We start from the raw sequence: 55,330 nt of genomic DNA on the forward strand, positions 1-55,330 counted from the left end.
TGAGGCGCTTGCCGATTTGTTGGTTGGTCAGGCCCTGGCCGAGCAGGACGAGGACTTCGCGCTCGCGGAAGGAGAGGGGCAGGGGCGCTGCTCCGATCTCGCGGGCCTCGGTCCGGACCGCCGCGGTTCCGCCCTGGCGGATCCAGGACGCGGGCAGGACGGCGGCGCCCGCGGCGAGGGTGTGCACGGCGTGCGACAGCGCGCTCGCGTCCGCGTCCTCGGGCAGGTATCCGCAGGCGCCCGGGGGCAGGCCGACCGCGGAGGGGCGGGTTCCGGCCTCGCCGAGCAGGGCGACCGGGACCTCGTGCTCGTCCCCGCTTCTCAGTGCGGAGAGCAGTCGGCCGATACCGGGCAGGGCACGGGACGCGAGGACGACCGAGCACCGCCCGCTCCGCGCCCGGGCCAGCACCTCGTCGACGTCGCCGTGGCTCGCGACCGCGAACTCACCGTGGCTGGAAAGCGAGCCGCCGCCGTCACCGCCACGGTCCTCGGCGCCTTCATGATCGCGGCCACCGCGACGCCGTTCTTCCTGAAGAGCGCGCTGAACATGAGCAAGGACTCCGCCACCACCGCCTACCAGGCGATCATGACCGGCATGGACGTGGCCTCCGCCATCGGCCTGGTCTCCGGTGGTCTCGCCGTGGGCTCCATCGTGATCTGGGGCGTCAAGCAGGCCATCAAGAAGGGCGGCAAGAAGGCCGTCATCGCCTAAGGGCGGACACAGGCGCAGGCCGGCTCCCGACCCCGGGGGCCGGCCTGCCCGCCCCCTGCGCAAGCCCGTACAGGCAGACGGCGAGAGGTACGTGGAGATGACCGGCGCGCTCTTCCGGAGGCAGTGGCCCGCCGTGGCGTGCGGCGCCCTGCTCTGGCTCATGGCGTTCGGGGCGGGCTGGTGGTGGGCGCCCGCCGACCCCACCGGGGTGAGCCGCGCCCCCAAGAACGGCGACTGGGATCTGTACACGGAGATCCTGGCGCGGAACGTAGGCGTCTCCGCAGCCCTCTTCCTCGGTGTCGTCACGTTCGGCGTGATGACGATCCCGCTGACTCTCCTGACCGGCATCCTCGCCGGTTACTACGGAGGACAGGGCAGCGCCGTCCTCGGCGCGGAGGGCGTCGTACGGCACCTGCTGCCGCACATGCCCCTGGAGCTGGCCTGTCTCGCGCTCGCCGCGGCGGCCGGACTCGTGCCGCTGGTGGCCTGGGCACGCGTCGGGCTCACGGGGAGAGCGGGAGAACCGGCGGGGGGCACGGTGCCGCGCGGGGTGACGGGCTTCGTCGCCCGCTCGGGGTTCCCGGACGCCTGCCGGCTGTGGGGTGTGGCGGTTGCGGGACTGATCGTTGCTGCGGGAATCGAGACTTGGGTGAGCACATGAGTACGGCCGCGTGGGACACGGACACGGCGGAGGAGCAGGAGAAGGACGGCGGCCGGCCGGCCGCGGACGGAACCGGCGTGGACCGGCAGGCCGGGCCGAACGGTCCGGCGGAGCGCGCGGCCCGCGCGTCCGGGCTCCCGGCCTACCGCGCGGACGAGCCCGCCGAGTCCGCCGAGCCCGCCGCGACGGGCGGGTCCCCGGCCGGCCGCCTCCCGGGACGCCGCCTCCACGCCCTCGGCGTCTGCGCCCTCGTCCTCGCCACCCTGGGCTTCGGCATACCGCTGGGCGGCGAGATACGCGCACGCGTCAAGGAGCGCGTCGGCCCGGTGTCCGACGGCGCGATCGACGTGGGCACCGGCATCGCCTGGTCCACCACCGCGCTCGCCAACATCGTTACGCTCGGCGTCCTCGGCGTCCTCGTGGGCGTCCTCGGCGCGATCGGCCTGCGCCACCTGCCGCTGCCCGGTGAGCGACAGCCCCGCCTCCCCGGCGACTTCACCGCCCTGCGGCGGGCGTTCACGCTCGGCTGGATCGCCTTCGTCCTCACCAAGCTGACCTGCTGGACCCTGACCCGGCTCGCCACGGGCGGCTCGACGGCGTGGGCCGTGCCGTCTGTGACCCACCTCGACGCCTGGCTGCCCCTGCTGCCCTGCACCCTGCTGGTCACCGGCCGGGTCATCGGGGCGAGCCGGCCGCGCGCCGCCGCCGTCGCGGCCGGGATCACCACCCTGTACGCGACCGCGCTCTGGTCGCTGCCGTCCTGATCCTCCCGTCCCTGCCCGCGTTCTTGCCCACCCCCGCGTTTCGGAGAACCATGCTGCACCGCCTCCTCTTCAGCACCCTGGGGAACCCCAAGCTGATCCAGTTCCTGCTGCGCTGCTGGACGGTGGTGACGGACGGCATCGCCCGGCCGGGCGTGCGGATCGCGGGCGGGGTGCTCGCGGCGGCGGCCGGGGCGAGCGCCCTGGCGTACGCCGCGGTCTTCCGGGCCACGACCGATGAGACCCGACGGGCCGTGGAGGCGTCCCCGGACCTGCGCGGTGAGCCCGGGAACGTGATGGACGTCCTCCAACTGCTCAGCGCGGTCTGGCTGGTCAGCGGTATCGCCCTGCTCGTGCTGGGCCTGCTGGTCGCCCTCGCCCGCTGGGGCAGCGTCCTGATCATCGTGGGCGGTGTGCTGTGGTGGGCGCCGCTCGGCCTGCTCGGTCTGTATCTGCCGACCGCGTCCGCGCCGAAGGTCCTCGCCGTGCTGTTCGTGGCCCTGGTCGTGCCGGCGACCCTGCTGTGTCCGGCGCAGCGGTTCGGCGGTGCGCGGGCCGGCGCGACCTCATGACGCCGACGCGGCAGCCCGCCCGGTTCCGTACTGTCGTCGCGCTCTGCCTCGCCGACATCCGCCGGCGGCTCAATCTCCTCGCCGGTACCGGCCCTTCGGCACGCAGGCGCCGGAAGGCCGCGTGGGTGGTCGTCGGCGCGGGTGCCGCCGCCACGCTCGGGGCGCTGACCGTCGTGGGGCGCACGCTCGGCGCGCTGGCTCCGCCGGGGCCCGCCGTACGGACGGAACTGGCGGCCTGGACGTGGGCGCCCGTCGCCGTGTGGTTCCTGCACCGGATCCTGAGCGCGGAACCGGCGAAGGCCCGCGCGCTGGTGAGCCCGCCCGACGCGGACGTGCTGCGGACGCTCCCGGTGTCCCGGGGCCAGCTCGTCACCGCCCGGCTCGTCCTGCCCGCCGCCGCGATCGCCGCCTCCGTCCTGTGCGCGGCCACCGCGATCGGGGTGCCCTGGCTCGCGGCGGGCGCCGAGGGGCGCCGGCTGCTCCCCGTGTTCCTGGTGCACTGCGCGGGCGCGGCCGTGACCGGTACGGCGCTGCACATCGCCCTGGTGACGGCCCTGATGGTCCGGGTCGTCCGGATCCCCCATCTGCCGCGGCTGATCGTCTCAGCGGTGGCGGGCGCGCTCGCCGGTGTCCTCGCGGCGCCGTTCGTACGGGCCCTGACGGGGGGCGACGGCCCCTCCCGGGAGGACACGGCACGGATCGTCGGGCGCGCGCTCACCGACGCGCGCCCCCAGGTGTGGAACGTGGCGCACCGGCCGGAGTCGGCCGCCTGGACCGCCCTCGCGTACACCGCCGTCACGCTCGCCCTGGTCGGTGCGGCCGTGCTCCGGGTGCGCGCGACCGTGCGCCGGGACGCCGGTACTGCTGAGGGCCGCCCGGCGGTCGCCCGGCGCCGGTCACCGGCGACCGGGGCGTGGCCCTCGTCGCCGTACGCCCTGGTCTTCCGGGTCACCTGGCTGCGGTTCCTGCGCGGCCATCCCCAGACGGTCGGAGGACTGGCGCGGCTCCAGCGCCTGGGCGTGCTGCTCGGGTCGGCGTGCCTGGGCCTCGTACTGAGCCTCGGCGGACCGCTGTGGCACCTGCCGTTCGCGGCCGTGGCCGGGATCTTCGTGGCTGCCGCGCTGATCACGACGGGTGAGGTCGTGCAGGTCTGCGGCATCGAGGCGGACCGCGCGGGCTGGGAGGCGCTGCGGCAGTCGCCGCGTGCGGCCGGTGGCTGGGTGGCGGCGAAGGCGGCCACCGCCTCGGTCGCGGTGGCCGTGGTGACCGGACCGTTCGCCCTGGGGGCCGCGGCGCTGTGCGGGGTGCACGGCCCGGCCGGGTGGGCGCGGGCGGTGCTGGCCCTCGCCGTGGTGTCCGCGGCCGCCGGGTGCGCCGTCGTGCTGACGTACTTCTGCGTGCCCCGCTCCGAGTCCTTCGCCGACGGCCGGATCACCCGCGCCCCGGCCGCCGAGGTCACGGAGGGGCTCTTCGTCGCGCTCCTCACCGTGCCGGTCACGGCGGGCGCCGGACTGAGCGGCCCGGTGCACGCGGCCCTGCTCCTCCTTTCCCTCGGTGCCGGGTACGCCGCGCTGCGCGCCACGGCCCGCAATGACTTCAGTCCCCGGAGTTCCTCGTGATCGACATCAAGAACCTCGTCGTACGCCGTGGCGAGGAGTGCGTGCTGCGCGACTTCGACGCCCATGTGCCCGAGGGCACGTCGGTACGCGTCACCGGACCGAACGGCAGCGGCAAGAGCACCCTCCTGCGCGTGATCGCCGGCCTCACCGCACCGGACGCGGGCCAGGTCACCGTCGCCGGGCACCCGCCCGCCGACCCCGCCGTACGGGCCCTGCGCGGCTTCGTCCAGGAGCCGCCGCCGCTGTACGAACACCTCACCGCCGACGAGCAGTTGTGCCTGGTCGCGGGCGTGTGGCGGCTGCGCGCCCGGGACCTGCGGGACCGCGCCGCCGCGCTGGGGCTCGGCGACCGCTTCGACGTCCTCGTCGGCGAACTCTCCCTGGGCCAGCGCAAGAAGCTCGGTTACCTGTGCGCCACCGCGCACGAGCCGCGCCTGGTCCTGCTCGACGAACCCTTCAACGGGCTCGACGCGCAGGCCGAGCAGGCGGTACGCGACGACCTCGCCCGCTGGCGGGCCGACGGCCGCACCCTCGTCCTCGTCTCCCACTCCGACGCCTCGGTGGCGGGCCTGGTGGACGACACGCTCACCGTGGGGGCGGACGCGTGATCGAGGTCAGGGATCTGGTGAAGTCCTACGGCGGGCGCCGGGTCCTGGACGGTCTGACGTTCACGGCCGAACCGGGCCGCGTCACGGCGTTCCTGGGGCCCAACGGCGCGGGCAAGAGCACCACCCTGCGGATGATCCTCGGCCTCGGCATCCCCGACGCCGGCCACGCCCTCGTGAACGGCGTCCGCTACGCCGAACTCCGCGACCCGCTGCGCACCGTGGGCGCCCTGCTCGACGCGTCCGCCTGCCATCCCGCGCGCAGCCCCCGCGCCCACCTCACCTGGCTCGCCCGCACCCAGCGCATTCCCGCGGCGCGCGTGGACGAGGTGCTCGGCCTGGTGGGTCTGGCTCCGGCCGCGCGGCGGCCCGTACGGGGCTTCTCGCTCGGCATGCGGCAGCGGCTCGGTATCGCCGTCGCCCTGCTCGGCGACCCCGGGACGGTGATCCTGGACGAGCCCATGAACGGCCTCGACCCCGAGGGCATCCAATGGCTGCGCGGCCTGCTGCGCGCCCTCGCCGACGAGGGCCGTACGGTCCTGGTCTCCAGCCACCTCATGCGCGAGATGGCGGTGGTCGCCGACCAGGTCCTGGTGATCGGCCGGGGCCGGGTCCTCGCGGACGGCGGCCTCACCGAGTTCCTGGAGACCGACCTTCCACCGGTCCGCCTGGTCACGCCCCGGCTCGACGAACTCTCCCGCGCCCTGCGGGCGGAAGGAGCCCGGGTGACCCACGACAGCGACCCGCACCGGGCCACCGTGACCGGCCTGACGAGCGCCCGCATCGGCGACATCGCGGCCCAGAACGCCTGGAGCGTGCACGAACTGACTCCCGTACGGCCCTCGTTGGAGGAGGCGTATATGCGCCTGACCGCGGAGGCGGTGGAGTACCGGTCGGCGACGGCCGCGTCGACCAAGAAGGAGGCCGCGTCCCATGCGTCCCTCAAGTGACCGCCAGGCGCCGGGCGGCGGCCCGCGCGACTTCGCCGCCGCCGAGTGGACGAAGCTCCGTTCCCTGCGCTCCACTTGGGCCCTGCTCGCCCTCGGCACCGTGCTCACGGTCCTGGTGAGCCTGCTGTTCTGCGCGCTGATCGGTCCCGAGTTCCGCCGCGCGGACTCCGCCCAGCGGCGCGCGCTCGACCCGGTGGGGCTCACCTTCACCGGGCTCCAGTTCGGCCAGGTGCCTCTGGTGATCCTCGCGGTAATGGCGGTCGGGAACGAGTACGGCACCGGCATGATCCGCACCAGCCTCGCCGCCATACCGCGCCGGGGCGCACTGCTCACCGCCAAACTGGCCGTACTCGGCGCGACCGGTGCCGTCTGGGGCCTGCTCACCGGCGCGGTCGCCCTCACCGCCGGAAGCACCGTGCTCGGCGCGTCGGTCCCACTGCACACGGACGCGGTACGGGCGCTGGCCGGGGCGGGGGCGTACACGGGCCTGCTCGCGGTGCTCGCGGCGGCGCTCACCTTCATGGTGCGCCGCTCGCTCACCGCACTCGGCGTGCTGCTCCCCTTCCTGTTCGTCGTCTCGGGCGCCCTCGCCGCCACCCCACAACTCCGCTCCCTGGCCCGCCTCCTCCCGGACCGCGCGGGCCTGCGCCTGACCCAGGTCCACCAGGACGCCGGCGACCTGTCCCCGGCGGCGGGCGGCGGGGTACTGCTGCTGTGGGCGGCCGTGGCGGCGACGGGCTCGTACGTCGCGCTGCGCCGCCAGGACTGCTGAGCCGGTCAGCTCTTAACGGCGTACGCCACGAAGCCCACCCACGCCTCCGGCGCGACAGCGAGATGCGGGCCGGTGTCCTGGCACTTGGAGTCGCGGACGTGGATGGTGCCGGGGGTGGTGGCTACCTCTACGCAGGAATCGCCGTCAGGGCCGCTGCTGTAGCTGCTCTTGAACCACGCCAGTTCGCAGGCGTCCCCGGAGGTGGAGGTGCCACTCATGCTCTGCCCAGCCACGGGACCGTCAGCTCGCAGCCGCATGCGTGACGAAGTCGGCCCACGCCTCGGCGGCGACGGCGAAGCGGCGACCGGTGTCGCGGTGCTTGGAGTCACGGACGTGGACGGTGCCGGGCGTGTGGGCGACCTCGACGCAGGAGTCGCCGTCAGGGCCGCTGCTGTAGCTGCTCTTGAACCACGCCAGTTCGGAGGCTTCACCGGCGGAGGCCTTACGGATCATGTCTCTCCCAGCAGTTGCTCAATGAAGGCCAACGACTCCCCAGGTGGGAGAGCCTGTGCCCGGATCGTGCCATACCGCAGCTCAAGGATGCGGAGCTGCTTCAGATCCGTGACGGGACGCCCGTTGAACGCCCCGTCCGAGCGTCCGACAGCCGTACCGTCCTCGAACTTCAGTAACTCGATCCTGCCGCTCATGCCAGGGTGAGGCGCGCTGTCCATCGGCATCAGCTGGAGGGAGACGTAGCTCAACGACCCCACCTCCAGCAGGCGTTCGAATTGCTGCCGCCGGACCATTGTGCCTCCAACGTTGCGCCGCAGCGTCGCCTCTTCCAGGACAAAGCTCAGCGCGGGTGCGGGGCACCGTTCGTAGATCGTTTGCCGAGCGACACGAGCGGCTACCCGGCGCTCCAAGTCCTCCGGCGTATAGGCGGGAAGCCAGGACTCCAGCAGCGCCCTGGTGTGGTCCGAAGTCTGAAGCAGACCTGGGATGTTGCTGTTCTCGTACACCCCGATCTCAACCGCCCGCGCCTCCATCTGGGCCAGGTCCCGCACCTTCTTCGGATACCGGACCTTCTTCACGTCCTCCCAGGCCGCGGCGACGAGCCCGCCCGCGCCCAACACCTCGTCGGCCCTGTCCAGATACTCCTTCCTGGGAATCCGCTTCCCGCCCTCGATCTTGTAGACCATGTCCTCGCCGTACCCCACGGCCTTGCCGAAGTCGGCGGCGCGCATCCCCACCGCCTCGCGCCGCAGCTTCAACTGCCGCCCCACGGTGGCGACTACGGCCACGCCCCACTCGTCGTCCGGATCCACCTCCCACCCCGGCTCGTCCGCCTCGGTCCGCAGCCGTGCCGCCTCCGCGTCCACCGACATGTCCCGTGCCGCCCCTCCGTCGTACCGCCTCGTACCCGCCACGCCTCTACCCGTACGGGCCGCTCCGACAGCCCGGACAGCACCGGACAACGACCGGACAGTCACCGTACGCAACCGCAGCGTCACTCCTCACGGTAAGCAAATACGGCCACGCTGAGTGACGTGATCCAGAAACTCACCGCACCGGCAGGACAGCCCGCGCACCCCGAGGGCCACATCCGCAACTTCCGTGTCCTGCTGTCCCCCACACCGCGCGGCGCCCGCCTGGCCCGCCTGCTCGCCACGGAGCAACTGCGCACCTGGGCACTGCCGGTGGACCCGGCGGCGAACATCGTCGCGGAGCTGGCGGCCAACGCGGCCACCCACGGCCGCGTACCGGGCCGGAGCTTCCAGCTCCTGCTCTACGTCGTGGGCGACACCCTGCGCATCGAGGTCACCGACACACAGGGTGACGGGCTACCGCAGCCGAAGGAAGCCACCGCGCACACCGCCGAAGCCGGCCGCGGCCTGCTCGTCGTCACCGCCCTCGCCGACCGCTGGGGAGTCGACCGCAACCTGCCACCCCGCAAGACGGTCTGGGCCGAGATCACGGTCCCCCTGGCGACGTGAACAAGGACGCCAAGCCCGCGCCGCCTTCCGAGCGGCGCTCAGCGCTCCCCCTCCCGGTCAGGGCGCTGAGTGGCGGGTCCAGGTGGCGGCGGAGGCGGAGGCGGGCCGACCCGTCCGGCGCGCTGCTGGTCGTAGTGCTCCACGAGTTGGCGATCCCTCTCGTACCGGCGCCGCATCCACCGTGGCGTCATCACGGCGAGCACCACCAGGGCGATGCCCACAAGCACCGCTGCGAAGCGTCCGTCGGGACGGTCACGCAGCACCCACGCCAAGGCGAAGCACGCAAACCGAGCACACCGACGAAGACCGCGAGACTCCTGCTCCCCTCGGCCTCGTACGCAGCGACTCCTCGCCTCTTCTGTGCGATCTCGACGGCCGCCCCGGGCTCCAGGAGCGGACCGCCCGCATCCAGACGGTCCTGAGTCTGCTGGGCACGTCGACGAGCCGTCGGGGAGTCGTCCCGCACGAAGATCAGGCGCATCGTGCCCCTGCTCGGCATCCCCCGCCAGGCGGTCTTGTCCTTCTCCTGTCGGCCTTTCAAGCGTGGTCGAAGACCACGAGCATGGTGCCACCCACGTGGTCGGCGGCATCGCTCGGCCGGGGGTGCGGATCGCGAGCGGGGTGCCGACGCGGTGGCGTGACACGGCCGTACCCCGGGCGGTACGGCCGTGTCGCACCGTTCCCGGCCGTCAGGTGCCGGTGTTTGTGGCGTCCGGGTCGACGCCCATCGTGATCGAGCCGGTGACGCCCTTGGCGATGTTCTTCTTGTTGTACTTCAGCTTCAGGAGGCCGCCCGTGGTGCCGGACTGGTCGTAGATGGTGTCCTCCTCCAGCGTCGTGCGCTCGGTCGTCGAGGTGGAGTACGGCTCGACCTCGGCGGCGGCGAGGACGGACGCCTCGTCGAAGAAGAACTGGCCGGTGTGGCAGGTGTGGCCGCCCTCGTAACCGGAGTCCGTCCACTCGCCGTCCACATGGACCTTGGTGTGGATGTGGACGGTACGGCCGCGGTACCAGCCCGGGAAGATCGTGCGGAAGGTGACCCGGCCCTGCTTGTCGGTCCTCCAGGTGCCGCGCAGATAGCGCTCGTCGTCGGTGGGCTCCTCGTGGATCCCGCCGCCGGTGCCGCCGGAGGGAGGTTCACCAGTCGGTTCGCCGGACGGCGGCTCGCCCGTGGGCGCGTCCGTGGGGGGCGTTCCGCCGCCTCCGCCGCCGCCCGTCGACAGGCTCTCGTAGCCCGAGTAGATGCCGAGCGCGTCGCAGTGCCAGATGTCGACGGCGGCGCCCGCGATGGGCTCGCAGGTCTCGCTGTCGATCACCTTGAGGTTCAGGACGAGCGGGATGCCCTCCTTGTCCTCGGTGATGTCCCGCCGGATCTTGTCGGCGTCGATGTAGTACGGCCCTTCGGTGGTCTCCGAGGTGAGCCGGTAGCAGGTCTCGGCCGAGCCGCTCTTCTTGCCGCTCGCCCCGCTCGTACCGCTCTTGCCGCTCTCGTCCGCGAACGCGCCCGCCGCGAAGGAGGCACCGACGCCCACCGCCACGGCGGCGCCCGCGCCCGCCACGACGACCTTGCGGCGCGTCAGATCCCGTTTGTGCTTGGGCCCTTGGGCCGTTTCGTTTCCCGTCATGGGAAGGAACGTAGGGAACCAGCCTGTCAGGAACATGAGGACGAGCTGGGGCCCGCCCACGAAGAACAGGAAACGCGAAGGCGCCCGGACCGGGTGGGGTGGTCCGGGCGCCTGTCCTTGGTTACTTCGGCTGCGGCTTGCGCACCGACAGGTGCAGTTCCTTCAGCCGGGCCTCGTCCAGCTCGGTCGGCGCGCCCATCATCAGGTCCTGGGCGTTGCCGTTGAGCGGGAAGGCGATGGTCTCGCGGATGTTCGGCTCGTCGGCGAGGAGCATGACGATACGGTCCACGCCGGGGGCGATGCCGCCGTGCGGCGGGGCGCCGAAGCGGAACGCGCGCAGCATGCCCGCGAACTGCTCCTCGACGGTCTCGCGGTCGTAGCCGGCGATCTCGAAGGCCTTGAGCATGATCTCCGGCTCGTGGTTCCGGATCGCGCCGGAGGACAGCTCGACGCCGTTGCAGACGATGTCGTACTGCCAGCCGAGGATGTCCAGCGGGTCCTGGGTCTCCAGGGCCTCAAGGCCGCCCTGCGGCATGGAGAACGGGTTGTGCGAGAAGTCGATCTTCCCGGTCTCCTCGTCCTTCTCGTACATCGGGAAGTCGACGATCCAGCAGAACCGGAAGACGTTCTCCTCGAAGTGCCCGGCACGCTTGGCGGCCTCGACCCGGACGGCGCCCATGATCTTGGAGACCTCGTCGAACTCGCCCGCGCCGAAGAACACGGCGTGACCGGCGGCCAGGGAGAGGCGCTTGGTCAGCTCGGCGACGTTCTCCTCGGTGAGGAACTTGGCGATCGGGCCGGTCAGCGAGCCGTCCTCCGCCACCCGCACCCAGGCCAGGCCCTTCGCGCCCAGCGAGACGGCGAAGTCGCCGAGCTGGTCGAAGAACTTCCGCGGCTGGTCCTGGACCGCCGGCACCGGCAGCGCGCGCACGTGCTTGCCCGCGAAGGCCTTGAACTCCGAGCCCTCGAAGATGTCGGTGATGTCGACCAGTTCGAGCTGGGCGCGCAGGTCGGGCTTGTCCGAGCCGTACTTCAGCATCGCCTCGCGGAACGGGATCCGCGGGAACGGCGAGGTGACGTGGCGGCCGTTGCCGAACTCCTCGAACAGCTCGGTCATGAGCTTCTCGATCGGCTGGAAGACGTCCTCCTGCTCGACGAAGCTCATCTCGACGTCGAGCTGGTAGAACTCGCCCGGCGAGCGGTCGGCGCGGGCGTCCTCGTCACGGAAGCAGGGCGCGATCTGGAAGTACCGGTCGAAGCCCGAGATCATCAGCAGCTGCTTGAACTGCTGCGGCGCCTGGGGGAGGGCGTAGAACTTGCCCGGGTTCAGGCGGGACGGGACGACGAAGTCGCGGGCGCCCTCGGGGGAGGTCGCGGACAGGATCGGGGTCGCCATCTCGTTGAAGCCGAGGGCCGTCATCTTGTGACGGATCGCCGAGATGACCGCCGTGCGCAGCATGATGTTCTTGTGCATGCGCTCGCGGCGCAGGTCCAGGAAGCGGTACTCAAGGCGCCGCTCCTCGTTGACCCCGTCCTCGGTGTTGATCGTGAACGGCAGCGGGGCGGCCGCGCCCAGCAGCTCGACCTCGGAGACCTCGACCTCGATCTCGCCGGTCGGCAGGTCGGGGTTCACGTTCTCCGCGCCGCGCGAAACGACCTTGCCGTCGACCCGGACCGTGGACTCCTTCGACAGCTTGTCCAGGGCCTCGTAGGCGGCGGTGCCGGGCCGGGCGACGAGCTGCGTGATGCCGTAGTGGTCGCGCAGATCGATGAAGAGGATGCCGCCCAGGTCGCGCCGATTGTGCAGCCAGCCACTCAGCCGGACGTCGCTTCCGACGTCAGAGGCGCGGAGCTCGCCGCAGGTGTGGGACCTGTACCGATGCATCGTCGTTCATCCAGTCTTCGCGGATCGGGGATCTGTTTCACGTGAAACGCCCTCCAAGACTACCGGCCGGGCCAAGATCGCCTCCCCTCATTACCGCCGGGGCTTCGGTGGCAGGGTGCGATCGCCTGTTCTTAGAGTGGGTCAATGCGCACTGGTGAGCCCCTGCCCGCCGTGGGGGAGGTACTCGCCGCCCTGGCTACCGGGCAATGGCACTGGTCCACCGCAACCGGTCTGGTCACGGTGGACGCGGAGGCGGCCAGGCTGCTCGGGCTGCCCGAGGAGGCCGCCACCCTGCGCGAGAACCAGGTGCGCGCCCGGCTCCACCCGGTCGACTGGAACGAGATCACCGGGGTCATCCAGCTCGCCGTCGCCGAGGGCACGCTCGGCGAGGTACGGGTACGGATCATGGACGAGCGGGGCGAGGTCGTGCGTATCACCCGCTCCCGCTTCAAGCCCGCCTTCGACCCGGGCAAGCGGGCCTACGAGGTGATCGGCACCCTTCAGGAGGTCACCGAGCCCACCCCGGGCACCCCGGCCGGGCGGCGGGCGGTCACCGGGGACTGGCGGCGCTCCCGGGAGGCGTTCCTGCTGGACGCGGGGCGGGCCCTGGCGGAGGCCCGTTCCACGGCGGAGGTGCTGCGGGTGGCGGCGGGGCTGTCGATGCCGGGGTTCTCCCCGGACGGGCTCGCGGTCTTCGGGGTGGAGGGGGACCGGCTGACGATCATCGGCCACCACGGGCAGCAGCCCGGCGACGAGGACCCCTTCACCCAGATGTCCCTGGAGACCGACTACCCGGCCGCCGAGGTGGTCCGCACCGGCCGGGCCGTCTATCTCTCCTCCCCCGAGCAGTACCGCGCCCGCTACCCGGTGACCTGGCCGCTGGCGGCCCACTTCGGGCGCCGCTCGTGGGCGTTCCTGCCGCTGACGGTGGCCGGGCGGACCATGGGCGCCTGGATGGCGGCCTTCACCTACCCGGTGGCGTTCACGCCCGACGAGCGCTCGGTGCTGACCACGGTGGCCCGGATGCTGGCCCAGGCACTGTCCCGCGCGGGCGCCGCGGAGACCCAGCGCGAGCTGACCGACGGACTCCAGCGCTCGATGCTGCCGGTGCTGGGCGTGCAGGAGATACCCGGCATGAGCGTGGCCGCGCGCTACGTCCCCACCGGCGGCGGCCTCCAGGTCGGCGGTGACTGGTACGACATGATCCCGCTGCCGGGCGGACGGTTCGCCCTGGTCATCGGGGATGTGCAGGGCCACGACGTCCGGGCGGCGGGCCTGATGGGCCAGCTCCGGATAGCGCTGCGCGCCTACGCCTCCGAGGGCCACCGCCCGGACGCCGTGCTCTCCCGCGCCTCCCGCTTTCTGCACGGCATGGCCGAGGACGACCCCGACCTGCTCGACCTGCGCTTCGCGACCTGCCTGTACGTCGAGGTGGACCCCGCCTCGGCGACCCTGGACATCGCCCGCGCCGGGCACCCGGACCCGGCGATCCGGATGGCGGACGGCACGGTGCTGACCCGGCCCACGGCGGGCGGGCTGCCGCTCGGGATCGACCCGGACGCGGACTATCCGACCACCCGGCTCACCCTGGAGCCCGGCGAGACGATGCTGCTGTGCACGGACGGCCTGATCGAGACCGGCGGCCACGACCTGGACTCGGGCTGGAAGAGGCTGCGGGCGATCCTGGAGGACCACGACGGCGATCTGGAGGCGCTGGCCGACGCCCTGGTCCAGGCTGTGCACGGTCCCTCCTCGCACCACACCACGGGCCCGCTCGCGGACCGCCGCGAGGACGACATCGCGGTGCTGCTGCTGTGCCGGGAGGGGGAGGGCTGCGGTTGCGGGGAGACGGTGACGGCGGATCGGCCGCCGGTGCGCCGCGCCATGCTGACCGTGGCCCAGGACGAGCCCGAGCGGGTCGCGGTGGCCCGGCACCAGCTCAGGGAGCTGCTGCACGACTGGGAGTGCGAGGAGCAGGTGGACTCCGCGGTCCTGCTGCTCTCCGAGACGCTGACCAATGTCCTGGTGCACACCGACGCGGACGCCCTGCTGCTGGCGGAGGTGCACCACGGGGCGGGCAGGCGCCGGATGCGGGTGGAGGTCACCGACACCAGCGACGACCTGCCGCACAAGCGCAGCCCCGGCGAACTGGCCTCCTCCGGCCGGGGCCTGATGCTGATCGAGCTGCTCGCGGACACCTGGGGGGTGGACCCGCGCGGCGAGGGCAAGAGCATCTGGTTCGAGCTGGTGGAGCCCGCCCGAGACGAGGAGCCGTAGCCGGTCCTGCTGGACCCCGGCCAGGACAAGGTCCCGCAGCGGCCGGACAGCCCCGCCCAGAGCACTGTCCCGCAGCGGCCGGACAGCCCCGCCCGAGGCGAGGGCCCCGAAGCAGCCGGACAGCCCCCGCCCATGACGAGGGAGCCGGAGCGCGGCGGAACACCCCCAGAGCGAAGGCCCGGAGCAGTCCCCACGGACCCCGCCCGAGGCGAGGGCCCCGGAGCCGGTCCCGACCGACGGCCCCGCTCAGGGCGCGGAGCCGTACCGGGTCCTGAGTTCCTCCACGACGCCGAAGGCCGCCGCGGTGAGCGGTACGGCGAGCAGCATGCCGAGGATGCCGGCCACGGAGGCGCCCGCGGTGATCGTCACCATCACCATCGCCGGGTGCATCTGCACGGTCCGGCTCTGGATCATCGGCTGGAGCACATGCCCCTCCAGCACCTGTACGGCGAGGACGACGCCGAGCGCCCACAGAGCGATCACGAACCCCCGGTCGGCGAGCGCGACCAGCACGGCGACGGCGCCGGAGAGGAAGGCGCCGAGGTAGGGGATGTAGGCGCCGACGAAGACCAGGGCGCCGAGTCCGGCGGCGCCCGGCACGTCGAGGATCAGCAGGCCGATGGTGATGCAGACGGCGTCGATGAAGGCGATGAAGGTGGTGCCGCGCATGAACCCCTCGACGGCCTGGAAGGCCCGCCGGGCCATGGCCTCCAGCATGTCGGCGCTGCCGGGCGGGGAGAGTGAGCGCAGGGTCTCGGCGGCCCGGTCGGAGTCGCGCAGGAAGAAGAAGACCAGCAGCAGCGCCAGTACGGCCATGGCGATGGACTCGCCGACCACGCTGACCCCGCTGATGACTCCGGAGGCGGCGGTGCCGCCGAACTTGGTGAGCAGGTCCCGGGCGTTGGCGGCGATGTCGTCCAGGGAGGTCCCGGCCGCCCCGAAGTGCCGGGCGAGATCCCGGCCCGCGGTGCGGAGCGACCGTACGATCTCGTCCCCGCTGTCGATGAGCGCGGCGACGACGATGTACACGGCGCCGCCGACCACGGCCACCACGGCGACGCAGGTCAGCGCGGCGGCCACGGACCGGTGGACGTGGGCGTTGACGAGCCGCCGGTGGAGCGGCCCGAGCAGCGCGGTGCCGAGCAGCGCGAGCAGCACCGGTACCACGGCGGTGCGCAGTTCGGCGCAGAGCAGGACGCCGACGTAGCCGACGCCGGCCACCAGGAGGATGACGGCGCACCACGCTCCGGCGCGGCGCACGGGTTCGGGGAGCAGCGGTCGCGAGTCCTGCACCCGCCCAGCCGATCACGCCCCGAGTGGGCCCACCTCCCGGCAGGCCCACCCGGGTGACGGGGTGTCAGTCCTCGCTCTGCGGGGTCGTCAGTCCTCGCCCCGCCAGAGCGTCAGTCCTCGCTCCGCGGACCGCTCTCGGTCATCCCGTGCACGGCCGGGACGGTGCCGAGCCGGCCCTTCTGGAAGTCCTCGAACGCCTGCTGGAGTTCTTCGCGGGTGTTCATGACGAACGGGCCGTAGTGCGCCATCGGCTCCCGGATGGGCTGCCCGCCGAGGAGGACGACCTCCAGGTCCGGGGTGTGGGAGTCCTGCTTGTCGTCCGCGCGCACGGTGATCGAGCCGCCCGCGCCGAAGACCGCGGTCTGGCCCAGGTGGATCGGGCGCCGCTCGGCGCCGACCGCGCCCTTGCCCGCCAGGACGTAGGCGAGACCGTTGAAGTCCTCCCGCCAGGGCAGGGTGATCTCGGCGCCCGGGGCGAGGGTCGCGTGGATCATCGTGATCGGCGTGTGCGTGATGCCGGGACCGGCGTGGCCGTCCAGCTCACCGGCGATGACGCGGAGCAGCGCGCCGCCGTCGGGGGAGGTGAGCAGCTGGACGCTGCCGCCGCGAATGTCCTGGTAGCGCGGCGCCATCATCTTGTCCTTGGCCGGGAGGTTCACCCACAGCTGGAGGCCGTGGAAGAGACCGCCGGACATGACCAGCGACTCCGGCGGCGCCTCGATGTGGAGGAGGCCCGAGCCGGCCGTCATCCACTGGGTGTCGCCGTTGGTGATGGTGCCGCCGCCGCCCTGGCTGTCCTGGTGGTCGAAGATCCCGTCGATGATGTACGTGACGGTCTCGAAGCCTCGGTGCGGGTGCCACGGGGTCCCTTTCGGCTCCCCAGGCTGATAGTCCACCTCTCCCATCTGGTCCATCATGATGAACGGGTCCAGATGGCGGTAGTTGATCCCGGCGAACGCGCGGCGCACCGGGAAGCCCTCGCCCTCAAAACCGCTCGGCGCGGTCGTGACGGCGAGCACGGGACGGGCCACGGCCTCCGCGGGTGCGGCGACACGGGGCAGCGTCAGCGGGTTCTCGACGGTCACTGCAGGCATGTCGGTACCTCCTTGTGCGGCCAGTTTAGTTGAGCATTGAACTTTCTGCCACTCCTAACGGGAGGAGCCCGGAGGGCATTCCCCCCGGGCTCCCCGCGTGCGAGCCGGGGTGGCGTCAGTTGCTGAAGTACAGGTACTTCCAGGTGCCGTACGTCGTGGAGTTGACGTTGTCGCCGGACGAGCCGTTGATGTACGCCGAGCGCATACGCGCCTTGATGCCCGCCTGACCGGGGGCCTCCAAGGTCACCGCGGACTTGCCGTTGGTGCCGAGGGAGAAGTACTCCGAGCCCGCGTCGTACCACTTGCCCTGGTGGTAGACCTGGAGGTCGAAGCGCTGCTGACGGCCCGCGTAGTAGTTCATGGTCGTGGTCAGCAGCGGGTCGGTGTTCTTGTGGAACCAGTAGTACGTGGTCGAGCCGATCTTCGCCTTCTTGTAGTGCTTGGCGACGGTGGTGGACACCTTGGCCTTGGCGTACGCCGTGACCTTCACCGTCTTCGGCTTGTAGCGGGCGTCGCCCTTGAAGACGGCGGTGACGGTGGTGTCGCGCTTCATGTCGACCACGGCGGAGAGGTTGCCGCTGGAGTTGACCTTGCCGGTCTTGATCAGCTTGTTGGGCTTGTCCGAGCCGTAAGGGTTGGCCCAGATCTCGACCGTGCGGTTCTTGTACGTCGTGCCCAGGTGCGCCGTGAACTTCACGTCCGCGCCGTAGCCGTAGAGCTTGCCGTTGTTGTTCAGGCTCAGCTTGGTCGCGGCGCGGGAGACCTCGACGGTGTCGGAGGCGCTCACGGGGGCGTGCGTGGCGTCGCCCGCGTACTTCACCGTGTACTTCACCTTGCCGCCGGCCGGCGGGGTGTTGGTGAAGGAGTAGGTGCCGTCCGCCTTCACCTTGACCGCGGGCAGCGCCTTGCCGTTCGGGCTGTCCAGGTCGGTGCGGGTGACGCTGAGCTGGATGCCCTCGGGCAGCGGGACCGTCGCCGAGATCTTGCCGGTGACGGTGAGCTTCTTGTTCCGGGTCGCGGTCGACGGGGCGTTGACCTTGAGCGTCGGGACATTGAGGTTCGGGCTGGTCAGAGCCTTGAGGCTGTAGCCGCCGGTGCTGTTCGGGACCAGCGCGAAGATCCGGGAGGAGTCCGGGGCCCAGGCCAGGTCGGCGGCGGCGGTGCTGTACGTGCGCACCGGCTGGGTGGCGTTCGGGCGGTAGACGGCGACCTTGCTGCCCGTGCTCTGGGCGACCAGGCCGCTGCGGCCGATGTCGGCGCGGTGCCCGGCCGGGTAGGCGCCGGCCTTGGTGAACCTGCCGTCCGCGTACGCGTCGCGGTCGGTGCCGTTGACCAGCACCTGGTCGTTGCCCGCGACGAGGTCGATGTCGCCGATGCCGTGGTTGAGCGAGTAGTCGCCGTTGTGCCAGGCGGTCAGCTTCGCGGTGCCGTCCGACACGTCGAGGACGGCCATCGAGCCGGTGGACAGACCGGTCTCGCCGACGGCCAGCAGACCGGGCCGCAGCGGGTCGGTGTCCAGCAGCGCCTGGCCCCACATCCCGACGGAGGTGCCCTCCTTCGGGAACTGCGCCAGCGCCACCGGGGCGTCCACGTTCGCCGGGTCGACCGAGCCGAGGTCGCCGTCCCACTGGTCGCCGTAGCTGAACCAGACCTTGCCGCCCGCGTACGCGACATGCACCGGGCCGGTGTCGGTGGCGACCGGATAGCGGGCCTTGACATCGAGGGTGGCCGCGTCCAGGGCCACGATCTCGTGCGTGCCCGGGGCGGCGGCGTACAGGGTGGCGCCGTCGTCGGACAGCGCCAGGTCGGACACCCCGGACACACCGCTCACCGAGGCGAGGACGGTACCGGAGTGATTGGCGGCCAGGACGGTACCGGCCTGCCGGTCGCCGAGGAAGACCCGCTGGCCGTTGGCGACCATGCCCCCTGGCGCCTTGACCACGGCGGTGGCCGCCGACGCCGGAGCCGCGGCCACGACGCTCAGCGCGGCCGAGCCGAACAGGACCGCGAGCGCCGTCGCGGCCGATGTGCTGCGCATGCGCACAGTAATGAACCCCCACACAGGAAACCGGCCCGAGGCCGGTAGATGAGAGCGCCGCGCGGCACCCGGACGCGGACCGCGCGAAGGCGGTGGCGTGCGGGGCGCGGCTGCCTCCGGCACTCTATGGCATGGCTGTGACAATCCGGCAGGGGATATTCCGGCCCCGGGGAGCGCTGCTCCTCGTCGGGGGTTCGGTCAGCCGTACATCCTGCGCATGGCGAACTCCACCATCTGCTCGACCGCCTTGGCGTCGAAGACCATGCGGTGCTCGCCCTCCATGTCCAGGACGAAGCCGTAGCCGGTGGGCAGGAGGTCGATCACCTCGGCGCCGGTGATGACGAAGTACTTGGACTCCTTGCCCGCGTAGCGGCGCAGCTCCTTCAGCGAGGTGAACATGGGGATCACCGGCTGCTGGGTGTTGTGCAGGGCGAGGAAGCCGGGGTTGTCGCCGCGCGGGCAGTACACCTTCGACGTCGCGAAGACCTGCTGGAAGTCCTCCGCGGACATCTGCCCCGTGGTGAAGGCCCGTACCGCGTCGGCGAGCGAGGGCGGGGACGGCTCGGGGTACAGCGGTGGCTGCTGGCCGTACCCGCCGGACATGGGCTGCTGCGGCGGGGCGTAGCCGGTCTGTGCAGCGCCTCCGTCCATGGGCTGGCCGTATCCATACATGGGCGCAAGCCTAGTACCGCCGCCGCGGTGAACCGACAGCTGATTGACAAGCGATTGCCCTGGTTCTCGTGCCGCCCCGGCTCGTAGCGTCGATGTCATGCGGAGCGACCACGCCGACGGACCCGACGAGCACGACCGCGGGCTCTCCCACGACCTCCCCGTTCTCGCCCGCCGCCGGATGATCCGGCTGATGGCGGGCGCGGGGCTGATTCCGCTGGTGGGCTGCACCTCCGAGGCCTCCGAGACCTCCGGGAAGGCGGCGGGCGGCGCGGCCTCGGCGGCGGCGGAGGAGTGCGCGGCCATCCCCGAGGAGACCGCCGGTCCCTTCCCCGGCGACGGGTCCAACGGCGTCAACGTGCTCAAGGAGAGCGGAGTCGTCCGCTCCGACATCCGCTCCAGCTTCGGCGACTCCGCGGGCGGCACCGCCGAGGGCGTCCCGCTGACCGTGACGCTCACCGTCGTCGACGCGGCCGGTGACTGCGGTACGCCCAGGGAGGGCGCCGCGGTCTACGTCTGGCACTGCGACCGGGAGGGCGACTACTCGCTGTACTCGGAGGGTGCCACCGAGGAGAACTGGCTGCGGGGCGTGCAGGAGACCGACGCGAAGGGGCAGGTCACCTTCACGACCGTGTTCCCCGGCTGCTACCCGGGCCGCTGGCCGCACATCCACTTCGAGGTCTACGGCAGCCTGGCCGACGCCACGGCGGCCACCGGGATCACCAGCACCTCCCAGCTCGCGTTCCCCCGGGATGTGTGCGAAAGGGTGTACAAAACGGACGGCTACCGCGAGAGTGGTGTCCATCTCCGCTCACTCTCGATCGAGACGGACACCGTGTTCAGCGACGGCCATGACCGGCAACTCGCGACCGTGGAGGGCAGCCCACAGGCCGGATTCACGGCCGCGCTGGTGGTTCCGGTGTGACCCGTCACAGATGAGCGGATCGGGGTTGCGGCTTATTACTGGCGGGTAGCATCATCGTAGCTACTTGTTGGTACGTGAACTAGCGCGAGGATCCAGTGCCTCGCCGATTCTCTCTACGGAGCCGTCGCCATGGGGCACTACAAGTCGAATCTGCGGGACATCGAGTTCAACCTCTTCGAGGTGCTCGGTCGCGACAAGCTGTACGGCACCGGGCCCTTCGCCGAGATGGACACGGACACCGCCAAGAGCATCCTTGAGGAGATGACCCGCCTCGCGGAGAACGACCTCGCGGAGTCCTTCGCCGACGCCGACCGCAACCCGCCGGTCTTCGACCCGGAGACCAACACCGCGCCGGTCCCCGCGTCCTTCAAGAAGAGCTACAAGGCGTTCATGGAGTCCGAGTACTGGCGGCTCGGCCTCCCGGAGGCGATCGGCGGCACCACCGCTCCCCCGTCCCTGATCTGGTCGTACGCCGAGCTGATCCTGGGCGCCAACCCGGCCGTGTGGATGTACTCCTCCGGCCCGGCCTTCGCCGGGATCCTCTACGACGAGGGCAACGACGTACAGAAGAAGATCGCCCAGATCGCCGTGGAGCGGACCTGGGGCTCCACCATGGTGCTGACCGAGCCCGACGCGGGCTCCGACGTCGGCGCCGGGCGCACCAAGGCGGTCCCGCAGGAGGACGGCTCCTGGCACATCGAGGGCGTGAAGCGCTTCATCACCTCCGGTGAGCACGACATGGAGGAGAACATCCTCCACTACGTCCTCGCCCGCCCCGAGGGCGCCGGCCCCGGCACCAAGGGCCTGTCCCTCTTCCTCGTCCCGAAGTACCTCTTCGACTTCGAGACCGGCGAGCTGGGCGAGCGCAACGGCGTCTACGCCACGAACGTCGAGCACAAGATGGGCCTGAAGGCCTCCAACACCTGCGAGATGACCTTCGGCGACCGGCACCCCGCCAAGGGCTGGCTGATCGGCGACAAGCACGACGGCATCCGCCAGATGTTCCGCATCATCGAGTTCGCCCGCATGATGGTCGGCACGAAGGCGATCTCCACGCTGTCCACCGGCTACCTCAACGCGCTGGAGTACGCCAAGGAGCGCGTCCAGGGTCCGGACCTGGCGAACTTCATGGACAAGACCGCGCCCAAGGTCACCATCACCCACCACCCCGACGTGCGCCGCTCGCTGATGACGCAGAAGGCGTACGCGGAGGGCATGCGCGCCCTGGTGCTCTACACGGCCTCGATCCAGGACGCCATCGCCGTCAAGGAGGCCGCGGGCGAGGACGCCAAGGCCGAGCACGCGCTGAACGACCTGCTCCTGCCGATCGTCAAGGGCTACGGCTCCGAGAAGGGCTACGAGCAGCTCGCCCAGTCGCTGCAGACCTTCGGCGGCTCCGGCTTCCTCCAGGAGTACCCGATCGAGCAGTACATCCGGGACTCCAAGATCGACACCCTGTACGAGGGCACCACCGCCATCCAGGGCCAGGACTTCTTCTTCCGGAAGATCGTCCGCAACCAGGGCGCGGCGCTGAACTCCCTCGCCGAGGACATCAAGAAGTTCCTGGCGCTCGGCACCGGCGGCGAGGAGCTGGCCGGCGCCCGTGAGCACCTGGCCAAGGCCGCCGTCGAGCTGGAGGCCATCGTCGGCCTGATGCTGACCGACCTCGCCGCCACCGAGCAGGACGTCAAGAACATCTACAAGGTCGGTCTGAACACCACCCGCCTGCTGATGGCCTCCGGTGACGTGGTCGTCGGCTACCTGCTGCTGAAGGGCGCCGCGGTCGCGGCGGAGAAGCTGGAGACGGCCTCCGCCAAGGACAAGGCGTTCTACACCGGCAAGATCGCGGCGGCGAAGTTCTTCGCGGCCAACGTCCTGCCCGGTGTCACCGGCGCGCGCAAGCTCGCCCAGAACGTCGAGCTGGACCTGATGGAGCTGGACGAAGCCGCCTTCTAGGACAACTCCCCTTTCCCACCAGGGCCCGCCCTCCACATGAACGGGGGGCGGGCCCTGTTACGTCGTTAAGGTGAACCCCATGAGCGAACCCTCACGCTTCGACCGCGGTCACACCGACGACCTCATGACCTTCCTCGCGGCCAGTCCGTCGCCGTACCACGCCGTGGCGAACACCGCCGAGCGGCTGGAGAAGGCCGGGTTCCGGCAGGTCGCCGAGACGGACGCCTGGGACGCGTCGAGCGGCGGCAAGTACGTCGTCCGCGGCGGCGCGGTCATCGCCTGGTACGTCCCCGAGGGCGCGGCCCCCCACACCCCGTTCCGCATCATCGGCGCGCACACCGACTCCCCCAATCTGCGTGTCAAGCCGCTGCCCGACTCCGGCGCCCACGGCTGGCGCCAGGTGGCCGTGGAGATCTACGGCGGCCCCCTGCTCAACTCCTGGCTCGACCGCGACCTCGGCCTCGCCGGCCGGCTCACCCTGCGCGACGGCTCCACCCGCCTCGTGAACATCGACCGCCCCCTGCTGCGGGTCCCCCAGCTCGCCATCCATCTGGACCGCGCGGTCGCCTCCGAGGGCCTCAAGCTCGACAAGCAGCGCCATCTGCAGCCCGTGTGGGGGCTCGGTGACGATGTGCGCGACGGCGACCTGATCGCCTTCCTGGAGGACGAGAACGGGCTCAAGCGGGGCGAGGCCACCGGCTGGGACCTCATGGTGCACTCCGTGGAACCGCCCGCCTACCTCGGCCGCGACCGGGAACTGGTGGCCGGGCCGCGCATGGACAACCTGCTGTCGGTGCACGCGGCCACCGCCGCCCTGGCCGCCGTGTCCACCGGCGGGGACCTGCCGTACATCCCGGTGCTGGCCGCGTTCGACCACGAGGAGAACGGCTCGCAGTCCGACACCGGCGCCGACGGCCCGCTGCTCGGCGGCGTGCTGGAGCGCTCGGTGTTCGCCCGCGGCGGCTCCTACGAGGACCGGGCCCGCGCCTTCGCCGGGACCGTGTGCCTGTCCTCGGACACCGGGCACGCCGTCCACCCCAACTACGCCGAGCGGCACGACCCCACCCACCACCCGCGCGTCAACGGCGGCCCCATCCTCAAGGTCAACGTCAACAACCGCTACGCCACGGACGGTTCGGGCCGCTCCGTGTTCGCCGCGGCCAGCGAGCGGGCGGGCGTGCCGTTCCAGTTCTTCGTCTCCAACAACGCGATGCCCTGCGGCACCACCATCGGTCCGATCACCGCGGCCCGGCACGGCATCCGCACGGTCGACATCGGGGTCGCCATCCTCTCCATGCACAGCGCCCGCGAACTGTGCGGCGCCGACGACCCGTTCCTGCTGGCGAACGTGCTGACCGCGTTCCTGGAGGGGTAACCGGGGGCGAGGGGGGTACCCGCCCGCGACCGGAACCACGGGACAGGGAGGCGAGACCTCATGGGCCTCGGCGGGTGCATCATCCTCATCGGCGTGGGAGCCATCCTCACGTTCGCGACCGACTGGGACATGGAGGGCGTCAACCTCGACCTGGTCGGCGTCATCCTCATGATCGTCGGACTGATCGGCGTCACCACCTTCAGCAGCATCGCCCGGCGCAGGCGAGTGGTGGTGCCGCCGACCACGCCGGTGGTCGAGGAGGACCCGAACCGCCCCGGCTACCGCGACGGGTACGGCGGCTGACCGGGCGCCAGGGTCAGCGGCAGCCGTGCCGGTCCGTCCACGGTCACAGCGCCTGACCGGGCGCCAGGGTCAGCTCCAGCCGTGCCGGTCCGTCCGGCGCGGTCCGCACCGGCACGTCCCAGTCCCGCCGGTGGAGGTGGCAGGCCGGGTACGGGACCTCCGTGTCGTCGTCACAGGCCGCCGCCGTCGCCGAGATGTGCAGGACGCCCTCCCCGACCGCCGGGTCGAGCCGCAGGGTGCGCGACAGCGCCGGGTCCGCGCCCCCGCCCGACAGCAGCAGTCCGGGCGGGGTGGCGTCGACCAGCAGGCGGGTGGCGGGACCGTAGCGGGTGTCCGGCTTCTGGCCGGGCGGGGCCTCGAAGGCCACCTCCAGGCGCACCTCCCCGGCCGCGACCTCGGTGACCTCGACGGCGGCGGGCGGCGGCCCGAGCGTCTCCTCGGGCAGCCGCAGCCGGGTCAGCCGGTGCCGCGCGGACTCCACGACCACGATGTCGTCCCCGGCGAGCACGGCGCCGCTCGGCTCCCGGAGGTCGGTGGCGAGGGTGGTCAGCTCGCCGGTGCGCGGGTCGTAGCGGCGCAGGGCGTGGTTGTAGGTGTCGCTGACGGCGACCGATCCGTCGGGGAGCGCGGTGACACCCAACGGGTGCTGGAGCAGCGCCTGTCCGGCCGCGCCGTCGCGGTGCCCGAAGTCGAACAGACCGGTGCCGACGGCGGTGCGCACCACACCGTCCGGGTCCGCCCAGCGCAGGGCGGAGGTCTCGGCGTCGGCGATCCAGAGCCGGTCGGGGGTGGCGGCGAGCCCGGAGGGCTGCGCGAACCAGGCCTCGGCGGCCGGGCCGTCGACCAGCCCCTCGTTGCCGGTCCCGGCGGCGACGGCGACCGTCCCGGCCCGCGGATCGTAGACCCAGAGCTGGTGGATGCCCGCCATGGCGATCCACACCCTGTCCCGCCACCAGGCCACGTCCCAGGGCGAGGAGAGGCCGACCTCCCGCGCGGGGCCGTCGGTCCGGTCCCCCCACCGCCACGGTGACCCCGTACCGGCGAGGGTGGTCGTCCGCCCCGACCGCGGGTCCAGGCGCCGGAGCGCGTGATTGACCGTGTCGGCGACGACGACCGTCCCGTCCGGCAGCAGGGCGAGCCCCTGCGGCTCGCTGAACAGCGCCCGCGCCGCGTCGCCGTCCTCAAGACCCCGCCGGTCCCGCTGCCCGATCCGCCGTACGACGCTCTCCCCGTCCGCGGCCAGCTCCACCAGCTGATGCCGGGCCGTGTCGCTGACCAGGAAGTTCCCGGACGGCAGGACCAGCGCTTTCCCCGGGAACCGCAGCACCGTCGGCTCCGGCGCCGGCGCCACGTAGGGCCGCTGCCCGCGCCGCAGCGTCCCCTTGGCCGCGTGCTCGCGCTCCAGCTCCGTCACCAGACGCTCGATCGCGCGCACATGCCCCTCGCCGGAGTACTGCGCCACGACGTACCCCTCGGGGTCGATCACGACCAGCGTCGGCCAGGCCCGTACCGCGTACTGCTTCCAGGTCACCAGCTCCGGGTCGTCCAGCACGGGGTGCGCCACCCCGTACCGCTCCACCGCGTCCACCACGGCCCCGTGCTCGCCCTCGTGGGCGAACTTCGGCGAGTGCACCCCGACCACCACGACCGTGTCCGGGTGCCGCTCCTCCAGGTACCGCAGCTCGTCGATGACGTGCAGACAGTTCACACAGCAGAACGTCCAGAACTCCAGGACGACGATCCGCCCCCGCAGCTCCGCCAGCCGGTACGGCCGCCCGCCCGTGTTCACCCAGCCGCCCCGGCCGGCCAGCTCCGGGGCGCGGACGCGGGCATGTCGGCGGGGCGCGGCATCACTCATACGGCAAGGGTGCCACCGGCGGTCGCCTCGGGGATCAGCCCGTCGGGCTACCGGCGGCGTCGCGGAGCGCGGGGCGGGGAACGCCTGGTGCCATGAGATTCCTCGTACGCGACCGGCTGCTCGGCTTCGGCGACGACTACTGGATCGAGGACGACCAGGGCGACAAGGTCTTCCTCGTCGACGGCAAGGCCATGCGGCTGCGGGACACCTTCGAGCTGAAGGACCGGCAGGGGCGGGTGCTGATCGACATCCGGCAGAAGATGTTCGCGCTGCGCGACACCATGCTCATCGAGCGCGGCGACGAGCCGCTGGCCACCGTCCGCCGCAAACGCCTGTCCCTGCTCCGCAACCACTACCGGGTCTCGCTCGCCGACGGCAGCACCGTGCTGGACGTCAGCGGCAGGATCCTCGACCGGGAGTTCGCCGTCGAGTACGAGGGCGAACTGCTCGCCGTGGTGTCACGGCGCTGGCTGCGCGTGCGGGAGACCTACGGCGTGGACGTCGTACGCGAGGACGCGGACGCGGCGCTGCTGATCGCGGTGGCGGTGTGTGTGATCCACCTGGCGGAGAAGGAGCGGGAGGAGCGGTGACACCCCGCCACAGGGAGGAGCGATGACACCCCGCCACAGGAAGAAGCGGTGACACCCCGTCACAGGGCGCGCAGGACCCGGTCCTTCAGGGCCGGGAACTGTTCCCTCGTCGCCGCGACCCTCGCCGGATCGAACTCCACGGTGAGGACCTCCTCGCCCGGGCCCGCCTCGGCGAGCACCTCGCCCCACGGATCCACCACGATCGAGTGACCCGCCTGCGGAACCCCCGCGTGCGTCCCGGACGTTCCACACGCGAGCACGAACGCCTGGTTCTCCACCGCCCGCGCCTGGGCCAGCAGCGTCCAGTGCGCCCGGCGGCGCTCCGGCCAGCCCGCCGACACCACCAGCGTCTCGGCGCCGGCGTCGACGAGGCCGCGGAAGAGTTCGGGGAAACGGAGGTCGTAACAGGTGGCCACGCCCAGGGTGGTGGCGGGCAGCCGGACCGTCACCAGCTCGTTCCCGGCGCCCATCAGCACCGCCTCGCCCTTGTCGAAGCCGAAGCGGTGGATCTTGCGGTAGGCGGCGGCCAGTTCACCGGAAGGAGCGAAGGTCAGGGAGGTGTTGTAGAGCGGCCCCTCGGGGTCCCGCTCGGGGATCGAGCCGGCGTGCAGCCAGACGCCCGCGTCGCTCGCGGCCTTCGCCATGGCCTCGTAGGTGGGCCCCTCCAGCGGCTCGGCCTCGGTGCCGAACAGCTCGTAGGAGAAGGCGCCGGTGGTCCACAGCTCGGGCAGGACGACCAGATCGGCGCCGGTCTGCTCACGGACGAGGGAGGCCGCCCGCACCCGACGCGATTCGACCGATTCGCCCTCGTCCACGGCGATCTGGAGCAAAGAGGCGCGCACGCTACCACCGTCCTGGCATTCGACCCGTCCACACAGGCCTACGATCGTCACACGAAAGCACTGCCGGGGTGCCTCTCAGCAGCGTAACTTAACGTCTCAAGACGCCCGCCGACAGCCACCTCCCACTGGCATCGCCGCCATCACCTGCCCGTGTACCGACCGCCGAGGGGTCCCGTTCCGTGAGTCTGCATCCCACCCTCCAGCCCTACGCCGACGCCTGGACGCACTCCATCGAAGCGATATCCGAGCTGGTGCAGCCGCTTGTGGAGGGCGAGTGGAACCGGCGCACGCCGTGCCCCGGCTGGTCGGTGCGCGACGTGGTCTCCCATGTCATCGGCCTGGACTGCGAGATGCTCGGCGACCCGCGGCCCATCCACACCCTGCCGCGCGACCTCTTCCACGTCACCAACGAGGCCCAGCGCTACACGGAGATGCAGGTCGACGTCCGCCGCCACCACACGGCGCCGGAGATGACCGCGGAGCTTGAGTACACGGTCATCCGCCGCAACCGCCAGCTGCGCAACGAGTCCCGGGACCCGGGGACGAAGGTGCGCGGTCCGATGGGCCGCGAGATCACCCTTGAGGACTACATGCGCAAGCACGCCTTCGACGTGTGGGTGCACGAGCAGGACCTGCGCACCGCGCTCGGCAAGCCCGGCAACCTCGACTCGCCGGGCGCGCTGGTCGCCCGGGACGTGCTGCTCGCCGCGCTGCCCGACGTGGTCGCCAAGAAGGCGGACGCGCCCCGGAGTTCGGCGATCGTGTTCGACGTGCACGGCCCCGTGGAGTTCCTGCGCACCATCCGCGTCGACATCCAGGGCCGCGGCACGCTGGAGACGGCGCCCGCGCTGGGCCCGGCGGCTTCGCTGACGCTGGACTGGGAGACGTATGTGCGGCTCGCCTGCGGCCGGGTCACCCCGGAGGCCGTCTCGGACCGGCTGAAGACCGAGGGCGACACCATGCTGACGCAGGCGATCCTGCGGAACTTCACCGTCACCGAGTAGCCCTCGGGGGCTACACCGGGACGTGCACCGTCTCCACCCGGCTCGCCACCAGCCGTTCCCGCTCCCGCCTGGCCGCCCGTCCGCGCAGCCGCAGGATCTGGCTGACCCCGAGCGCCTGGAGGACGAACACCGCCGAGAAGGCGACCGCGTAGTCGTCCCCGGTGGCGTCGAGGAGGACGCCGATCGCGAACAGGGTCGTCATGGAGGCGACGAAGCCGCCCATGTTGGTGATGCCGGAGGCGGTGCCCTGCCGCTCCGGCGGGTTGGCCGGGCGGGCGAAGTCGAAGCCGAGCATGGAGGCGGGGCCGCAGGCGCCGAGCACCACGCAGAGCACGATCAGCAGCCACATGGGGGCGTGGTCGCCCGGGTAGCCGAGGGTGGCCGCCCACAGCAGCGCGGTCGCGCCGACCGTGCCGAGCGCCAGCGGCAGCCGGGCCCCGTGGTGCCGGGCCACGAGCTGGCCGTAGACCAGGCCGAACGCCATGTTCGACAGCACGACCAGGGTGAGCAGTTCACCGGCGGTGGCCCGGGACAGGCCCTGGGCCTCGACCAGGAAGGGCAGTCCCCACAGCAGCAGGAACACCATCGCCGGGAACTGGGTGGTGAAGTGCACCCACAGGCCGAGCCGGGTGCCCGGCTCCCGCCAGGCGGCGGCGATCTGGCGGCGGACGTAGGCGGCGCCGTGGTGCGGGACGGGCTGCGGTTCGTGGCCCTCGGGGTGGTCCTTGAGGAAGAGCACCAGCAGGACCAGGACGACCGCTCCGGCCGCGGCGCTGCCCGCGAACGCGGCCTCCCAGCCGACGCCGTGCAGCAGCCGGGACAGCACCAGCGTGGAGACCAGGTTCCCGGCCATTCCGGCGAGCCCCGCGAGCTGGGCGATCAGCGGTCCGCGCCGGGCCGGGAACCAGCGGGTGCCCAGCCGCAGCACGCTGATGAACGTCATCGCGTCCCCACAGCCGAGCAGCGCCCGCGAGGCGAGCGCCATGCCGTACGTCGGGGAGAACGCGAAGCCGAGCTGTCCCGCGGTGAACAGCACGACGCCGATGGTGAGCACCTTCTTGGTACCGAGCCGGTCCACCAGCAGGCCGACGGGTATCTGCATGCCCGCGTAGACCAGGAGCTGGAGGATGGAGAAGGTGGACAGGGCGGAGGCGTTGACGTGGAAGCGGTCGGCGGCGTCGAGTCCGGCGACGCCGAGCGAGGTGCGGAAGATGACGGCGACGAAGTAGACCGAGACGCCGATGCCCCAGATCGCGTAGGCCCGCCGGCCGCCCGGGGGGTCGCCCGGGAGCGCTGCCGTCATCGGACCTCACCCCGGGCCAGGTGGGAGAACCAGCCGACGTGCCGGTGGACGAGGGCGACCGCCCGCTCGGCGTCACCGGCGCGCAGGGCCTGGAGGATCTCCTCGTGCTCGGTGAGGGTCTTGGCGATCCGGTCGGGGTGGGAGTGCATGATCGCCACGCCCATCCTGAGTTGGCGGTCGCGGAGCTGGTCGTAGAGGCGGGAGAGGATCTCGTTGCCGCCGCTGCGGACGATCTCGGCGTGGAAGCAGCGGTCGGTGACGGCGGCCGCGGCCAGGTCACCGGCGGCGGCCTCGGCCTTCTGCCGGGCGAGCAGCTCCTCCAGGCGCTCGATCAGCCCGGCGGGGGCGGGCACGGCCTTGCGGGCCGCGTGCTCCTCGACCAGCAGCCGGGTCTCCACCACGTCGGCGATCTCCTGCGCGGACACCGGCAGGACCAGGGCGCCCTTCTTCGGGTACAGCCTGATCAGCCCCTCCACCTCAAGACGCAGCAGCGCCTCGCGCACCGGGGTGCGGGAGACGCCGGTGGCCTCGGCCAGCTCGCCCTCGGTGAGGAGGGTGCCGCCCTCGTAACGGCGGTCCAGGACGCCCTGTTTGACGTGGGCGTAGACACGGTCGGCGGCGGGCGGCTGCTTGACGGGGGCAGGGGTCCCGGCGGTGGGAGCGGACGGGGCTGACGGCATGCGCACATCTTAGATACAACACGTACGCAAGTGGGATCCGCGTCCATCATGCGGACCCGGCGAACCCGTGCGCGAAGATCGCGAAAATTCCCTGCCCGTCCGCGCAACCATCCACGGCTCTCGTGTGTCACACACATGCGGCCTTAGCTCCGTGCCCGCCAACTCGGCCGCGTTTATGGGGCATTCAACAGCAGACGGGGTATTAGTCTTGAAAACCTCAGATCGGGGATTCCGGGTCCGCAGAGCCGCCGTTGTCGCGCTCACGACCGGGGCGATGTTCACCACCGGAGCCCTCGCCGCGGCGCCGGCCCAGGCCGCGACCAAGCCGACCATCACCGCCAAGGGCGGGTACCTGATGAACGGCGCCACGGGCAAGACGCTGTTCACCAAGAGCGCCGACACCAAGCGGCTCACGGCGTCCACCACGAAGATCATGACCGCCAAGGTCGTCCTCACGCAGTCGAACCTGAACCTGGACGCCAAGGTCACCATAAAGAAGGAAGTCAGCGACTACATCGTCTCCCGGGGCGCCTCCTCCGCCCGGCTGATCGTCGGTGACAAGGTCACGGTCCGTCAGCTGCTCTACGGGCTGATGCTGCCCTCCGGCTGCGACGCCGCCATGGCCCTCGCCGACAAGTTCGGCACCGGCTCCACGGTCAAGGCCCGCACCAAGAACTTCATCGCCAAGATGAACGCCAAGGCCAAGCAGCTCGGCATGACGAACACGCACTTCGACTCGTTCGACGGCATCAGCAACGGCTCCAACTACTCGACGCCGCGCGACCTGACCAAGCTCGCCCGCAGCGCGATGAAGCACTCCACGTTCAAAACGGTCGTGAAGACGAAGTCGTACACGGCCAAGACCATCACCAAGACGGGCGCGACCCGCACGATGGCGCCGTGGACGAACACCAACACTCTGCTCGGCTGGAACGGCACGCTCGGCATCAAGACCGGCTCCGGCGCCGAGGCCAAGTACTGCCTGGTCTTCGCGGCCACCAAGAACGGCGAGAGCGTGATCGGCACCGTCCTGACGGCTTCCAACGCGACCAACCGCACCTCGGACGTGAAGAAGCTCATCAACTACGGCTACGCCGCCATCAGCTGACGCCGGACCGAACGTCCACCGAGGGAGCCCACCACGAACCGTCCGGTGGGCTCCTGTCCGTTCGAGGAGGTCTTCTTGCTCTGGCCCGCGCTGCGCGCCCTGTACCACGGCCCCCTGTCCGACGACCGACTCCGCGCGCTGACAGACGAGTTCGCACTCGACCCGACGCCCCGCACGGAAGGGCCGGGCGCGGCGGGGAGTGTCGCGCACCGCACCTTCACCGAGGGAACCGCCCGCCTGACCCTGGACCTTGCCCGCGTCGGGGACTTTGCCTGGGTCCTCACCCTGTTCCACGACGGCGAGCGGCCCGGCACGGACGTGGTCGAGGCGCACCGCTCCCGCTTCCGCGCGGCCCTCGACCGCGCGGGCCTCACCCTCGTGCAGATCGACCCGCCCGCCACGGCCGACGAGGTTCTCACCGCCGCGCCGGAGACGGGCCCCGACTCCGCCCTCGGCGCCCACTGGCCGTGGCCCCACGACGGACTGGACCGTGTCTGGCCCCGCCTGGGCGTGCGGGCGGACGCGCCGCGTGCGGTGAAGGAGGTCAGGCTGCGCGAGGTCATGCGGACTCCCGCCTGGCCGACGGCACCGGAGGCACTGCGGCAGGAGGCCGAGGCGTTCCTGAGCGGGGTCTGAGACGCACCGAGGGGCGGTCGCGAGCATGTGCTCGGGGCCGCCCCTCGGGGTTGCTGCCGTGCCGGTTACGCCCAGGTGATCAGGCGCTTGGGCTGCTCCAGGACGGCGGCCACGTCGGCCAGGACCTTGGAGCCCAGCTCGCCGTCGACCAGGCGATGGTCGAAGGAGAGGGCCAGGGTGGTGACCTGGCGCGGCTTGACCTTGCCCTTGTGGACCCACGGCTGGAGCTTGATCGCGCCGACCGCGAGGATCGCGGACTCGCCGGGGTTCAGGATGGGCGTGCCGGTATCGACGCCGAAGACGCCGACGTTGGTGATGGTCACCGTGCCGCCCTGCATCGCTGCCGGGGACGTCTTGCCCTCCCGGGCCGTGGAGACCAGCTCGGCGAGGGACTCGGCGAGCTGGGGCAGGGTCTTGGCGTGCGCGTCCTTGATGTTCGGCACGATCAGACCGCGCGGGGTGGCGGCGGCGATGCCCAGGTTGACGTAGTGCTTGAGCACGATCTCCTGGTTCGCCTCGTCCCAGGAGGCGTTGATCTCCGGGTTGCGCTTGATGGCGACCAGCAGGGCCTTGGCGATCAGCAGCAGCGGGTTGACCCGCAGGCCCTGCATGTCCTTGTCCTGCTTCAGCTCCTCGACCAGCTTCAGCGTGCGGGTCACGTCCACCGTCACGAACTCCGTGACGTGCGGGGCGGTGAACGCCGAGCCGACCATCGCGGCGGCCGTCGCCTTGCGGACGCCCTTGACCGGGATCCGGGTCTCGCGGGCGCCGTCGAAGCCCACCACGGGCGCCGGAGCGGCGGCCGGGGCCGCGGCGGGCGCAGCCACGGGCTCCGGGGCCTTCGGCGGGGCCACGGCGGCGTGCACGTCCTCGCGGGTGATGATGCCGTCCGGGCCGGTCGGCACGACCGTCGCCAGGTCGACCCCGAGGTCCTTGGCGAGCTTGCGCACCGGCGGCTTGGCCAGCGGACGCTCCTTCACCGCGCTGTGGCCGTTGCTACGGCCGTTCAGCTCGCCCTGGATCGCCGAGGCGGCCTGTGCCGGGGCCGGGGAGGCCCGTTCGCGCGGGCGGCGCTTGGTGGAGGAGGCGGCCACGCCGTAGCCGACGAGCACCGGCTGGCGGCCCTGCGGCTGCTCCTCCTCCGGCTCGGGAGCCGGGGCGGGCGCGGCGGCGGCCGGGGCGGCCTCGGCGGGCTCCGCGGGGGCGGCGCCGCCCGCGACATCGACCGCGATGATCGACGTGCCCACGTCCACCGTGGTGCCCTCGGGGAAGTGCAGCTCGCGCACCACACCGTCGTAGGGGATGGGCAGTTCGACGGCGGCCTTGGCCGTCTCGACCTCGCACACCACCTGCCCGTCGGTGACGGTGTCACCGGGCTGGACGTACCACTTGAGGATCTCCGCCTCGGTGAGGCCCTCACCGACGTCCGGCATCTTGAACTCGCGTACGGACGCTTCCGTCATCGTCGTCACGACCCTCTCCTCAGTACGCCAGGGCACGGTCGACCGCGTCGAGCACCCGGTCCAGGCCCGGCAGGTACTCCTCCTCCAGACGCGCCGGCGGGTACGGGGCGTGGTAGCCGCCGACCCGGAGCACCGGGGCCTCCAGGTGGTAGAAGCAGCGCTCCGTGATCCGGGCGGCGATCTCCGCGCCGGAGCCGAAGAACACCGGCGCCTCGTGCACCACGACCAGACGGCGGGTCTTCTCCACCGACGCCTGGATGGAGTCGAAGTCGAGCGGGGAGACCGACCGCAGGTCCAGGACCTCCAGGGAACGGCCCTCCTCCGCGGCGGCGTCGGCGACCTCCTGGCAGAGCTTGACCATCGGGCCGTAGGCGGCCAGCGTGAGGTCGGTGCCGGGGCGGACGACCTGGGCCTTGTGCAGCGGTCCGGGGATCGCCTCGGTGTTGACCTCGGCCTTGTCCCAGTAGCGCCGCTTGGGCTCGAAGAAGATCACCGGGTCGTCGCTCTGGATGGCCTGCTGCATCATCCAGTACGCGTCGGAGGCGTTGGAGGGGCTGACGATCTTCAGACCCGCCACGTGCGCGAACAGCGACTCCGGGGACTCGCTGTGGTGCTCCACGGCGCCGATGCCGCCGCCGTAGGGGATGCGCACCACGACGGGCAGCTTGACCTTGCCCAGGGAGCGGGCGTGCATCTTGGCGAGCTGGGTGACGATCTGGTCGTAGGCCGGGAAGACGAAGCCGTCGAACTGGATCTCCACCACCGGGCGGTAGCCGCGCAGCGCGAGGCCGATCGCGGTGCCGACGATGCCGGACTCGGCGAGCGGGGTGTCGATGACCCGCTCCTCGCCGAAGTCCTTCTGCAGCCCGTCGGTCACCCGGAACACGCCGCCCAGCTTGCCGACGTCCTCACCCATGACGAGGACCTTGGGGTCGGACTCCAATGCCTTGCGCAGCGACTCGTTGATCGCCTTGGCGAGTGCCATCTTCTCGGCCATCTCACTTGCCCCCTTCCGCGTCCGCGAACGACGCCTGGTAGGCGGCGAACTGGGCCCGCTCCTCGTCGACGAGCGCGTGCCCGTCCGCGTACACGTTCTCGAAGATGGCGAAGTGGTCCGGGTCCGGCATGGCGCGGACCGCCTCGCGTACTCGCCTGCCCAACGCCTCGGACTCGGCCTCCAGTTCCGCGAAGAATCCCTCGTCCGCGTGGTTTGCGGACTCAAGGAACTGGCGAAGGCGCAGGATCGGGTCCTTGGCCTCCCAGGCCGCGCGCTCGTCGTCGCCGCGGTACCGGGTCGGGTCGTCGGAGGTGGTGTGGGCGCCCATGCGGTAGGTGTACGCCTCGACCAGGGTCGGGCCCTCACCGCCGCGCGCCCGCTCCAGGGCCCACTTGGTGACCGCGAGACAGGCCAGTACGTCGTTGCCGTCGACGCGGACGCCGGGGAAGCCGAAGCCCTGCGCGCGCTGGTAGAGCGGCACGCGGGTCTGCTTCTCGGTCGGCTCGGAGATCGCCCACTGGTTGTTCTGGCAGAAGAACACCACCGGCGCGTTGTAGACGGCCGAGAAGGTGAACGACTCCGCGACGTCGCCCTGGCTGGAGGCGCCGTCGCCGAAGTAGGCGATCACCGCGCTGTCCGCGCCGTCCTTGGCGACGCCCATGGCGTAGCCGGTGGCGTGCAGGGTCTGCGAGCCGATGACGATCGTGTACAGCTGGAAGTTGTTGCTGTTGGGGTCCCAGCCGCCGTTGTTCACACCCCGGAACATGCCCAGCAGGTTGGTCGGGTCGACCCCGCGGCACCAGGCCACGCCGTGCTCGCGGTAGGTCGGGAAGACGTAGTCGTCATCCCGCAGCGCCCGCCCGGAACCGATCTGGGCGGCCTCCTGGCCGAGCAGCGAGGCCCACAGGCCCAGCTCGCCCTGGCGCTGCAGGGAGGTGGCCTCGGCGTCGAAGCGACGGGTGAGCACCATGTCGCGGTAGAGACCGCGCAGGTCCTCCGGGGTGATGTCGGCGACGTACTTGTCGTACTGCGCGTTCTTCACGCGCTTGCCCTCGGGCGTCAGCAACTGAACGAGTTCGGGCTTGGTGCTCGGGGACTTCCTGGTCCCGGCGCTGCGTCGCGGTTTGCGCGCGGCAGTGCTCTCCACGGTCACGTGTGCTCCTCCGTCGGTCCGGTCCCCCGGGGTTGCCGGGTAAACCAGTGCGGCTCACCTGGTCCGACACCCGTGCACGGGGTGGGTGTCACTCGGCCGGAACAGGCGTGACAGGTGCCCCGGCGAGCGCCCTGCAATCATCACGTTACCCAGTGCTCCACATTTCTGTGAAACCCCATTTGACCTGCGATTTTGCTTGGATTTCCAAGTAAATCGCGAGGAACTCGAAGGGTGCTGGTCACAGCCTTGCAGGAGGCCGGAGCAACGGCACGTTATCCCGGGCACCCAGCTCACCGGAAGACTTTTCGTGTTTGACTTGTCGAGTGCGCGAAAGCGGAAAAATCCGGGTATTTCTGCTGGACGACCACGAGGTCGTGCGGCGGGGGGTGCAGGATTTGCTCTCCGTCGAGGACGACATCGAGGTGGTCGGCGAGGCCGGTACGGCCGCCCGGGCGCTGGCCCGGATCGCGGCCACCCGGCCCGATGTGGCGGTCCTGGACGTACGCCTTCCGGACGGCAGCGGGGTCGAGGTGTGCCGGGAGATCCGGTCCCGGGACGAGTCGGTGAAATGCCTGATGCTGACCTCGTACGCGGACGACGAGGCACTGTTCGAGGCGATCCTGGCGGGGGCCTCCGGCTATGCGCTCAAGGCGATCCGCGGCACCGAGCTGTTGGACGCGGTGCGCAGCGTGGCGGCGGGGAAGTCGCTGCTGGACCCGGCGGCCACCGCGCGCCTGCTGGAGCGGCTGCGCGACGGGGAGCGGGCGAAGTCCGCCGACCGGGACGGGAAACTCGACGCGCTCACCGACCAGGAGCGCCGGATTCTCGACCTGATCGGCGAGGGGCTCACCAACCGGCAGATCGGCGAGGAACTCGGTCTCGCCGAGAAAACGATCAAGAATTACGTCTCCGGCCTGCTCGCCAAGCTCGGAATGCGACGGCGTTCGCAGGCGGCCGCGTATGTCGCGCGGATGCAGGCGGAGAAGGGCTGATCGTCCTCTCCGGGCCACTTCCGGAGCATCCCGTGACCGAATGCGACTGACGTCGACTTTCTGTGACAATGCCCAGCTCAGGGCCCCGGCTCGTGCCCTAGCATCTGGCGCGTGCCGCGCCCTTGTGTACCACCCCCTGTGCATCCCGCGCCCCCGTTGGGCGCCCTCCTGCGCCAGTACGCAGCCGGATGCGCCGTCACCTGTGAACCGGTCGACCAGGGGCTGCTCAACCGCGGCTACCGGCTGCGCACGACGCGCGGCCGCTACTTCCTCAAGCACCACTTCGACCCCGAGACGGCCGACCCCGCCGCGATCGTCCGCCAGCACCGGGCCACCCGGCGCCTGGCCGACCTCGGCGTCCCCGTGGCGCCGCCGCTGCCCGCGCGGGACGGCCGCACGGTCGCGGTGATCGGCGGGCACGCCTACGCCCTGCACCCCTGGATCGACGGCAGGCACCGGCACGGCGGCCAGCTCACCCCGGGCCAGTGCACCCGGCTCGGCGCGCTGCTCGGGGCCGTGCACGCGGGCCTGGAGCGCGTGATGCCGCCCTCACCGCGGCAGCCCGCTCAGGCCGCCGACCCCGAGGACACCTTCGCCCTGATCGCGGACCTGCTCGGCCGGGTGCGCCGGCACCGGCCCGCCGACTCCTTCGACGCGCTCGCCCGGCACCGGCTGCTGGAGCGGCGCGAGCTGCTGGAACGGCACGCCGACCGGCGCCCCCCGGCCGGGGGCCCGGTGGGCTGGGTGCACGGGGACTTCCACCCCTTCAACCTGCTCTACAAGGGTGACGCCCCCGCCGCGATCGTCGACTGGGACCGCCTCGGCGTCCAGCCCCGCGCGGAGGAGGCCGTCCGCGCCGCCGCGATCTTCTTCGTCCGGCCCGCGGGCACGCTGGACCTGCCGAAGGTGCGCGCCTACACGCGCGCGTACCGGCGCGCGGCGGGCGCCACCGCGTCGGAACTCGCGGCGGCGGTCCACCGCGTGTGGTGGGAGCGCCTGAACGACTTCTGGATGCTCCGCTGGCACTACGAACGCGGCGACACCCGGGCCGACCCCCAGTTCCCGGCCGCCTCGGCGCTGGCGGTCTGGTGGACCCGGGAGTACGACACGGTGTGCGACGCGTTCGTGGACTGAGCCTCAGCCGGACAGGTCGCCCGTGGCACCCTCGTCCGTGCCACCCGTCGGGTCGCCGGTCGGGGCCGTCGGCTCCGTCTCGGTTTCCGTCGGGTCGTCCGTCGGCTCCGTCGGCTCGGTGGCCGTGTCCGTCGGGTCCGGCGGCGGCGTCGTGGCCGTCTGGGACGGCGTGTACGTCGGGGTCGGGTCCGGGGTCCAGCCCGTGCCGCCGTCCGTGTTGGTGCCGTTGTCCGTGTCGGGGTCGTCCGTGGGGAAGTCGTCCTCGTCGTCCGTCGGGGACTCGTCGGCCGTCTTGTCGTCCTCGGACTGGGTGACGCTCGGGGACTTGGTGGTGTCCGTGCCGGGCTTCTTGTCGCCGCCGTTGTTCAGGGCGAGGGCGACGCCCGCCGCGATGGCGACGACCGCGAGCACGGCGAGGATCCACAGCTTGCCGCGGCCGCTGCCCCGGTTGCCGTGGCCCTCGAAGCCGCCGTCGTCGCCGCCGTAGCGGCCGGGCAGGATCGGCTGCGGGATCTGCGTCGTACCGGAGGCGTCGGCGCCCGGGTGGCCCATCACGGCCGTCTGCGCGAAGCCCGCGGACGGGGTGTGGCGGCCCTCGTGCATGTCGACCGGGCCGGTGTTCCAGGTGCCGGTGTGCCCGCCCTGGTCGTACAGCATCTGCAGGCCGTACTGGACCAGGCCGCGCATCTCCTCGGCGGTCTGGAAGCGGTCGTCGGGCTCCTTGGCGAGGGAGCGCATGACCAGGCCGTCCAGCTCCGGCGGCGAGGCGTCGGAGACCTCCGACGGGGGCGTGGGGATGTCCTGGACGTGCTGGTAGACCACCGAGAGCGGGGTCTCACCGGTGAACGGGGGCCGCAGGGCGAGGAGTTCGTACAGCAGGCAGCCCGTCGCGTACAGGTCGGAGCGGTGGTCGACGGCCTTGCCGAGCGCCTGCTCCGGGGAGAGGTACTGCGGGGTGCCCATGACCATGCCGGTCTGCGTCATCGTCGTGGACGCGCCGTGCAGCGCGCGGGCGATGCCGAAGTCCATCACCTTCACCGCGCCGTTGTTGGTGATGATGACGTTCGCCGGCTTGATGTCGCGGTGCACGATGCCGTGCTGGTGCGAGTAGGCGAGCGCCTCCAGCACCCCGGAGACGATGATCAGGGCCTGCTCCGGGCCCGGCGCCTCGGCGTTGATGAGCAGGTCGCGGATGGTGCGTCCCTCGACCAGCTCCATGACGATGTACGGCACGCTCTGGCCGCCGACGACGTCCTCACCGGAGTCGTACACGGCCACGATCGCATGGTGGTTGAGGCCGGCGACCGACTGGGCCTCGCGCGTGAAACGGGCCTTGGAGACCGGGTCCTCGGCGAGGTCGGCGCGCAGCAGCTTCACCGCGACGGTCCGTCCGAGCCGGACGTCCTCCGCGGCGAACACCTCGGCCATGCCGCCCCGGCCCAGTCTGCGGGTGAGCCGATACCGGCCGTCGCCGACCAGCCCGCCGTTACCCCACATCTCCGGCGCATCTGACATACCGCCGCCAGTCGCCTCGGGGTCGGACGGGCCCTGAGCGCGCTGCTGCTGTGCCATCAGTCCTCGCCGTCGTTTCTGCCCGCGGTGCGCGCGGTGTTGTTACGGTCTCCGTCGGCCACGCTACAGCCTCCGCGCGGGCCGCCGGTCCGGGACGGTGCCCTCGGCCGGTCCGGGACGGACCGGTCATGAAACCCGCAAGCGGTGCGTCGTGCAAATTCTGTGTACCGGCCGTAGGCCCCCTGTAACGCTTGCGCGACGCTTCTTTCGCGTACGGTCACGGAACGGGCACCGAGCTTGACGTGTCAGTGCCCTGGGGCAGACTTGGCCGGGAATAGCACTTTCGATCAACGACTGATCCACGACAATCGCCGGCGCCAACGGGCTATGGGGGACACGGAGACATGAGCCAGGACGGCGCACAGGGGCGGTACGCGGGACGGGCGCTGGCGGACGGCCGCTACCAGCTGCGCGATTTGCTCGGCGAAGGCGGCATGGCCTCGGTGCACCTCGCGTACGACGCCGTGCTCGACCGCCAGGTGGCGGTCAAGACCCTGCACACCGAACTCGGCCGCGAACAGGCCTTCCGCGAGCGGTTCCGCCGCGAGGCCCAGGCCGTGGCCAAGCTCACGCACACCAACATCGTCTCGGTGTTCGACACCGGCGAGGACGTCGTCGACGGTATGACGACGCCGTACATCGTCATGGAGTACGTCGAGGGCCGCCCGCTCGGCTCGGTGCTCGACGAGGACATCCGCCGGCAGGGCGCGATGCCCGCCGACAAGGCGCTGAAGATCACCGCGGACGTGCTCGCGGCGCTGGAGATCAGCCACGAGATGGGGCTGGTCCACCGGGACATCAAGCCGGGCAACGTGATGATGACCAAGCGCGGCGTGGTCAAGGTGATGGACTTCGGCATCGCCCGCGCCATGCAGTCCGGCGTCACCTCGATGACCCAGACCGGCATGGTGGTCGGCACCCCGCAGTACCTCTCCCCGGAGCAGGCCCTGGGCCGGGGCGTCGACGCCCGCTCCGACCTGTACTCGGTCGGCATCATGCTCTTCCAACTGGTCACCGGGCGGCTGCCGTTCGACGCCGACTCGCCACTGGCGATCGCGTACGCGCACGTACAGGAGGAGCCGGTCGCGCCCTCCTCGATCAACCGCTCGCTGCCTCCGGCGGTGGACGCGCTGATCGCCCGCGCGCTGCGCAAGAACCCCAACGAGCGCTTCCCGAACGCCGAGGCCATGCGGGACGAGTGCCTGCGGGTGGCGTCCTCCTTCCAGGCCGCCGCGCCGAACATCGTGCCGGGTGCCCAGACCGCCAGCGGCTCCGGTGTCGGCTCCGCGGTCTTCCCGCCGGTCGACCAGTCGACCCCGGCGCCGACCGGGCCGGTGCAGACGCCGTACCAGCCCGCGCCGACGCCCAACCCGTACGGCACGCCGACCCCCGCGCCCGCGCCGTCCTACGGCTATCCGCAGGCGCAGCAGGGCTACGCGACCCCGGCACCGGCCGGGTACGCCTCGACGCCGCCGCCGTACAACATCACCCCGCAGACCACCGCCGTCTCCCCCTCCGGGGGCGGGCGCCGCAACAACAAGCCGGTGATCATCGGCTCGATCGTGGTGTCGGTGCTCGCGGTGGGCGGTCTGATCGCCGCGCTGACGCTGAACGGCGGCGACGGCAAGGACCCGAAGGCCGACGGCAGCGCTTCCCCCTCAGTGGTCGAGGGGCACCGGGGGCCGGACAAGTCGCGGACCATCGACAAGGAGAAGTGCACCGACCCGGTGGAGTCGTACAACGACCCCGACAAGGTGGAGCTCCCGAACTTCACGTTCAAGGACTACGACTCCGTGCGTGCCTGCGCCCGTGCCGCCGGCTGGGAGGTCGAGCGCAAGGACGTGGACGAGAACACCTACGGCCAGGACACGGTGATGGAGCAGTTCCCGACGCCGGGGACCGACATCGACCCGCAGAACGCGCCGAAGATCCAGCTCAACGTCTCCACGGGCAACCCGGCCTGACGGCACCTGCGCGAAGACGAGGACGGAGAAGGGCCCGGCGGTCGCACCGACCGCCGGGCCCTTCGGCTTGTTCCCGGGAGGACCCGCTTCTAGAGGTACGGTCCGCCCGAGCGGCCGCCGGTGCGCGGGTCGTCGCCGCCCTCCTGCAGGGCGCCCGGCGGCAGGGCCCGGCGCATCTGCTCCAACTGGGCGCGGGCCGCCATCTGCTGGGCGAACAGGGTGGTCTGGATCCCGTGGAAGAGTCCCTCCAGCCAGCCCACCAACTGGGCCTGCGCGATCCTCAGTTCCGCATCGGACGGGGTGCCCTCGTCGGTGAACGGCAGGGACAGACGCTCCAGTTCCTCCACCAGCTCCGGAGCGAGGCCGTCCTCCAACTCCTTCACCGAGCTGGCGTGGATCTCCTTGAGGCGGACCCGGCTGGCCTCGTCGAGAGGAGCCGCGCGCACCTCTTCGAGCAGCTGCTTGATCATGCTGCCGATCCGCATGACCTTCGCGGGCTGCTCCACCTGCTCCGTCACCGGAATCTCGCGGGAGTCCTCGTCTGCGTTGCCACCGCTGAGCGCCATACCGTCCTGGCCCACGACCAGGATCTGCGGGTTCTCGGGCGACCTTTCGTTCCTCGGCATCTCCATGCCGCCATTCTCTCGCACCCTTACATCTCATCAGCGTGGTGCCCCCTGGGAGGGGTGATCCACCGTTTACGTGGGGTTCGACCCGGTGACGGCGCCGGAAATGCCCGCAGCGTCCAATGATGTGAGGCTTGTGTCTGTGACGCGATGGCTGCGGACAGTACGCGCGACGGCACTGCTCGTCGTGCTCGTGGGCGGATTCGGGGGCGGGGTGGCGTACGGCGAGCCGGCCGCCCCGCCCTCCGCCCCGGCGTCCCGTGCCGGGAGCGCGGCCGGGGAGGGGCGGGAGCGCCCCGGGCGGCCGGACGTGGGGGTGCCGGAGCCCGAGGAGGAACAGCGGCCGGTCGCCGCCTCCCCCACCCCGGAGCCCGGCCCGGCGACCGGCGAGCCCGTGGACGCCGTCGTACCGTCCGGGCCGGTGGTGGAGGTGCTGCCGCTGGGCAGCGGGCTGGTACTGATCGGGCTCGGCCTCGGGCTCGCCTTCCTGGGGCTGCGGCTGCGGCGTACGGACTGAGCCCGCTCCTTGTCGGCTCAGCCCGTCACCAGCAGGACCTTGCCGATGTGGGTGCTCTCCGCCACGACCCGGTGCGCGGCGGCCGCGTCGCTCATCGGGATCTCCCGGTCCACGACCGGACGCACGTGCCCGCCGTCCAGCAGCGGCCACACATGCTCGCGCACGGCGGCCACGATCGCCGTCTTCTCGGCCAGCGGGCGGGCCCGCAGCGAGGTCGCGCTGATCGCGGCTCGCTTGCTCAGCAGCGCGCCGATGTTCAGCTCGCCCTTCACGCCGCCCTGGAGGCCGATCACCGCCAGCCGCCCGTTGACCGCGAGGGCGCGCACATTGCGGTCCAGGTACTTGGCGCCCATGTTGTCGAGGATGACGTCGGCGCCCGCGCCGTCGGTGGCCTTCGCGATCTCCTCGACGAAGTCCTGCTCCCGGTAGTTGATCAGGATGTCCGCGCCCAGCTCGGCGCACCGGTCCAGCTTCTGCCTGGTCCCCGCGGTGACCGCGACCTTCGCGCCGACGGCCTTGGCGAGCTGGATCGCCATGGTGCCGATGCCGCTGGAGCCGCCGTGCACCAGCAGCGTCTCGCCGGGCCGCAGATGGGCGACCATGAAGACGTTCGACCAGACCGTGCAGACCACCTCGGGCAGCGCCGCCGCCTGGACCAGGCCCACGCCCTTGGGCACCGGCAGCACCTGCCCGACCGGCACGACGACCTTCTCCGCGTAACCGCCGCCCCCGAGCAGCGCGCACACCTCGTCGCCGACCGCCCAGCCGGAGACCCCGGGGCCGACCGCGCCGATACGCCCCGAGCACTCCAGGCCCGGATAGGGGGACGCGCCGGGCGGCGGGTCGTAGAAGCCCTGCCGCTGAAGCAGGTCGGCCCGGTTCACCGCGCTCGCCGCCACCTCGATGAGGACCTCACCCTCGCCGGGCACCGGATCGGGGACCTCGGCCCACACCAGCGCCTCGGGTCCACCGGGTTCGTCAATCGTGATCGCATGCATGGGGGCGACGCTACTCCTCGCCGAAATCGAGGTGCGATCACCGATGAGTTCGGGCCACGGTGACGGTCTCTGATGCGTAACCCATGTACGCGGAAGGACAACCCACCATGAGCCAGCACACGCCGGCCCTGGCCATCGAGACAGCGGGCCTGGTGAAGACGTTCGGCGAGACCAGGGCCGTCGACGGAGTCGACCTCGCGGTGCCGGCCGGCACGGTCTACGGCGTCCTCGGGCCGAACGGCGCCGGGAAGACCACCACCGTGAAGATGCTCGCCACCCTGCTGCGCCCGGACGGCGGTGAGGCCCATGTGTTCGGCCACGACGTCGTGCGCGAGGCCGACGAGGTACGCGGCCGGGTGAGCCTCACCGGCCAGTACGCCTCGGTGGACGAGGACCTCACCGGCACCGAGAACCTGGTCCTGCTGGGGCGGCTGCTCGGCCACTCCAAGCAGGCCGCGCGCCGCCGCAGCGAGCAGCTCCTGGAGGCGTTCGGGCTCTCCGAGGCGGCGGCGAAGCAGGTCAAGCACTACTCGGGCGGTATGCGGCGCCGGATCGACATCGCCGCGTCCATCCTCAACACGCCCGATCTGCTCTTCCTCGACGAGCCGACCACCGGGCTCGACCCGCGCAGCCGCAACCAGGTGTGGGACATCGTGCGCGCGGTGGTCGCCCAGGGCACCACCGTGCTGCTGACCACCCAGTACCTGGACGAGGCCGACCAGCTCGCCTCCCGGATCGCGGTCATCGACCACGGAAAGGTGATCGCCGAGGGCACCAAGGGCGAGCTGAAGGCGTCCGTGGGCGCCGGTTCGGTCCATCTGCGGCTGCGCGACCCGGGACAGCGGCCGGACGCCGAGCGGGTGCTGCGGGCGACGCTGGACGCCGATGTGCAGCTGGAGCCCGACCCGGTGGCGCTGACCGCGCGGCTGTCCTCGGCGACCGGGGACAGCGCGGCCGAGGAGGCGTCCCGGGCGCTGGCCGAGCTGGCCCGCACCGGGATCACCGTCGACAACTTCTCGCTGGGCCAGCCCAGCCTGGACGAGGTCTTCCTCGCCCTCACCGGACACGACACCGGCCAGGACTCCGGTCAGGACCTGGGCCGTGACAGCAAGGACGAGGTGGCGGCATGAGCACTGCGACAACCTCCGAGGCCAAGGAACTCGCCCCGGTCAGCGCCGAGTCGCTCGCCGAGCTGCTCGTCACCGGGGAGCGTCCGCCGCGGCCGAGCGCGCTGTCGGCCTCGCTGACCTTCGGCTGGCGGGCCATGCTGAAGATCAAGCACGTGCCGGAGCAGCTCTTCGACGTCACCGCGTTCCCGATCATGATGGTGCTGATGTACACGTACCTGTTCGGGGGCGCCCTGGCCGGGTCCCCGAAGGAGTACATCCAGTTCCTGCTGCCGGGCATCCTGGTGATGTCGGTCGTGATGATCACGATGTACACCGGGGTCTCGGTCAACACGGACATCGAGAAGGGTGTCTTCGACCGGTTCCGCTCGCTGCCCATCTGGCGGCCGTCGACGATGGTCGGCTATCTGCTCGGCGACGCCGTGCGCTACACCCTCGCCTCCGCGGTGATGCTCACCGTCGGGATCATCCTCGGCTACCGGCCCGACGGCGGGGTCGTGGGCGTGGTCACCGGGATCGCGCTGCTGGTGGTGTTCTCGTTCGCGTTCTCGTGGATCTGGACGATGTTCGGGCTGCTGCTGCGCACCGAGAAGTCGGTCATGGGCGTCAGCATGATGGTGATCTTCCCGCTGACCTTCCTGTCCAACGTCTTCGTCGACCCGAAGACCATGCCGGGCTGGCTCCAGGCCTTTGTGAACAACAGCCCCATCACCCATCTGTCCTCCGCGGTGCGGGAGCTGATGGCGGGCGACTGGCCGGCCGACGAGATCGCCTGGTCCCTGGGGTGGGCCGGGGTGCTGATGCTGGTCTTCGGGCCGATCACGATGCGGCTGTACAACCGCAAGTAACCCCTCGGTCGGTCCCGCTGCGGTCCCCCGGGCTCAGTCCTGGGGGATCGGACGCATGTCGGGCGCGACCTGGACGGTCGGGGTGGCCCGGACGATGGTGATGACCCGGTCCGTCGCCTGGAGGGTGCCGACGGCCGGGTCGTCGTAGCCGAGGACGCGGTGGCCGCGCAGCACGCTGATCACCAGATCGCCGATCTCCCTCGGCCCCTTGCCCACCTCGGCCTTTATGACCGGCCGTTCGACGATGTCGAGCCCGGTGCCCTGCTGGATCAGGTCCTCCATCACCATGCCCGCGGCGGGGCTGAGTACCGACAGACCGAGCAGCCGTCCGGCGGCGCTGGCGCTGGTGATGACCGCGTCGGCGCCGGACTGCTTGAGCAGCGGGGCGTTCTCCTCCTCGCGCACCGCGGCCACGATCTTGGCGCCGCGGTTCATCTGGCGGGCGGTCAGGGTCACCAGGACGGCGGTGTCGTCGCGCTGGGTGGCGATGATGATCTTCCGGGCCCGCTGCACCTCGGCGCGCTTGAGCACATCGCTGCGGGTCGCGTCGCCCACGACACCGGCGTAGCCCTCGGCGGTCGCGGCGTCGATCACCTTGCTGCTGGGGTCGACGACGACGACCTGCTCCTTCGCCAGGCCCGTCGCGCAGACGGTCTGGATCGCCGAGCGCCCCTTGGTACCGAAGCCGACGACGACGGTGTGGTCGCGCAAGGTGGACCTCCAGCGGTTGAGTCGCCATTCCTCCCGGGTGCGTTCGGTGAGGACCTCCAGCGTGGTGCCGACCAGGATGATCAGGAACAGCACCCGCATCGGCGTGATGACGAGGATGTTGATGAGCCGGGCGGCGTCACTGACCGGGGTGATGTCGCCGTAGCCCGTGGTGGAGAGGGTGACGGTCGCGTAGTACAACGCGTCGAGGTAGTCGACGCTTCCGTCGGAGCTGTCGTTGTAGCCGTCGTGGTCGGCGTAGACGATGAGCGAGCAGAGCAGCAGCAGCGTCAATGCCATGATCACGCGCTTGGCGACCTGGCGGAAGGGGTGCTCGACCACCTTCTGCGGCAGTTTGATCCGGTGGGTGACCAGGTGTTCGTCCGGCTGGCGGGCGATGGCGTCGTTGCCCGGAAGTTTCACGTGAAACACACCCCGATCCCCGAGGACGCCCAGGGCAGATCCAGTAGTTCCGCCTCCTGCCCGGCCGCGATCCCGCCGGGCGGTACGACGGCCAGGGCGTCGGCCGCCGCCATGCCCCGCAGCATCGCGGGCCCGTTGTAGTGCAGCGGTACGGCGTGGTCGCCGCGCAGCACGACCGGCACGAGCCGGGTGTCGTACGGGTGCCCGTGCGCGGCGTCCCGCAGCGGCAGCGTGTACGGCTCCGGGGCGGGGCGGGCGGCGAGGGTGCGCAGCAGGGGCTCGGCGAGCGTGAGCAGGCCGGAGACGGCCGCGAGGGGGTTGCCGGGCAGGCCCACCAGGTGCTGGTTCTCCTTGAGGCGGGCCAGCAGCATGGGGTGGCCGGGGCGGACCTTGACGCCGTCGACCAGCAGCTCGGCGCCCAGCCGGCGCAGGGTGGGGTGGACGTGGTCCACGGGTCCGGCGGCGGTGCCGCCGGTGGTGACGATCACCTCGGCCTCGGAGTAGGCGAGGGCCTTGTGCAGCGCCTCGGCGTCGTCTCCGAGGCGGCGCACGGTGGTGACCTCGGCGCCGAGCGCCCGCAGCCAGGGCGGCAGCATCGGGCCGAGCGCGTCCCGGATCAGCCCGTCGTGCGGGAGGCCCTCGGTGAGCAGTTCGTCGCCCAGGATCAGTACCTCGGCGCGGGGGCGGGGGACGGCGGTGACGGTGTCGTAGCCCGCGGCCGCGGCGAGGCCGAGGACGGCCGGGGTGACCAGGGTGCCGACCGGCAGGAGCTGGTCGCCGGAGCGGCACTCCTGGCCGCGGGGACGGATGTCCTGGCCGTGCGGGAGGTCGCGGTCGGCGTGCAGGCGGCCCTTGTCGTCGCCGCGCCCGTGCTCGCTGCGCAGGACGGCGGTGGTGTCCGGCGGGACCCGGGCGCCGGTGGCGATACGGACCGCCTCGCCGTCGGTGAGCGGGGCGGGCTCGGCGTGCCCGGCGAGGACGCCGGACTCCCGCACGTCCCAGGGGCCCGGTCCGGCGACCGCCCAGCCGTCCATCGCGGAGGTGTCGAAGGAGGGCAGGTCGGTGAGGGCGGTGAGGGGGGCGGCCAGGGTGAGGCCGAGCGCGGCGTCGAGGGGGACCTCGGCGGGCGTGCGGCGGGTGCCGGGGCCGCGTCCGGCGCGGGCGGCGGCGGCGCGGGCCTCGGGGCCAGGGTGTGGCGCGGTGGTGGCCGTGGCCGTGGCCGTTGTCCTGGCGTTGACGGGGCCGTTCGGGTCCGGGTGGGCCGCCCGCGGGGTTCTCCTTCACGAGGGCGAGCACCTCCTCGACGTCGAGGTCCTCGGCATCCGGGTCGCCCTGGACGCTGCGCGGGGTCATCAGGCGTCCGGGGTGGCGTCGGTCTTCTGTTCCTCGGCCCAGCGGTTGGCCAGGTCCGCGGCCTTGCGGGCGGCCTCGGCGACCACCTCGGGACCGCCCTCGGCGCGGGCGGCGGCGTAGCCGACGAGGAAGGTGGTCAGCGGGGCCGCGGGCCGCGCCACACCGTGGGCGGCGTCGCGGGCGAGGTCCAGCAGGACCTTGGTGTCGACGTCGAGGTCGATGCCCAGCTCGTCCTTGACTGCGGAGATCCATTCATCCAACACGTGCCCATGCTCCCTGATGCGTGCCCTGGCAGTGGCGATGTCGTCCCAGGTGTCGCAGTCGAAGGACGCGACGGGGTCGGGGACGCGGCTGAGACTCAGACCGGCGGTGAGACGGCGCAGCGGCAGGCCGGTCAGGGTGCCGTGCTCCTCGGTGAGGGCCGCGAGGGCCGCGCGCAGCGCGGGGGCCCGGTAGGCGGCGACGAGCGGCTGGTCACGGCCGTCGGCGTCGGTGACCAGCACTCCGTCGGCATCGTTCGCGCCCAGTGCGGCGAGCAGCCTGCGCACGGTCGCGGCGTCGAGGAAGGGAAGATCGGCGGAGAGCAGGACGAGGTGGTCGGCGGTGGTGGCGCTCAGCCCGGCCCCGAGGGCGGCCAGCGGCCCGCCGCCGGGGGGCTCCTCGCGCGCCCAGACCACCGGCCGGGGTACGGGCCTGGGATCGGCGACGACAACGGTGGTCCGGGCGTCGGCGCACGCGGCGAGCACACGCTCCAGCAACGACCGCCCGCCGACCCCGAGACCGGGCTTGTCGACACCCCCGAGCCGCCGCGCGGCACCCCCGGCGAGCACGACGGCGTCGTACGCCTCGGTACCCGGATGCTCGGGCGGCTCGTACGCGGTCACCCCCTGAGTATGCGTGTCCCCCACGATCACGCGGAACGCGGGGGAGGTCACACACTCGGGAGGTACGCGTCACAGGGTGCGCAGCAACACCGCCGGTTGTTCCACGCAGTCCGCCACGTAGCGGAGGAAGCCGCCCGCTGTGCCGCCGTCGCAGACGCGGTGGTCGAAGGTGAGGGAGAGCTGGACGACCTGGCGGACGGCGAGTTCGCCCTCGTGGACCCACGGCTTGGGGATGATGCGGCCCACGCCGAGCATCGCGGCCTCGGGGTGGTTGATGATCGGTGTGGAGCCGTCGACGCCGAAGACGCCGTAGTTGTTCAGCGTGAACGTGCCGCCGGTCAGCTCCGCCGGCGTCAGCGTGCCGGTGCGGGCCGACTCGGTGAGGCGGGCGAACTCGGCGGTCAGCGACTCCGCGTCCCGCGCGTGGGCGTCCCGGACGACCGGCACGACCAGGCCCCGCTCGGTCTGCGCGGCGAAGCCGAGGTGGACGTGGTCGAAGCGGACGACCTCCCGGGCCTCCTGGTCGACCGTGGAGTTCAGCTCGGGGAACCGGGCCAGCGCGGCCGTGCAGATCCGGGCCAGCAGCGCCAGCAGGGAGATCTTCGGGCCGCCCGCCGCGTTCATCGCGGTACGGGCGCGCATCAGCTCCGTCGCGTCGGCGTCCACCCAGCAGGTGGCGTCCGGGATCTCACTGCGGCTGCGGGAGAGCTTGTCGGCGACCGCGCCGCGAACGCCCTTGAGCGGCGTACGCGTCTCGCCGCCGACCACCGGACGCGCCACGGGCGCGGGCGCCGGGGCCGGGGCCGCCGTACGGTGCTGCGCCGCCGCGGCACGCAGCGCGTACTCCACGTCCGCGCGCAGGATCAGTCCGTCGGGGCCGGAGCCGGTCAGTTCGCGCAGGTCCAGGCCGTTCTCGCGGGCGAGGCGGCGGACCAGCGGGGAGATCACGGGGACGGGACCGTCGGACGGGCGGGCCGGTTCGGGGGCCGCCGGTGTCTCGGGAGCCGCCGGTGCCTCGGGCACCTCGCGGGGCTCCGCCCGGCCGTTCCGCGCCGCGGGCTGTGCCTGGCGCACCCGCCTGCGGCGCGCCGGGGCCTCGGAGGTGCCGTAGCCCACCAGCACGTTCCCGGAGCCCTCCGAGGAGCCGCCGGAGGCGTCCGCGCCCACGGCGACCGTGATCAGCGGGGCGCCCACGGGCAGTTCGGAGCCCTCCTCGCCGAAGCGGGCGGTGACCACACCGGCGTAGGGGCAGGGCACGTCGACCATCGCCTTGGCCGTCTCGACCTCGACGACCGGCTGGTCGACGGCGACGACATCGCCGACGTTCACCAGCCAGCGCACGATCTCCGCCTCGGTGAGCCCCTCGCCCAGATCGGGGAGCTTGAACTCCAACACCTGTGCCATCAGCTCTCGGCCTCCCACTGAAGACGCCCCACGGCGTCCAGGATCCGGTCCACGCCGGGCAGGTGGTGACGCTCCAGCATCGGCGGCGGATAGGGGATGTCGAACCCGGCGACGCGGAGCACCGGCGCCTCCAGGTAGTGGAAGCAGCGCTCCGTGACGCGGGCCGCGATCTCTCCGCCAGGTCCGCCGAACCCGCCCGACTCGTGCACGACGACCGCTCGTCCGGTCCGGCGTACCGAGGCGCAGACCGTCTCGTCGTCGAACGGCACCAGCGAGCGCAGGTCGACGACCTCCAGGTCCCAGCCCTCCTCACGGGCCGCCTCGGCGGCTTCGAGGCAGACCGGTACGGACGGACCGTACGTGATCAGCGTGGCGCTCCGGCCGGGGCGCCGCACCACCGCACGGCCGATCGGTTCAACGCTCGCCGGCGCGTCCGGGTTCCAGTTGTCCTTGGACCAGTACAGCCGCTTGGGCTCCAGGAAGACCACCGGGTCGTCGGAGGCGATGGCGGCGCGCAGCAGTCCGTAGGCGTCGGCGACCGTGGCGGGCGTGACGACGTGCAGGCCGGGGGTGGCCATGTAGTACGCCTCGGAGGAGTCGCTGTGGTGCTCGACGCCGCCGATGCCGCCGCCGTAGGGCACGCGGATGGTGATCGGCAGGGGCATGGCGCCGCGGGTGCGGTTGCGCATCCGGGAGACGTGCGAGATCAGCTGCTCGAACGCCGGGTAGGCGAACGCGTCGAACTGCATCTCCACGACCGGCCGCAGCCCGTACATGGCCATGCCGACCGCGGTGCCGAGGATGCCCGCCTCGGCGAGCGGGGTGTCGGTGCAGCGGTCCTCGCCGAACTCCTTGGCGAGGCCGTCGGTGACCCGGAAGACACCCCCGAGGGTGCCGACGTCCTCGCCCATGACGTGCACGGACGGGTCGTCCGCCATGGCGTCGCGCAGGGCGCGCGTGAGGGCCTGTGCCATGGTGGCGGGCTTCACCGCGACAGTGGTCATCGCATGTCCCCTTCGGCGTCCAGCTCGGCCCGCAGCTGGGCCTGCTGCTCGCGCAGCTGCGGGGTGGGCTCGGCGTACACGTGGGCGAACAGGTCCATCGGGTCCAGGACCGGGTCGGCGTTCATCCGCTCGCGCAGGTCGGCGGCCATCGCCTCGGCGGCGTCCTTGGCGGCCTGCTTGCCGGCCTCGTCGAGCAGTCCGCGCTCGGTCAGCTCGTGCTCCAGCAGGGCGATCGGGTCGTGGTCGCGCCAGGTCTCCACCTCGGCGTCCGCGCGGTAGCGGGTGGCGTCGTCGGCGTTGGTGTGGGCGTCGATGCGGTAGGTGATCGCCTCGATGAGGGTGGGGCCGCCGCCCGCGCGGGCGCGGCTGACGGCGTCGGTGAGCACCTCGTGCACGGCGACGGCGTCGTTGCCGTCGACCAGGCGGCCGGGCATGCCGTAGCCGACGGCCTTGTGGGCCAGCGACGGGGCCGCGGTCTGCTTGGCGAGCGGTACGGAGATGGCGAAGCCGTTGTTCTGGACCAGGAAGACCACCGGCGCCTGCCAGACGGCGGCGAAGTTCAGCGCCTCGTGGAAGTCGCCCTCGCTGGTGCCGCCGTCGCCGACCATGGCGAGCGCGACCACGTCGTCGCCCTTGATGCGGGCGGCGTGGGCGAGCCCGACGGCGTGCGGGAGCTGGGTGGCCAGCGGCGTGGAGAGCGGGGCGATGCGGTGCTCGCGGGGGTCGTAGCCGGTGTGCCAGTCGCCGCGCAGCAGGGTGAGCGCCTGCACGGGGTCCAGGCCGCGGGCGACGGCGGCGAGGGTGTCGCGGTAGCTCGGGAAGAGCCAGTCGCGCTCCTGAAGGGCGAGCGCGGCGGCGATCTCGCAGGCCTCCTGGCCGGTGGTCGAGGGGTACACGGCGAGCCGGCCCTGCTTGGTGAGCGCGGTGGCCTGGGCGTTGTACCGACGGCCGCGCACCAGTTCCGCGTAGAGGCGGCGCAGCAGACCGGGGTCGGCCTTGGCCGCCGCATCCGTACCGAGGACGCGATAGGGCTCGGCGTCCGGCAGCAGCGGCGCGGGGTCGGTACGGGGCTGCCAGGCGGGCGGCGGCGATGGCCGATACGCGCCTCGCTGCTCCATGACCGTCATGACGGCACCTCCTCGTGGGAGCGGCTACGGGAGGCGTGTCGCCTGTGACCCGCCTCACCTACCGATTGTTCGGTCGTCGGCACATTTTGGCTACAGGCGCCGCCAGGCTGTGGACAAACGGTTCTCCACAGCCTCCAATGAACGCAGTACGTCCACGACAGGGAGGCGGGGGGACATGGCGCCTGAACAAATGGCCGACAGCCCCGAGGGGGCCTCCCTCCCGCCGCCGCGCCCGCTGGACGCCATCGATCAGGACATCCTCCAGATGCTCCAGGCCGACGGCCGCGCCTCGATACGGTCCGTCGCCGAGCGGGTCCACGTCTCCCGCGCCAACGCCTACGCCCGCATCAACCGTCTCCTGGAGGACGGCGTCATCCGGGGCTTCGGGGCCCGCGTCGACCACGAGCGCGCCGGGCACGGCACGTCGGCGTACATCACCCTGAAGATCGTCCAGAACACCTGGCGCACGGTCCGCGAACAGCTCCGCCAGCTCCCCGGCGCCTCCCACATCGCCCTGGTCGGCGGCGACTTCGACGTCCTGCTCCTGGTCCACACGCCGGACAACCGGGCTCTGCGCGAACTGGTCCTCACCCGTCTCCAGGCCATCCCGGAGGTCCTCAGCACCCGCACCCTGCTGGTCTTCGAGGAGGAGGACCTGGAACCGCAGGGCTGAGGCGCCCGCCCCCGACGCGCACCCCGGCCGGCGGGCCCTAGGTCAGCGTCACGACCAGGAAGACCAGGAACAGCAGCGGCAGGACCGTGCAGATCAGCCCCGCCACGGCGGCCGTGAGGCGCAGCGTGCGCGCCGTCCGGCGGCGCGGCAGCGGCCAGGAGACCGCGATGAGGCCGAGTCCCCAGACGACCACCGAGTCGAAGACCTCGAAGGTGACGTCGCCGAACATGGCGTACTGCCACGCCACCAGCGGCAGCGCGGCCAGCGTGGCCAGGAGAGGGGCCCGCCACCAGCCGGGGTCGGCTGCGGGCGCGGGGCTGTCGTCTCGGCTCATGTGCCCCAGTCCACCCGCTCCGGCGGCCGGGGCCCATGGGGCGTTGTACTCATCCGGGCACGCGCGCGTGCTCAGTCGCCCCGCCGCAGCCCCTCGAAGACCACCTTCGCGACCGCGTCGGCGACCTCGCGCTCGCCCATGCCCCGGATCTCCGGCCGGTACCACTCCACGATGGAGTTGATCATGCCGAAGACCAGGCGGGTGGCGAGGCGGCCGTCGACGTCGGAGCGTATGTCGCCGTCGGCCGCCGCCGCCTGCATGAGCGCCGCCACCCGGTGGTCGAAGTCGCGGCGGCGGTCCAGGGCCCGGCGTTCGGTGTCGGTGTTGCCGCGGACCCTCAGCAGCAGGGTGACGTAGGGCAGCTCGGCTATGAGGACCTCGACCATGCGGTGGACCACGTGTTCCAGGCGGTCCGAGGCGCGGCCCGTGCGGGCGGGCTCCTCGTCGAGGATGCCGAAGAGGCCGTCCAGGGCGCGGCTGACCGCGCGGCGCAGGAGCTCCTCCTTGCCGGTGACGTGGTGGTAGATCGACGACTTGGAGATACCCGCGGCCCGCGAAAGGTGCTCCATGGACGTGCCGTCGTAACCGCGCTCGTTGAAGACCTGGACGGCCACCGACAGCAGGGTCTCGGGGGTGTACGTGTCGCGCTTGGCGGTGGTCATGAGCCGCTGCCCTCCCGCTTGTCGGTGGCGTAGGCGTGCCGGTACAGGGCCAGGGAGGGCGCGTACCGGCCGGAGGGGTCCCGCAGGTGCAGGTCGTCGAGGAGGGAGTAGGCCCAGTTGCGGCCCAGGCGGCGGCTCCACTCGAAGGGGCCGAGGGGGTAGTTCACGCCGAGGCGCATCGCGGTGTCGATGTCCTCCTCGGTGGCGACCCCCTTGGCGACGGCGTCGTGCGCGAGGTCGACGATCCGGGCGACCGTACGGGCGACGATCATGCCGGGCACGTCGCCGATGACGCTGACCTTCTTGCCGAGCGCCTGGAACAGGCCGATGGCCTCGGCGAGGGTCTGCGGGGAGGTGTCCTGGGAGGCGGACAGGGCGATCCGGGTGGCCCGGCGGTAGTCGAGGGCGAGGTCGAAGTAGACGACGTCCCGGAACTCCACCGAGGTCTGCCCGTCGGCGAGGGCGAGCTGTCCGCCGCTGGGCAGGACCAGCCGGGTGCCCTGGTCCTCTTCCTCCTCGCGCACCTGGATGCCCGCCTCGCGCAGCAGCGCGAGCAGTTCGCCGGCCGGGCCCAGGTCGCCCTCGGCGACGACATACGCGGGCGCGCGTTCCGGCTCGGCGGTGTGCGGTTCGGGGCGATCGGCGTCCGGGGCGTAGTCGTACCAGCCGTGCCCGCTCTTGCGGCCGAGGCGGCCGGACTCGACCAGGCGGCGCTGGGCCAGCGACGGGGTGAAGCGCACGTCCTGGAAGAAGGACTGCCACACCGAGTGGGTGACGGACTCGTTGACGTCCTGGCCGATCAGGTCGGTCAGTTCGAAGGCGCCCATCCTGAAGCCGCCGCTCTCGCGCAGGACCGCGTCGATGGTGGCGGGGTCGGCGCCCTGGGACTCGTGGACCGCGAACGCCTCGGCGTAGAAGGGGCGGGCGATGCGGTTGACGATGAAGCCGGGGGTGTCGGCGCAGGCGACCGGGGTCTTGCCCCAGGCGCGGGCCGTCTCGTACGCGCGCGTGGCGGAGGTGACGTCGGTGGCGAACCCGGAGACCACCTCGACCAGCGGCAGCAGCGGGGCCGGGTTGAAGAAGTGCAGGCCCACGAAGCGGCCGGGGTTGACGAGTGCGCCGCCGATGGCGGTGACGGAGAGGGAGGAGGTGTTGGTGGCGAGCAGGCAGTCCTCGGCGACGACCTCCTCCAGGGACCGGAACAGCTCCTGCTTGACGTCCAGGCGCTCCAGCACGGCCTCGATGACCAGGGAGCAGTCGGCCAGGCCCGCGACGCCCTCGACGGGCTCCAGCCGGGCGCGGGCCGCGTCCCGTTCGGTG

General features: G+C 71.8%; 53 protein-coding genes and 1 pseudogene (2 of these 54 only partly in view). 25 read left to right on the forward strand and 29 right to left on the reverse strand.

Translation table 11 applies throughout. The annotated features are described in order from the left end of the window. On the reverse strand, nt 1–409 hold the 5' portion of the coding sequence (locus GA0115233_RS40580) for a helix-turn-helix transcriptional regulator (RefSeq protein WP_093719828.1). 116 nt of this gene lie to the left of the window's left edge; only the first 409 of its 525 coding nucleotides appear in the window; it begins with the start codon at nt 407–409; the stop codon falls past the left edge of the window. Nucleotides 410–448: 39 nt separating this feature from the next. Here GA0115233_RS40580 and GA0115233_RS40585 point away from each other — a divergent pair, with 39 nt between their 5' ends. From GA0115233_RS40585 to GA0115233_RS10265, 8 genes are all read left to right on the forward strand, one after another. After that, nucleotides 449–712 (forward strand): hypothetical protein, encoded by a 264-nt coding sequence (locus GA0115233_RS40585; RefSeq protein ID WP_141689495.1) that lies wholly within the window; start codon nt 449–451, stop codon nt 710–712. Between the two features lie 97 nt (nt 713–809). Then, a complete protein-coding gene (locus GA0115233_RS10235; RefSeq protein ID WP_107406425.1) occupies nt 810–1,373 on the forward strand; it encodes a stage II sporulation protein M in 564 nt (187 codons plus the stop codon). Then, a complete protein-coding gene (locus tag GA0115233_RS10240; protein ID WP_093719831.1) occupies nt 1,370–2,137 on the forward strand; it encodes a hypothetical protein in 768 nt (255 codons plus the stop codon). Before GA0115233_RS10235 ends, GA0115233_RS10240 begins: the two co-directional genes overlap by 4 nt. A 50-nt stretch (nt 2,138–2,187) precedes the next feature. Further along, nucleotides 2,188–2,706, forward strand: a complete 519-nt coding sequence (locus GA0115233_RS10245) for a hypothetical protein (RefSeq protein ID WP_093719832.1) — start codon at nt 2,188–2,190, stop codon at nt 2,704–2,706. Next, nucleotides 2,703–4,325 carry a hypothetical protein gene (locus GA0115233_RS10250; RefSeq protein ID WP_141689496.1) on the forward strand — a complete coding sequence of 541 codons (1,623 nt, stop codon included), beginning with the start codon at nt 2,703–2,705 and terminating at the stop codon, nt 4,323–4,325. Before GA0115233_RS10245 ends, GA0115233_RS10250 begins: the two co-directional genes overlap by 4 nt. Further along, on the forward strand, nt 4,322–4,933 hold the full coding sequence (locus tag GA0115233_RS10255) for an ATP-binding cassette domain-containing protein (protein ID WP_093719834.1): 612 nt from the start codon (nt 4,322–4,324) through the stop codon (nt 4,931–4,933). The genes GA0115233_RS10250 and GA0115233_RS10255 overlap by 4 nt, the downstream gene beginning before the upstream one ends. After that, entirely contained in the window at nt 4,930–5,880 is a 951-nt protein-coding gene (locus GA0115233_RS10260) for an ATP-binding cassette domain-containing protein (protein ID WP_093719835.1), read from the forward strand. Before GA0115233_RS10255 ends, GA0115233_RS10260 begins: the two co-directional genes overlap by 4 nt. Next, the gene (locus tag GA0115233_RS10265) at nt 5,864–6,652 is read left to right on the forward strand and encodes an ABC transporter permease (RefSeq protein ID WP_093719836.1); all 789 of its coding nucleotides are present in this window, start codon (nt 5,864–5,866) and stop codon (nt 6,650–6,652) included. Before GA0115233_RS10260 ends, GA0115233_RS10265 begins: the two co-directional genes overlap by 17 nt. A gap of 5 nt (nt 6,653–6,657) precedes the next feature. Here the strand turns inward: GA0115233_RS10265 and GA0115233_RS10270 are convergent, their stop codons facing one another. From GA0115233_RS10270 to GA0115233_RS10280, 3 genes are read right to left on the reverse strand one after another with little or no spacing between them, the layout of a single operon-like run. After that, entirely contained in the window at nt 6,658–6,870 is a 213-nt protein-coding gene (locus GA0115233_RS10270; RefSeq protein WP_093719888.1) for a DUF397 domain-containing protein, read from the reverse strand. A gap of 22 nt (nt 6,871–6,892) precedes the next feature. Further along, complete coding sequence (locus tag GA0115233_RS10275) at nt 6,893–7,105, reverse strand: DUF397 domain-containing protein (protein WP_093719837.1); 213 nt, start codon at nt 7,103–7,105, stop codon at nt 6,893–6,895. After that, nucleotides 7,102–7,977, reverse strand: coding sequence for a helix-turn-helix domain-containing protein (locus GA0115233_RS10280; RefSeq protein WP_093719838.1), 876 nt, complete (start codon nt 7,975–7,977; stop codon nt 7,102–7,104). The genes GA0115233_RS10275 and GA0115233_RS10280 overlap by 4 nt, the downstream gene beginning before the upstream one ends. Nucleotides 7,978–8,139: 162 nt before the next feature. On the opposite strand from GA0115233_RS10280, the gene GA0115233_RS10285 reads away from it, so the two are divergent. Beyond that, nucleotides 8,140–8,586, forward strand: a complete 447-nt coding sequence (locus tag GA0115233_RS10285; protein WP_093719839.1) for an ATP-binding protein — start codon at nt 8,140–8,142, stop codon at nt 8,584–8,586. A gap of 689 nt (nt 8,587–9,275) precedes the next feature. On the opposite strand, the gene GA0115233_RS10295 is transcribed toward GA0115233_RS10285, so the two are convergent. Together GA0115233_RS10295 and aspS are read right to left on the reverse strand one after the other, a co-directional pair. After that, nucleotides 9,276–10,211, reverse strand: a complete 936-nt coding sequence (locus tag GA0115233_RS10295; RefSeq protein WP_093719841.1) for an intradiol ring-cleavage dioxygenase — start codon at nt 10,209–10,211, stop codon at nt 9,276–9,278. Between the two features lie 121 nt (nt 10,212–10,332). Then, nucleotides 10,333–12,096 (reverse strand): aspartate--tRNA ligase, encoded by a 1,764-nt coding sequence (aspS, locus tag GA0115233_RS10300; RefSeq protein WP_093719842.1) that lies wholly within the window; start codon nt 12,094–12,096, stop codon nt 10,333–10,335. 144 nt (nt 12,097–12,240) lie between these two features. Here aspS and GA0115233_RS10305 point away from each other — a divergent pair, with 144 nt between their 5' ends. Next, complete coding sequence (locus tag GA0115233_RS10305; RefSeq protein ID WP_093719843.1) at nt 12,241–14,373, forward strand: SpoIIE family protein phosphatase; 2,133 nt, start codon at nt 12,241–12,243, stop codon at nt 14,371–14,373. A gap of 246 nt (nt 14,374–14,619) precedes the next feature. Here the strand turns inward: GA0115233_RS10305 and GA0115233_RS10310 are convergent, their stop codons facing one another. From GA0115233_RS10310 to GA0115233_RS10325, 4 genes are all read right to left on the reverse strand, one after another. Continuing rightward, complete coding sequence (locus GA0115233_RS10310; protein ID WP_093719844.1) at nt 14,620–15,666, reverse strand: AI-2E family transporter; 1,047 nt, start codon at nt 15,664–15,666, stop codon at nt 14,620–14,622. Between the two features lie 110 nt (nt 15,667–15,776). After that, nucleotides 15,777–16,760: a pirin family protein gene (locus tag GA0115233_RS10315; protein ID WP_093719845.1), complete on the reverse strand. Its 984-nt coding sequence runs from the start codon at nt 16,758–16,760 to the stop codon at nt 15,777–15,779. Nucleotides 16,761–16,875: 115 nt separating this feature from the next. Further along, a complete protein-coding gene (locus GA0115233_RS10320) occupies nt 16,876–18,798 on the reverse strand; it encodes a YncE family protein (RefSeq protein WP_093719846.1) in 1,923 nt (640 codons plus the stop codon). A 198-nt stretch (nt 18,799–18,996) separates the two neighbouring features. Further along, the gene (locus GA0115233_RS10325; protein WP_093719847.1) at nt 18,997–19,470 is read right to left on the reverse strand and encodes an SseB family protein; all 474 of its coding nucleotides are present in this window, start codon (nt 19,468–19,470) and stop codon (nt 18,997–18,999) included. A gap of 97 nt (nt 19,471–19,567) precedes the next feature. Between GA0115233_RS10325 and GA0115233_RS10330 the strand changes: the two genes are divergently transcribed. The 4 genes from GA0115233_RS10330 (at nt 19,568) to GA0115233_RS10345 (ending at nt 24,026) form a co-directional block, all read left to right on the forward strand. Beyond that, entirely contained in the window at nt 19,568–20,392 is an 825-nt protein-coding gene (locus GA0115233_RS10330) for an intradiol ring-cleavage dioxygenase (RefSeq protein WP_093719848.1), read from the forward strand. A 129-nt stretch (nt 20,393–20,521) separates the two neighbouring features. Then, the gene (locus tag GA0115233_RS10335) at nt 20,522–22,348 is read left to right on the forward strand and encodes an acyl-CoA dehydrogenase (RefSeq protein WP_093719849.1); all 1,827 of its coding nucleotides are present in this window, start codon (nt 20,522–20,524) and stop codon (nt 22,346–22,348) included. A gap of 79 nt (nt 22,349–22,427) precedes the next feature. Beyond that, nucleotides 22,428–23,723 carry a M18 family aminopeptidase gene (locus tag GA0115233_RS10340; RefSeq protein WP_093719850.1) on the forward strand — a complete coding sequence of 432 codons (1,296 nt, stop codon included), beginning with the start codon at nt 22,428–22,430 and terminating at the stop codon, nt 23,721–23,723. 60 nt (nt 23,724–23,783) lie between these two features. Continuing rightward, nucleotides 23,784–24,026: a DUF6458 family protein gene (locus tag GA0115233_RS10345; RefSeq protein WP_093719851.1), complete on the forward strand. Its 243-nt coding sequence runs from the start codon at nt 23,784–23,786 to the stop codon at nt 24,024–24,026. A 43-nt stretch (nt 24,027–24,069) separates the two neighbouring features. On the opposite strand, the gene GA0115233_RS10350 is transcribed toward GA0115233_RS10345, so the two are convergent. Next, nucleotides 24,070–25,884, reverse strand: a complete 1,815-nt coding sequence (locus tag GA0115233_RS10350; protein ID WP_093719852.1) for an NHL domain-containing thioredoxin family protein — start codon at nt 25,882–25,884, stop codon at nt 24,070–24,072. 92 nt (nt 25,885–25,976) lie between these two features. On the opposite strand from GA0115233_RS10350, the gene GA0115233_RS10355 reads away from it, so the two are divergent. Continuing rightward, entirely contained in the window at nt 25,977–26,474 is a 498-nt protein-coding gene (locus GA0115233_RS10355; protein WP_093719853.1) for an LURP-one-related/scramblase family protein, read from the forward strand. A 59-nt stretch (nt 26,475–26,533) separates the two neighbouring features. On the opposite strand, the gene GA0115233_RS10360 is transcribed toward GA0115233_RS10355, so the two are convergent. Then, entirely contained in the window at nt 26,534–27,316 is a 783-nt protein-coding gene (locus GA0115233_RS10360) for a carbon-nitrogen family hydrolase (protein ID WP_093719854.1), read from the reverse strand. A 179-nt stretch (nt 27,317–27,495) separates the two neighbouring features. Here GA0115233_RS10360 and GA0115233_RS10365 point away from each other — a divergent pair, with 179 nt between their 5' ends. Continuing rightward, nucleotides 27,496–28,320 (forward strand): maleylpyruvate isomerase family mycothiol-dependent enzyme, encoded by an 825-nt coding sequence (locus GA0115233_RS10365; RefSeq protein ID WP_093719855.1) that lies wholly within the window; start codon nt 27,496–27,498, stop codon nt 28,318–28,320. Nucleotides 28,321–28,330: 10 nt separating this feature from the next. Here GA0115233_RS10365 and GA0115233_RS10370 read toward each other — a convergent pair whose 3' ends face one another. Together GA0115233_RS10370 and GA0115233_RS10375 are read right to left on the reverse strand one after the other, a co-directional pair. Then, nucleotides 28,331–29,623: an MFS transporter gene (locus GA0115233_RS10370; RefSeq protein ID WP_093719856.1), complete on the reverse strand. Its 1,293-nt coding sequence runs from the start codon at nt 29,621–29,623 to the stop codon at nt 28,331–28,333. Beyond that, entirely contained in the window at nt 29,620–30,303 is a 684-nt protein-coding gene (locus GA0115233_RS10375; RefSeq protein ID WP_093719857.1) for a GntR family transcriptional regulator, read from the reverse strand. The genes GA0115233_RS10370 and GA0115233_RS10375 overlap by 4 nt, the downstream gene beginning before the upstream one ends. Nucleotides 30,304–30,577: 274 nt before the next feature. Here GA0115233_RS10375 and GA0115233_RS10380 point away from each other — a divergent pair, with 274 nt between their 5' ends. Both GA0115233_RS10380 and GA0115233_RS10385 read left to right on the forward strand, forming a co-directional pair. Then, on the forward strand, nt 30,578–31,411 hold the full coding sequence (locus tag GA0115233_RS10380; protein ID WP_250745107.1) for a D-alanyl-D-alanine carboxypeptidase family protein: 834 nt from the start codon (nt 30,578–30,580) through the stop codon (nt 31,409–31,411). A 75-nt stretch (nt 31,412–31,486) separates the two neighbouring features. Next, the gene (locus GA0115233_RS10385; RefSeq protein ID WP_093719889.1) at nt 31,487–32,047 is read left to right on the forward strand and encodes a hypothetical protein; all 561 of its coding nucleotides are present in this window, start codon (nt 31,487–31,489) and stop codon (nt 32,045–32,047) included. A 65-nt stretch (nt 32,048–32,112) separates the two neighbouring features. Here GA0115233_RS10385 and GA0115233_RS10390 read toward each other — a convergent pair whose 3' ends face one another. From GA0115233_RS10390 to pdhA (GA0115233_RS10400), 3 genes are read right to left on the reverse strand one after another with little or no spacing between them, the layout of a single operon-like run. Beyond that, a complete protein-coding gene (locus GA0115233_RS10390; protein ID WP_093719859.1) occupies nt 32,113–33,519 on the reverse strand; it encodes a dihydrolipoamide acetyltransferase family protein in 1,407 nt (468 codons plus the stop codon). 10 nt (nt 33,520–33,529) lie between these two features. Next, nucleotides 33,530–34,507, reverse strand: coding sequence for an alpha-ketoacid dehydrogenase subunit beta (locus GA0115233_RS10395; RefSeq protein ID WP_093719860.1), 978 nt, complete (start codon nt 34,505–34,507; stop codon nt 33,530–33,532). A 1-nt stretch (nt 34,508) separates the two neighbouring features. After that, entirely contained in the window at nt 34,509–35,660 is a 1,152-nt protein-coding gene (gene pdhA / locus GA0115233_RS10400) for a pyruvate dehydrogenase (acetyl-transferring) E1 component subunit alpha (protein WP_093719861.1), read from the reverse strand. Nucleotides 35,661–35,983: 323 nt separating this feature from the next. Here pdhA (GA0115233_RS10400) and GA0115233_RS10405 point away from each other — a divergent pair, with 323 nt between their 5' ends. Both GA0115233_RS10405 and GA0115233_RS10410 read left to right on the forward strand, forming a co-directional pair. After that, nucleotides 35,984–36,652 (forward strand): response regulator, encoded by a 669-nt coding sequence (locus GA0115233_RS10405; RefSeq protein ID WP_093719862.1) that lies wholly within the window; start codon nt 35,984–35,986, stop codon nt 36,650–36,652. A gap of 138 nt (nt 36,653–36,790) precedes the next feature. Next, the gene (locus GA0115233_RS10410) at nt 36,791–37,786 is read left to right on the forward strand and encodes a phosphotransferase (protein WP_176711713.1); all 996 of its coding nucleotides are present in this window, start codon (nt 36,791–36,793) and stop codon (nt 37,784–37,786) included. A 3-nt stretch (nt 37,787–37,789) separates the two neighbouring features. On the opposite strand, the gene GA0115233_RS10415 is transcribed toward GA0115233_RS10410, so the two are convergent. Beyond that, a complete protein-coding gene (locus GA0115233_RS10415; protein ID WP_093719864.1) occupies nt 37,790–39,358 on the reverse strand; it encodes a protein kinase domain-containing protein in 1,569 nt (522 codons plus the stop codon). A 344-nt stretch (nt 39,359–39,702) separates the two neighbouring features. Between GA0115233_RS10415 and GA0115233_RS10420 the strand changes: the two genes are divergently transcribed. Continuing rightward, nucleotides 39,703–41,322, forward strand: a complete 1,620-nt coding sequence (locus tag GA0115233_RS10420; protein ID WP_093719865.1) for a protein kinase domain-containing protein — start codon at nt 39,703–39,705, stop codon at nt 41,320–41,322. A gap of 89 nt (nt 41,323–41,411) precedes the next feature. On the opposite strand, the gene GA0115233_RS10425 is transcribed toward GA0115233_RS10420, so the two are convergent. Continuing rightward, nucleotides 41,412–41,954 carry a bacterial proteasome activator family protein gene (locus GA0115233_RS10425; protein ID WP_093719866.1) on the reverse strand — a complete coding sequence of 181 codons (543 nt, stop codon included), beginning with the start codon at nt 41,952–41,954 and terminating at the stop codon, nt 41,412–41,414. Between the two features lie 136 nt (nt 41,955–42,090). Here GA0115233_RS10425 and GA0115233_RS10430 point away from each other — a divergent pair, with 136 nt between their 5' ends. Then, nucleotides 42,091–42,465 carry a hypothetical protein gene (locus GA0115233_RS10430; protein WP_093719867.1) on the forward strand — a complete coding sequence of 125 codons (375 nt, stop codon included), beginning with the start codon at nt 42,091–42,093 and terminating at the stop codon, nt 42,463–42,465. Nucleotides 42,466–42,482: 17 nt separating this feature from the next. Here the strand turns inward: GA0115233_RS10430 and GA0115233_RS10435 are convergent, their stop codons facing one another. Then, on the reverse strand, nt 42,483–43,463 hold the full coding sequence (locus GA0115233_RS10435; protein WP_093719868.1) for an NAD(P)H-quinone oxidoreductase: 981 nt from the start codon (nt 43,461–43,463) through the stop codon (nt 42,483–42,485). A 107-nt stretch (nt 43,464–43,570) separates the two neighbouring features. On the opposite strand from GA0115233_RS10435, the gene GA0115233_RS10440 reads away from it, so the two are divergent. Both GA0115233_RS10440 and GA0115233_RS10445 read left to right on the forward strand, forming a co-directional pair. Then, nucleotides 43,571–44,593 carry an ATP-binding cassette domain-containing protein gene (locus GA0115233_RS10440; protein WP_093719869.1) on the forward strand — a complete coding sequence of 341 codons (1,023 nt, stop codon included), beginning with the start codon at nt 43,571–43,573 and terminating at the stop codon, nt 44,591–44,593. Beyond that, nucleotides 44,590–45,438, forward strand: a complete 849-nt coding sequence (locus GA0115233_RS10445) for an ABC transporter permease (RefSeq protein ID WP_093719870.1) — start codon at nt 44,590–44,592, stop codon at nt 45,436–45,438. Before GA0115233_RS10440 ends, GA0115233_RS10445 begins: the two co-directional genes overlap by 4 nt. A gap of 33 nt (nt 45,439–45,471) precedes the next feature. On the opposite strand, the gene GA0115233_RS10450 is transcribed toward GA0115233_RS10445, so the two are convergent. From GA0115233_RS10450 to pdhA (GA0115233_RS10475), 6 genes and pseudogenes are all read right to left on the reverse strand, one after another. Beyond that, complete coding sequence (locus GA0115233_RS10450; RefSeq protein WP_093719871.1) at nt 45,472–46,578, reverse strand: potassium channel family protein; 1,107 nt, start codon at nt 46,576–46,578, stop codon at nt 45,472–45,474. After that, a pseudogene (locus tag GA0115233_RS10455) lies at nt 46,566–47,922 on the reverse strand (molybdopterin molybdotransferase MoeA). The gene GA0115233_RS10450 and the pseudogene GA0115233_RS10455 overlap by 13 nt, the downstream one beginning before the upstream one ends. Continuing rightward, on the reverse strand, nt 47,922–48,806 hold the full coding sequence (locus GA0115233_RS10460; RefSeq protein WP_093719872.1) for an NTP transferase domain-containing protein: 885 nt from the start codon (nt 48,804–48,806) through the stop codon (nt 47,922–47,924). Before GA0115233_RS10460 ends, GA0115233_RS10455 begins: the two are co-directional and overlap by 1 nt. 69 nt (nt 48,807–48,875) lie before the next feature. Then, on the reverse strand, nt 48,876–50,210 hold the full coding sequence (locus tag GA0115233_RS10465; protein WP_093719873.1) for a dihydrolipoamide acetyltransferase family protein: 1,335 nt from the start codon (nt 50,208–50,210) through the stop codon (nt 48,876–48,878). Then, nucleotides 50,210–51,214 carry an alpha-ketoacid dehydrogenase subunit beta gene (locus GA0115233_RS10470; RefSeq protein ID WP_093719874.1) on the reverse strand — a complete coding sequence of 335 codons (1,005 nt, stop codon included), beginning with the start codon at nt 51,212–51,214 and terminating at the stop codon, nt 50,210–50,212. The genes GA0115233_RS10465 and GA0115233_RS10470 overlap by 1 nt, the downstream gene beginning before the upstream one ends. Next, a complete protein-coding gene (gene pdhA, locus GA0115233_RS10475; protein WP_093719875.1) occupies nt 51,211–52,341 on the reverse strand; it encodes a pyruvate dehydrogenase (acetyl-transferring) E1 component subunit alpha in 1,131 nt (376 codons plus the stop codon). Before pdhA (GA0115233_RS10475) ends, GA0115233_RS10470 begins: the two co-directional genes overlap by 4 nt. A 190-nt stretch (nt 52,342–52,531) precedes the next feature. Between pdhA (GA0115233_RS10475) and GA0115233_RS10480 the strand changes: the two genes are divergently transcribed. Further along, nucleotides 52,532–53,014, forward strand: coding sequence for an Lrp/AsnC family transcriptional regulator (locus tag GA0115233_RS10480; protein WP_093719876.1), 483 nt, complete (start codon nt 52,532–52,534; stop codon nt 53,012–53,014). Nucleotides 53,015–53,051: 37 nt separating this feature from the next. Here the strand turns inward: GA0115233_RS10480 and GA0115233_RS10485 are convergent, their stop codons facing one another. From GA0115233_RS10485 to GA0115233_RS10495, 3 genes are all read right to left on the reverse strand, one after another. After that, the gene (locus tag GA0115233_RS10485) at nt 53,052–53,348 is read right to left on the reverse strand and encodes a hypothetical protein (protein ID WP_093719877.1); all 297 of its coding nucleotides are present in this window, start codon (nt 53,346–53,348) and stop codon (nt 53,052–53,054) included. A gap of 71 nt (nt 53,349–53,419) precedes the next feature. After that, complete coding sequence (locus GA0115233_RS10490) at nt 53,420–54,010, reverse strand: TetR/AcrR family transcriptional regulator (RefSeq protein ID WP_093719878.1); 591 nt, start codon at nt 54,008–54,010, stop codon at nt 53,420–53,422. After that, on the reverse strand, nt 54,007–55,330 hold the 3' portion of the coding sequence (locus GA0115233_RS10495; protein WP_093719879.1) for a 3-hydroxyacyl-CoA dehydrogenase. Its footprint extends 194 nt past the window's final position; 1,324 of the gene's 1,518 nt are visible here — the last part of the coding sequence; its start codon lies beyond the right edge, outside the window; it ends in the stop codon at nt 54,007–54,009. The genes GA0115233_RS10490 and GA0115233_RS10495 overlap by 4 nt, the downstream gene beginning before the upstream one ends.

The sequence above is a fragment of the Streptomyces sp. DI166 genome (assembly GCF_900091315.1).
Lineage (GTDB): Bacteria > Actinomycetota > Actinomycetes > Streptomycetales > Streptomycetaceae > Streptomyces > Streptomyces fuscus.

Excerpts from the sequence above, each read along its gene's own strand:
- GA0115233_RS10440 (WP_093719869.1), top strand. The coding sequence starts at position 43,571 with ATGAGCCAGCACACGCCGGCCCTGGCCATCGAGACAGCGGGCCTGGTG.
- GA0115233_RS10350 (WP_093719852.1), bottom strand. The coding sequence starts at position 25,884 with ATGAGTGATGCCGCGCCCCGCCGACATGCCCGCGTCCGCGCCCCGGAG.
- GA0115233_RS10325 (WP_093719847.1), bottom strand. The coding sequence starts at position 19,470 with ATGTATGGATACGGCCAGCCCATGGACGGAGGCGCTGCACAGACCGGC.
- GA0115233_RS10330 (WP_093719848.1), top strand. The coding sequence starts at position 19,568 with ATGCGGAGCGACCACGCCGACGGACCCGACGAGCACGACCGCGGGCTC.
- GA0115233_RS10380 (WP_250745107.1), top strand. The coding sequence starts at position 30,578 with ATGTTCACCACCGGAGCCCTCGCCGCGGCGCCGGCCCAGGCCGCGACC.
- GA0115233_RS10295 (WP_093719841.1), bottom strand. The coding sequence starts at position 10,211 with ATGACGGGAAACGAAACGGCCCAAGGGCCCAAGCACAAACGGGATCTG.
- GA0115233_RS10240 (WP_093719831.1), top strand. The coding sequence starts at position 1,370 with ATGAGTACGGCCGCGTGGGACACGGACACGGCGGAGGAGCAGGAGAAG.
- GA0115233_RS10265 (WP_093719836.1), top strand. The coding sequence starts at position 5,864 with ATGCGTCCCTCAAGTGACCGCCAGGCGCCGGGCGGCGGCCCGCGCGAC.
- GA0115233_RS10490 (WP_093719878.1), bottom strand. The coding sequence starts at position 54,010 with ATGACCACCGCCAAGCGCGACACGTACACCCCCGAGACCCTGCTGTCG.
- GA0115233_RS10270 (WP_093719888.1), bottom strand. The coding sequence starts at position 6,870 with ATGAGTGGCACCTCCACCTCCGGGGACGCCTGCGAACTGGCGTGGTTC.
- GA0115233_RS10235 (WP_107406425.1), top strand. The coding sequence starts at position 810 with ATGACCGGCGCGCTCTTCCGGAGGCAGTGGCCCGCCGTGGCGTGCGGC.
- GA0115233_RS10470 (WP_093719874.1), bottom strand. The coding sequence starts at position 51,214 with ATGACCACTGTCGCGGTGAAGCCCGCCACCATGGCACAGGCCCTCACG.
- pdhA (WP_093719875.1), bottom strand. The coding sequence starts at position 52,341 with ATGACGGTCATGGAGCAGCGAGGCGCGTATCGGCCATCGCCGCCGCCC.
- GA0115233_RS10320 (WP_093719846.1), bottom strand. The coding sequence starts at position 18,798 with ATGCGCAGCACATCGGCCGCGACGGCGCTCGCGGTCCTGTTCGGCTCG.
- GA0115233_RS10315 (WP_093719845.1), bottom strand. The coding sequence starts at position 16,760 with ATGCCTGCAGTGACCGTCGAGAACCCGCTGACGCTGCCCCGTGTCGCC.
- GA0115233_RS10445 (WP_093719870.1), top strand. The coding sequence starts at position 44,590 with ATGAGCACTGCGACAACCTCCGAGGCCAAGGAACTCGCCCCGGTCAGC.
- GA0115233_RS10415 (WP_093719864.1), bottom strand. The coding sequence starts at position 39,358 with ATGGCACAGCAGCAGCGCGCTCAGGGCCCGTCCGACCCCGAGGCGACT.
- GA0115233_RS10485 (WP_093719877.1), bottom strand. The coding sequence starts at position 53,348 with ATGAGCCGAGACGACAGCCCCGCGCCCGCAGCCGACCCCGGCTGGTGG.
- GA0115233_RS10335 (WP_093719849.1), top strand. The coding sequence starts at position 20,522 with ATGGGGCACTACAAGTCGAATCTGCGGGACATCGAGTTCAACCTCTTC.
- GA0115233_RS10345 (WP_093719851.1), top strand. The coding sequence starts at position 23,784 with ATGGGCCTCGGCGGGTGCATCATCCTCATCGGCGTGGGAGCCATCCTC.
- GA0115233_RS10420 (WP_093719865.1), top strand. The coding sequence starts at position 39,703 with ATGAGCCAGGACGGCGCACAGGGGCGGTACGCGGGACGGGCGCTGGCG.
- GA0115233_RS10340 (WP_093719850.1), top strand. The coding sequence starts at position 22,428 with ATGAGCGAACCCTCACGCTTCGACCGCGGTCACACCGACGACCTCATG.
- GA0115233_RS10275 (WP_093719837.1), bottom strand. The coding sequence starts at position 7,105 with ATGATCCGTAAGGCCTCCGCCGGTGAAGCCTCCGAACTGGCGTGGTTC.
- aspS (WP_093719842.1), bottom strand. The coding sequence starts at position 12,096 with ATGCATCGGTACAGGTCCCACACCTGCGGCGAGCTCCGCGCCTCTGAC.
- GA0115233_RS10280 (WP_093719838.1), bottom strand. The coding sequence starts at position 7,977 with ATGTCGGTGGACGCGGAGGCGGCACGGCTGCGGACCGAGGCGGACGAG.
- GA0115233_RS10305 (WP_093719843.1), top strand. The coding sequence starts at position 12,241 with ATGCGCACTGGTGAGCCCCTGCCCGCCGTGGGGGAGGTACTCGCCGCC.
- GA0115233_RS10395 (WP_093719860.1), bottom strand. The coding sequence starts at position 34,507 with ATGGCCGAGAAGATGGCACTCGCCAAGGCGATCAACGAGTCGCTGCGC.
- GA0115233_RS10375 (WP_093719857.1), bottom strand. The coding sequence starts at position 30,303 with ATGCCGTCAGCCCCGTCCGCTCCCACCGCCGGGACCCCTGCCCCCGTC.
- GA0115233_RS10355 (WP_093719853.1), top strand. The coding sequence starts at position 25,977 with ATGAGATTCCTCGTACGCGACCGGCTGCTCGGCTTCGGCGACGACTAC.
- GA0115233_RS10435 (WP_093719868.1), bottom strand. The coding sequence starts at position 43,463 with ATGCATGCGATCACGATTGACGAACCCGGTGGACCCGAGGCGCTGGTG.
- GA0115233_RS10480 (WP_093719876.1), top strand. The coding sequence starts at position 52,532 with ATGGCCGACAGCCCCGAGGGGGCCTCCCTCCCGCCGCCGCGCCCGCTG.
- GA0115233_RS10425 (WP_093719866.1), bottom strand. The coding sequence starts at position 41,954 with ATGGAGATGCCGAGGAACGAAAGGTCGCCCGAGAACCCGCAGATCCTG.
- GA0115233_RS10245 (WP_093719832.1), top strand. The coding sequence starts at position 2,188 with ATGCTGCACCGCCTCCTCTTCAGCACCCTGGGGAACCCCAAGCTGATC.
- GA0115233_RS10465 (WP_093719873.1), bottom strand. The coding sequence starts at position 50,210 with ATGGCACAGGTGTTGGAGTTCAAGCTCCCCGATCTGGGCGAGGGGCTC.
- GA0115233_RS10370 (WP_093719856.1), bottom strand. The coding sequence starts at position 29,623 with ATGACGGCAGCGCTCCCGGGCGACCCCCCGGGCGGCCGGCGGGCCTAC.
- GA0115233_RS10250 (WP_141689496.1), top strand. The coding sequence starts at position 2,703 with ATGACGCCGACGCGGCAGCCCGCCCGGTTCCGTACTGTCGTCGCGCTC.